The organism is Mesorhizobium sp. B1-1-7 (genome assembly GCF_006442705.1).
GTDB lineage: Bacteria > Pseudomonadota > Alphaproteobacteria > Rhizobiales > Rhizobiaceae > Mesorhizobium > Mesorhizobium opportunistum.
The window spans coordinates 1-55,688 of sequence record NZ_VFWQ01000025.1 but is presented as its reverse complement, the minus strand read 5'-3'; the positions used below and the strand labels follow the sequence as shown (position 1 = coordinate 55,688).

General features: G+C 62.6%; 59 protein-coding genes (1 of these 59 running past the window's edge). 19 read left to right on the top strand and 40 right to left on the bottom strand.

What is annotated here, in order from left to right:
- On the bottom strand, positions 1-350 hold the 5' end (the start) of the coding sequence (locus FJ978_RS30120) for a LysM peptidoglycan-binding domain-containing protein (protein ID WP_140576368.1). Its footprint begins 1,141 nt before the window's first position; only the first 350 of its 1,491 coding nucleotides appear in the window; it begins with the start codon at positions 348-350; its stop codon lies off the left edge, out of view.
- A 158-nt stretch (positions 351-508) separates the two neighbouring features.
- Between FJ978_RS30120 and FJ978_RS30115 the strand changes: the two genes are divergently transcribed.
- Positions 509-1,120: a TIGR00730 family Rossman fold protein gene (locus FJ978_RS30115; protein WP_140576367.1), complete on the top strand. Its 612-nt coding sequence runs from the start codon at positions 509-511 to the stop codon at positions 1,118-1,120.
- Positions 1,121-1,156: 36 nt separating this feature from the next.
- Here the strand turns inward: FJ978_RS30115 and FJ978_RS30110 are convergent, their stop codons facing one another.
- Entirely contained in the window at positions 1,157-2,047 is an 891-nt protein-coding gene (locus FJ978_RS30110) for a LysR substrate-binding domain-containing protein (protein ID WP_140576365.1), read from the bottom strand.
- A gap of 108 nt (positions 2,048-2,155) precedes the next feature.
- Here FJ978_RS30110 and FJ978_RS30105 point away from each other — a divergent pair, with 108 nt between their 5' ends.
- On the top strand, positions 2,156-2,446 hold the full coding sequence (locus tag FJ978_RS30105) for a muconolactone Delta-isomerase family protein (protein WP_140576364.1): 291 nt from the start codon (positions 2,156-2,158) through the stop codon (positions 2,444-2,446).
- Positions 2,447-2,627: 181 nt separating this feature from the next.
- Positions 2,628-3,623 carry a transporter gene (locus FJ978_RS30100; protein WP_140576362.1) on the top strand — a complete coding sequence of 332 codons (996 nt, stop codon included), beginning with the start codon at positions 2,628-2,630 and terminating at the stop codon, positions 3,621-3,623.
- 15 nt (positions 3,624-3,638) lie between these two features.
- Here FJ978_RS30100 and FJ978_RS30095 read toward each other — a convergent pair whose 3' ends face one another.
- The 9 genes from FJ978_RS30095 to cysS form a co-directional block, all read right to left on the bottom strand.
- On the bottom strand, positions 3,639-4,325 hold the full coding sequence (locus tag FJ978_RS30095) for a glutathione S-transferase family protein (protein ID WP_013896340.1): 687 nt from the start codon (positions 4,323-4,325) through the stop codon (positions 3,639-3,641).
- Between the two features lie 9 nt (positions 4,326-4,334).
- On the bottom strand, positions 4,335-5,252 hold the full coding sequence (gene rarD / locus FJ978_RS30090) for an EamA family transporter RarD (protein WP_013896341.1): 918 nt from the start codon (positions 5,250-5,252) through the stop codon (positions 4,335-4,337).
- Positions 5,253-5,334: 82 nt separating this feature from the next.
- On the bottom strand, positions 5,335-6,951 hold the full coding sequence (gene cimA / locus FJ978_RS30085; protein WP_140576361.1) for a citramalate synthase: 1,617 nt from the start codon (positions 6,949-6,951) through the stop codon (positions 5,335-5,337).
- Positions 6,952-7,148: 197 nt separating this feature from the next.
- Entirely contained in the window at positions 7,149-8,102 is a 954-nt protein-coding gene (gene pip, locus FJ978_RS30075; protein ID WP_140576359.1) for a prolyl aminopeptidase, read from the bottom strand.
- Positions 8,099-8,575: a GFA family protein gene (locus tag FJ978_RS30070; RefSeq protein WP_140576357.1), complete on the bottom strand. Its 477-nt coding sequence runs from the start codon at positions 8,573-8,575 to the stop codon at positions 8,099-8,101. The genes pip and FJ978_RS30070 overlap by 4 nt, the downstream gene beginning before the upstream one ends.
- Complete coding sequence (locus FJ978_RS30065; protein ID WP_140576355.1) at positions 8,572-9,063, bottom strand: GFA family protein; 492 nt, start codon at positions 9,061-9,063, stop codon at positions 8,572-8,574. Before FJ978_RS30065 ends, FJ978_RS30070 begins: the two co-directional genes overlap by 4 nt.
- Positions 9,064-9,069: 6 nt before the next feature.
- Positions 9,070-9,456 carry a VOC family protein gene (locus FJ978_RS30060; RefSeq protein WP_013896346.1) on the bottom strand — a complete coding sequence of 129 codons (387 nt, stop codon included), beginning with the start codon at positions 9,454-9,456 and terminating at the stop codon, positions 9,070-9,072.
- Positions 9,453-9,860, bottom strand: coding sequence for a DUF559 domain-containing protein (locus FJ978_RS30055; protein ID WP_140576353.1), 408 nt, complete (start codon positions 9,858-9,860; stop codon positions 9,453-9,455). Before FJ978_RS30055 ends, FJ978_RS30060 begins: the two co-directional genes overlap by 4 nt.
- Positions 9,861-9,981: 121 nt before the next feature.
- The gene (gene cysS / locus FJ978_RS30050; RefSeq protein ID WP_140576352.1) at positions 9,982-11,430 is read right to left on the bottom strand and encodes a cysteine--tRNA ligase; all 1,449 of its coding nucleotides are present in this window, start codon (positions 11,428-11,430) and stop codon (positions 9,982-9,984) included.
- 416 nt (positions 11,431-11,846) lie between these two features.
- Between cysS and FJ978_RS30045 the strand changes: the two genes are divergently transcribed.
- A complete protein-coding gene (locus FJ978_RS30045) occupies positions 11,847-12,002 on the top strand; it encodes a hypothetical protein (protein ID WP_013896350.1) in 156 nt (51 codons plus the stop codon).
- Between the two features lie 79 nt (positions 12,003-12,081).
- Here the strand turns inward: FJ978_RS30045 and FJ978_RS30040 are convergent, their stop codons facing one another.
- Positions 12,082-12,843: an SOS response-associated peptidase gene (locus tag FJ978_RS30040; RefSeq protein WP_140576350.1), complete on the bottom strand. Its 762-nt coding sequence runs from the start codon at positions 12,841-12,843 to the stop codon at positions 12,082-12,084.
- A gap of 124 nt (positions 12,844-12,967) precedes the next feature.
- Here FJ978_RS30040 and FJ978_RS30035 point away from each other — a divergent pair, with 124 nt between their 5' ends.
- From FJ978_RS30035 to FJ978_RS30020, 4 genes are all read left to right on the top strand, one after another.
- Positions 12,968-13,402 carry an NUDIX hydrolase gene (locus FJ978_RS30035; protein ID WP_140576348.1) on the top strand — a complete coding sequence of 145 codons (435 nt, stop codon included), beginning with the start codon at positions 12,968-12,970 and terminating at the stop codon, positions 13,400-13,402.
- A 62-nt stretch (positions 13,403-13,464) separates the two neighbouring features.
- Positions 13,465-13,842 (top strand): TIGR02301 family protein, encoded by a 378-nt coding sequence (locus tag FJ978_RS30030; protein ID WP_140576347.1) that lies wholly within the window; start codon positions 13,465-13,467, stop codon positions 13,840-13,842.
- Positions 13,843-14,251: 409 nt separating this feature from the next.
- Entirely contained in the window at positions 14,252-14,509 is a 258-nt protein-coding gene (locus FJ978_RS30025) for a hypothetical protein (RefSeq protein WP_008874920.1), read from the top strand.
- A gap of 70 nt (positions 14,510-14,579) precedes the next feature.
- Positions 14,580-15,365 (top strand): hypothetical protein, encoded by a 786-nt coding sequence (locus tag FJ978_RS30020; RefSeq protein WP_181176890.1) that lies wholly within the window; start codon positions 14,580-14,582, stop codon positions 15,363-15,365.
- Between the two features lie 86 nt (positions 15,366-15,451).
- Here FJ978_RS30020 and FJ978_RS30015 read toward each other — a convergent pair whose 3' ends face one another.
- Complete coding sequence (locus FJ978_RS30015) at positions 15,452-16,783, bottom strand: dihydroorotase (protein WP_181176889.1); 1,332 nt, start codon at positions 16,781-16,783, stop codon at positions 15,452-15,454.
- Between the two features lie 75 nt (positions 16,784-16,858).
- Here FJ978_RS30015 and FJ978_RS30010 point away from each other — a divergent pair, with 75 nt between their 5' ends.
- From FJ978_RS30010 to FJ978_RS30000, 3 genes are all read left to right on the top strand, one after another.
- Positions 16,859-17,719, top strand: a complete 861-nt coding sequence (locus FJ978_RS30010; RefSeq protein ID WP_140576345.1) for a folate-binding protein YgfZ — start codon at positions 16,859-16,861, stop codon at positions 17,717-17,719.
- Positions 17,719-18,354: an HD family hydrolase gene (locus FJ978_RS30005; RefSeq protein ID WP_013896357.1), complete on the top strand. Its 636-nt coding sequence runs from the start codon at positions 17,719-17,721 to the stop codon at positions 18,352-18,354. The genes FJ978_RS30010 and FJ978_RS30005 overlap by 1 nt, the downstream gene beginning before the upstream one ends.
- 65 nt (positions 18,355-18,419) lie before the next feature.
- On the top strand, positions 18,420-20,561 hold the full coding sequence (locus FJ978_RS30000; protein WP_140576344.1) for an EAL domain-containing protein: 2,142 nt from the start codon (positions 18,420-18,422) through the stop codon (positions 20,559-20,561).
- Between the two features lie 10 nt (positions 20,562-20,571).
- Here FJ978_RS30000 and FJ978_RS29995 read toward each other — a convergent pair whose 3' ends face one another.
- Complete coding sequence (locus FJ978_RS29995; protein WP_140576342.1) at positions 20,572-21,462, bottom strand: fatty acid desaturase family protein; 891 nt, start codon at positions 21,460-21,462, stop codon at positions 20,572-20,574.
- 112 nt (positions 21,463-21,574) lie between these two features.
- On the opposite strand from FJ978_RS29995, the gene FJ978_RS29990 reads away from it, so the two are divergent.
- Positions 21,575-22,492, top strand: a complete 918-nt coding sequence (locus FJ978_RS29990) for a LysR substrate-binding domain-containing protein (protein WP_140576341.1) — start codon at positions 21,575-21,577, stop codon at positions 22,490-22,492.
- A gap of 20 nt (positions 22,493-22,512) precedes the next feature.
- Here the strand turns inward: FJ978_RS29990 and FJ978_RS29985 are convergent, their stop codons facing one another.
- From FJ978_RS29985 to FJ978_RS29935, 11 genes are all read right to left on the bottom strand, one after another.
- Complete coding sequence (locus FJ978_RS29985; RefSeq protein ID WP_013896361.1) at positions 22,513-22,785, bottom strand: DUF3303 family protein; 273 nt, start codon at positions 22,783-22,785, stop codon at positions 22,513-22,515.
- A gap of 18 nt (positions 22,786-22,803) precedes the next feature.
- A complete protein-coding gene (locus FJ978_RS29980; RefSeq protein ID WP_013896362.1) occupies positions 22,804-24,267 on the bottom strand; it encodes a RimK family alpha-L-glutamate ligase in 1,464 nt (487 codons plus the stop codon).
- Positions 24,267-25,364, bottom strand: coding sequence for a GNAT family N-acetyltransferase/peptidase C39 family protein (locus tag FJ978_RS29975; RefSeq protein ID WP_140576387.1), 1,098 nt, complete (start codon positions 25,362-25,364; stop codon positions 24,267-24,269). Before FJ978_RS29975 ends, FJ978_RS29980 begins: the two co-directional genes overlap by 1 nt.
- A 205-nt stretch (positions 25,365-25,569) precedes the next feature.
- Positions 25,570-26,361, bottom strand: a complete 792-nt coding sequence (locus FJ978_RS29970; protein ID WP_013896364.1) for an anti-sigma factor — start codon at positions 26,359-26,361, stop codon at positions 25,570-25,572.
- Positions 26,358-26,876 carry an RNA polymerase sigma factor gene (locus tag FJ978_RS29965; RefSeq protein ID WP_013896365.1) on the bottom strand — a complete coding sequence of 173 codons (519 nt, stop codon included), beginning with the start codon at positions 26,874-26,876 and terminating at the stop codon, positions 26,358-26,360. Before FJ978_RS29965 ends, FJ978_RS29970 begins: the two co-directional genes overlap by 4 nt.
- Before the next feature lie 161 nt (positions 26,877-27,037).
- Positions 27,038-27,454, bottom strand: coding sequence for a type II toxin-antitoxin system VapC family toxin (locus FJ978_RS29960; protein ID WP_140576339.1), 417 nt, complete (start codon positions 27,452-27,454; stop codon positions 27,038-27,040).
- On the bottom strand, positions 27,454-27,696 hold the full coding sequence (locus tag FJ978_RS29955) for a type II toxin-antitoxin system VapB family antitoxin (RefSeq protein WP_140576337.1): 243 nt from the start codon (positions 27,694-27,696) through the stop codon (positions 27,454-27,456). Before FJ978_RS29955 ends, FJ978_RS29960 begins: the two co-directional genes overlap by 1 nt.
- Positions 27,697-27,742: 46 nt before the next feature.
- Positions 27,743-30,493 carry a DUF2339 domain-containing protein gene (locus FJ978_RS29950; protein WP_140576336.1) on the bottom strand — a complete coding sequence of 917 codons (2,751 nt, stop codon included), beginning with the start codon at positions 30,491-30,493 and terminating at the stop codon, positions 27,743-27,745.
- A 94-nt stretch (positions 30,494-30,587) separates the two neighbouring features.
- Complete coding sequence (locus FJ978_RS29945; RefSeq protein WP_013896369.1) at positions 30,588-31,106, bottom strand: PaaI family thioesterase; 519 nt, start codon at positions 31,104-31,106, stop codon at positions 30,588-30,590.
- Positions 31,103-31,879, bottom strand: coding sequence for a DNA repair protein RecO (gene recO, locus FJ978_RS29940; protein WP_140576334.1), 777 nt, complete (start codon positions 31,877-31,879; stop codon positions 31,103-31,105). Before recO ends, FJ978_RS29945 begins: the two co-directional genes overlap by 4 nt.
- Before the next feature lie 131 nt (positions 31,880-32,010).
- On the bottom strand, positions 32,011-33,153 hold the full coding sequence (locus tag FJ978_RS29935) for a porin (RefSeq protein ID WP_140576332.1): 1,143 nt from the start codon (positions 33,151-33,153) through the stop codon (positions 32,011-32,013).
- A gap of 741 nt (positions 33,154-33,894) precedes the next feature.
- Between FJ978_RS29935 and FJ978_RS29930 the strand changes: the two genes are divergently transcribed.
- Together FJ978_RS29930 and FJ978_RS29925 are read left to right on the top strand one after the other, a co-directional pair.
- Positions 33,895-34,698, top strand: coding sequence for a type II CAAX endopeptidase family protein (locus FJ978_RS29930; protein ID WP_013896372.1), 804 nt, complete (start codon positions 33,895-33,897; stop codon positions 34,696-34,698).
- 127 nt (positions 34,699-34,825) lie between these two features.
- Positions 34,826-36,331, top strand: coding sequence for a winged helix-turn-helix domain-containing protein (locus tag FJ978_RS29925; RefSeq protein ID WP_140576330.1), 1,506 nt, complete (start codon positions 34,826-34,828; stop codon positions 36,329-36,331).
- Between the two features lie 74 nt (positions 36,332-36,405).
- On the opposite strand, the gene era is transcribed toward FJ978_RS29925, so the two are convergent.
- The 9 genes from era to rpoZ form a co-directional block, all read right to left on the bottom strand.
- A complete protein-coding gene (era, locus tag FJ978_RS29920; RefSeq protein ID WP_140576328.1) occupies positions 36,406-37,338 on the bottom strand; it encodes a GTPase Era in 933 nt (310 codons plus the stop codon).
- Positions 37,323-38,036 (bottom strand): ribonuclease III, encoded by a 714-nt coding sequence (gene rnc / locus FJ978_RS29915; RefSeq protein ID WP_140576327.1) that lies wholly within the window; start codon positions 38,034-38,036, stop codon positions 37,323-37,325. Before rnc ends, era begins: the two co-directional genes overlap by 16 nt.
- Before the next feature lie 2 nt (positions 38,037-38,038).
- Positions 38,039-38,788, bottom strand: a complete 750-nt coding sequence (lepB, locus tag FJ978_RS29910) for a signal peptidase I (RefSeq protein ID WP_140576325.1) — start codon at positions 38,786-38,788, stop codon at positions 38,039-38,041.
- 78 nt (positions 38,789-38,866) lie between these two features.
- Positions 38,867-39,280, bottom strand: coding sequence for a holo-ACP synthase (gene acpS / locus FJ978_RS29905; RefSeq protein WP_140576323.1), 414 nt, complete (start codon positions 39,278-39,280; stop codon positions 38,867-38,869).
- A complete protein-coding gene (locus FJ978_RS29900; RefSeq protein ID WP_023768482.1) occupies positions 39,277-39,876 on the bottom strand; it encodes a DUF2062 domain-containing protein in 600 nt (199 codons plus the stop codon). The genes acpS and FJ978_RS29900 overlap by 4 nt, the downstream gene beginning before the upstream one ends.
- Before the next feature lie 264 nt (positions 39,877-40,140).
- Positions 40,141-40,542: a VOC family protein gene (locus FJ978_RS29895; RefSeq protein ID WP_140576321.1), complete on the bottom strand. Its 402-nt coding sequence runs from the start codon at positions 40,540-40,542 to the stop codon at positions 40,141-40,143.
- 45 nt (positions 40,543-40,587) lie between these two features.
- Positions 40,588-41,166, bottom strand: a complete 579-nt coding sequence (gene pyrE / locus FJ978_RS29890) for an orotate phosphoribosyltransferase (protein WP_140576320.1) — start codon at positions 41,164-41,166, stop codon at positions 40,588-40,590.
- A gap of 84 nt (positions 41,167-41,250) precedes the next feature.
- Positions 41,251-43,479 carry a bifunctional (p)ppGpp synthetase/guanosine-3',5'-bis(diphosphate) 3'-pyrophosphohydrolase gene (locus FJ978_RS29885; RefSeq protein WP_013896381.1) on the bottom strand — a complete coding sequence of 743 codons (2,229 nt, stop codon included), beginning with the start codon at positions 43,477-43,479 and terminating at the stop codon, positions 41,251-41,253.
- Between the two features lie 133 nt (positions 43,480-43,612).
- Positions 43,613-44,014 (bottom strand): DNA-directed RNA polymerase subunit omega, encoded by a 402-nt coding sequence (gene rpoZ / locus FJ978_RS29880; protein WP_013896382.1) that lies wholly within the window; start codon positions 44,012-44,014, stop codon positions 43,613-43,615.
- A 336-nt stretch (positions 44,015-44,350) separates the two neighbouring features.
- Here rpoZ and FJ978_RS29875 point away from each other — a divergent pair, with 336 nt between their 5' ends.
- The gene (locus FJ978_RS29875; RefSeq protein WP_013896383.1) at positions 44,351-44,932 is read left to right on the top strand and encodes an NYN domain-containing protein; all 582 of its coding nucleotides are present in this window, start codon (positions 44,351-44,353) and stop codon (positions 44,930-44,932) included.
- Positions 44,933-44,943: 11 nt separating this feature from the next.
- Positions 44,944-45,600 (top strand): uracil-DNA glycosylase, encoded by a 657-nt coding sequence (locus tag FJ978_RS29870; protein ID WP_140576318.1) that lies wholly within the window; start codon positions 44,944-44,946, stop codon positions 45,598-45,600.
- A 33-nt stretch (positions 45,601-45,633) separates the two neighbouring features.
- On the opposite strand, the gene FJ978_RS29865 is transcribed toward FJ978_RS29870, so the two are convergent.
- On the bottom strand, positions 45,634-46,107 hold the full coding sequence (locus tag FJ978_RS29865) for an Lrp/AsnC ligand binding domain-containing protein (protein ID WP_140576316.1): 474 nt from the start codon (positions 46,105-46,107) through the stop codon (positions 45,634-45,636).
- 140 nt (positions 46,108-46,247) lie between these two features.
- On the opposite strand from FJ978_RS29865, the gene FJ978_RS29860 reads away from it, so the two are divergent.
- Positions 46,248-47,138, top strand: coding sequence for a DMT family transporter (locus tag FJ978_RS29860; RefSeq protein WP_246678229.1), 891 nt, complete (start codon positions 46,248-46,250; stop codon positions 47,136-47,138).
- A gap of 88 nt (positions 47,139-47,226) precedes the next feature.
- Here FJ978_RS29860 and FJ978_RS29855 read toward each other — a convergent pair whose 3' ends face one another.
- The 3 genes from FJ978_RS29855 to dapA form a co-directional block, all read right to left on the bottom strand.
- Positions 47,227-47,937 (bottom strand): GH25 family lysozyme, encoded by a 711-nt coding sequence (locus tag FJ978_RS29855; protein WP_140576313.1) that lies wholly within the window; start codon positions 47,935-47,937, stop codon positions 47,227-47,229.
- Positions 47,938-48,025: 88 nt separating this feature from the next.
- Positions 48,026-48,505: an SsrA-binding protein SmpB gene (smpB, locus tag FJ978_RS29850; RefSeq protein WP_013896388.1), complete on the bottom strand. Its 480-nt coding sequence runs from the start codon at positions 48,503-48,505 to the stop codon at positions 48,026-48,028.
- Between the two features lie 250 nt (positions 48,506-48,755).
- Positions 48,756-49,637 (bottom strand): 4-hydroxy-tetrahydrodipicolinate synthase, encoded by an 882-nt coding sequence (dapA, locus tag FJ978_RS29845; RefSeq protein ID WP_140576311.1) that lies wholly within the window; start codon positions 49,635-49,637, stop codon positions 48,756-48,758.
- Positions 49,638-49,938: 301 nt separating this feature from the next.
- Between dapA and FJ978_RS29840 the strand changes: the two genes are divergently transcribed.
- Positions 49,939-51,999 carry a lytic transglycosylase domain-containing protein gene (locus FJ978_RS29840; RefSeq protein ID WP_140576309.1) on the top strand — a complete coding sequence of 687 codons (2,061 nt, stop codon included), beginning with the start codon at positions 49,939-49,941 and terminating at the stop codon, positions 51,997-51,999.
- 232 nt (positions 52,000-52,231) lie between these two features.
- Complete coding sequence (locus tag FJ978_RS29835) at positions 52,232-53,137, top strand: alpha/beta hydrolase (RefSeq protein WP_140576307.1); 906 nt, start codon at positions 52,232-52,234, stop codon at positions 53,135-53,137.
- 64 nt (positions 53,138-53,201) lie between these two features.
- Here the strand turns inward: FJ978_RS29835 and FJ978_RS29830 are convergent, their stop codons facing one another.
- Entirely contained in the window at positions 53,202-54,326 is a 1,125-nt protein-coding gene (locus FJ978_RS29830) for a site-specific integrase (RefSeq protein WP_246678230.1), read from the bottom strand.
- Positions 54,327-54,567: 241 nt separating this feature from the next.
- Complete coding sequence (locus FJ978_RS29825) at positions 54,568-55,671, bottom strand: porin (protein ID WP_140576303.1); 1,104 nt, start codon at positions 55,669-55,671, stop codon at positions 54,568-54,570.
- Positions 55,672-55,688: the final 17 nt, after the last annotated feature.

Sequence of the window (55,688 nt, the reverse complement as noted above, 5' to 3'; positions counted from 1 at the left end):
GGCGCCGCATTGCCGGCAACCACGATCGAACCGTTGCCCTCGACGCGCACGACGTCGAATGTCGGCGCGATCGGACCTGCCGCCGCGGGCGCTGCCGGCGCCGGTGCATCCGCTACCGGAGCCGTCGCCTGCGGTGCCGCGGCGGGAGCGGCTGGCACCGCCGGTGCCGGCAGTCGCCCTTCCGTGCCGGGATCCGCCGGTTTCGCCTCGGGCGGCGTCAAGGCCGCTACCTGCGCCGGTGGCGTTGGATGAAGATACGGGTCGAGCGCACCCGATACATAGGCGGTTCCCGCAGCCGCGACGGTCCCACCCGCCGCGAACAGGAACGCCTTCAGTGGATTAATTGCCATATTTCCCTACCCCTTAGCCACCTAATGCCGGTCTAGCGTGTTTTCCCAATGCCGACAAGAAAAACGGGCCGACAAGAAAAAGGGGCCGACAAGAAAAAGCCCGGCCTTGTTGCCTTGGGGCTTGACCCCGCTTTCAGACCCAATCACCAATCATCGGCATGAACACGATTCGATCCGTTTGCGTCTATTGCGGCTCGTCTCCGGGCCGTGATGAAACCTATGTCAAGGCCGGTCACCTGCTCGGGCGCTCGCTTGCACGCTCCGGCCTCAGGCTGATTTATGGCGGCGGCACCAAAGGCATTATGGGCGCCGTCGCCGAAGGCGCGCTCAAGGCCGGCGGCAAGGTAACGGGCATCATTCCGCGTTTCCTGATCAACAGGGAAGCGACCGAAACCGCGCTTGACCGGCTCGACGAGCTGGTCATCACCGACAATATGCACGAACGCAAACATAAGATGTTCGAGAAATCCGACGCCTTTGTGGCGCTGCCGGGCGGTATCGGCACAGTCGAGGAGATCGTCGAGGTCATGACCTGGGCGCAACTCGGCCATCATCGCAAGCCGATCGTCTTCGGCAATGTCGGTGGCTTCTGGGATCCGATGCTGGCGTTGCTTGATCATATGGCGGCGGAAGGCTTCATTCACACCGCGCAAAGGGTCAAGCCGCTGGTCGTCAACGATCCCGAGGCCATCGTCGCCGCCATCATGGTGGCAGGCTCCTCCGTCGACGCCCCGACCGAGGGCGTGCAGTCGGTGATCGATAAGATGTGAGATTAGGGGAGTAAGGGGAATAGGGAAAGATACTGCCTACTGCCTACTGCCTACTGCCCTCCTCAAATCCGCAATCACCGTCCGCCGGTCATGCCGCCGCCAGGCCAGATGGATCGACACCGTGCGTTCGAACCATGGCAAATCGCGGAACGCGATCCGCGGCGATGCGGCGGCACGCAGGCTGGATTGAACCGTCGCCAGGCCGAGGCCGGCGCTGACCAGGCCGACCGAGGTCAGTGGATCGGCTGTTTCATAGGCGATGTCGGGCAGAAAGCCGGCCTTTGCACAGGCGGCGAGGAACTGGCCGCGATTGGTGTCGTCGGGCTGGCGCACCACGGTGATCCAGGTGCGGCCGTCGAGATGCCTCGGCCCGATGTCGGCTAGCGCGACAAGTGGATCATCCTCGGGGATAGCCAGCACCAGCGGCTCGCGCCGCACCAGCATACTGTCGATGTCCGGATCGTCGGCCGGGGCCGGAGCGTAGACGAAGCCGAGATCGAGCACGCGCTGCCGCAAATCGTCGAACTGCGCGGCCGTGCGCCGGCTCCTGAGCTGAAGATGGAAATCCGGCCGCTCGCGGCGGAATTGCCTGAGCATGTCGGCGACCAGCCCGGCATGCACCGCGCCCTCGACATAGCCGATGGCGAGACGACCGATCGCGCCGCTGGCGAGGTTGCGGCCGAATTCCTCCACGCGCCGCGCATCGGCGAGCAACGCGCGGGCCTCGGTGAGGAAGGCGCGGCCCTCGGCATTGAGATGGACGCGCTGCTTTGCCCGTTCGAACAGAGTGACGCCCAGTTGTGCCTCGAGCTGCATGATCTGCCGGCTGAGCGGCGATTGTGAAATATGCAGGATTTCGGCGGCGCGGCCGACATTGCCGGTTTCCGCAACGGTGACGAAATATCTGATCTGGCGCAGGTCGAACATTTTTCTCTGAAGCTTCAAGTCCTAGAAGGTCTCAACTTTAGCCTAGTCAGTCTTGGACAGTCTGACCAGCCAAAGCGATACTCGGCCATCCCAACCAAGGAGACCGACATGCAGTTCTTTGCCCTTCTCACCCGCAACACCGCCAAGTTCAGCGATGCCGACTTCGCACCGCTTTTGCCCGGCGAGGCCGAGCAGCGGCGCACGCTCTACGCCGAAGGCGCGGTGCGCCAGGTCTGGAACCGCGGCGATATTCCCGGCAGCGGCATGATGTTCGAGGCGACCGACGACGCCGAAGTGCGCGGCCATCTCGGCACTCTGCCATTGGTCAAAGCCGGCATGATGGACGTCGCGGCGATCGTACCGCTCAACCCCTATCCCGGGTTCGGGCCGAAGCGCTGAACCGCCGCAATTGCAATGCGGTGGTGGCGAAAGGCGCCGCCGCCGCATTGCCGCCTGCCCGACACTCTGTGATCGGCTGTCAAGAAACCGTCACACGGAACCGGGTTCGTGCGTGCTAGAAATCGCGGCCAGGTGCCGCTGCACGGCGCCGCCTTGCAACTCGTATCTGGCACAGCGCCCTATGGACACCGCCCTCCCCGAAGGCACCGACCTGTCGCCCTATCTGCCCGACGAGCACGGGCTGTTCTTCATCTATCATTTCACTGCCGGTGGCCTGCGCACCAAGGATCCTGCGCAAGCGCAGTGGACCTGGCGCAGCTATCAGATCACCGACCTGCACGCCCGCCAGGAGATCGGCGCCGAAAAGGCGCTGCCCGCGCCGGCCCGCGATGCCTTCCTCGCGCCCAGCCATGGCTGCCATATCGACTACGAGGACAACTGGCTCTTTGGCGATTTGCCTGATCTCAGGCACGATTTTTCGGAGGCGCGCGGGCTCGTCCATTTCCGCTTTGCCTTCAACGACACGATGCTGATCGGCGCCCGCAAGCAGCCGCTGGAGTCGGTCGACGCGATCCGCAAGGCGGTGGAGAACGGATCGCGGAAATTCCGCTCGCCGGCGGAGCTGATCGAGGCGGTCATGGGCCAGTCGCTCGACGGCATGGCGACAGAACTCGGCAAGCTCGGCGACACGCTCGACGGCATCGAGGACCGCGTGGTGCGCGACGCATGGCACAATGAGCGCCAGGCGCTGGTCGAGGCGCGCCGGCAGCTGGTGGTGATCCATCGGCAGATGGCGACGCTGACCAACCTGTTCCGGCATCTCGACCATTCGCATCGCGACGAACTGCCCGACCTGATCAACGACATGGCGGCCAGGCTCTCGCACCGAGCCTTCACGCTCTACAATGACGGCGAGCAGTTGCAGGCGCGCACGAGGCTGCTGCAGGACGAGCTGATGGCCAAGCTGACCATGCAGTCGAACCAGCTGCTTTATGTTCTCTCCGTCATGACGGCGGTGCTGCTGCCGATGACCATCATCTCAGGCCTGTTCGGCATGAATGTCGGCGGGCTGCCGCTGGTCGATACGCCGATAGGCTTCTGGGTGGTGACGGCGGTGTCATTGGTTATCGCGGCGGCCACCTATCTGTTCGTCAGGCGGCTTGGCCGGGGATTGTAACGGCAGCCCGCGGTTTCACGCCAAGGCGCGAAGATCCTCGATGATCGTGCCGGCGGCACGGACTTCCGCTTCGTGGTCGGGCTCGCGCCAGGTCTCCGCGAGGCCCGCGGCGTACCATTCGCGCATCGCCGGCAGCGCCAGCAACTGCGCCGAATAGGCGGACGCCGCGCCCTCGAAAGAGAGCCCGTAGGACTGCGCCCTGAACGCCACCGGGGCGAAAAAGGCATCGGCGGCGGTGAAATGCGCGCCGGCGAGAAACGGCCCTCCGAAACGGGCAAGGCCATCGTTCCAGAGACCGCCGAGGCGGAAGAGATCCTGCTTCAACGCATCGGACATCGGAAACGGTTCGACGCGCACGCCGCAACTCATCGGGCATGCGCCGCGCAAAGCTGTGAAACTCGAATGCATTTCGGCGGCGGCCGAACGCGCCCAGGCACGCGCCTTGGCCTCGACAGGCCAGACACCGTGATGCCGCTCGGCCAGATATTCGACAATGGCAAGCGAATCCCAGACCGCCCAGCCATCGTCGGTCAGGCAAGGCACCCGCCCGTTCGGCGAGAACGATCGGTAAAGGCTCCAGCTCGATCCGGTTGGAAACGGCGTCAGCCGCTCTTCGAACGCAATGTCCAGCTCTCGCATCAGGATCCATGGCCGCAGCGACCATGAGGAATAGTTCTTGTTGGCAATGTGCAGCTGGTACATCGAAACTCCCTATCGGGCGGAGGCCTTGCGTGCCGACGTCAGCATCGACCAGGAATAGATCGCCAGTGCCGCCCAGATCAGCGCGAAGGCGAGCGCCTGGGTGGTGCCGAACGGTTCATCGAAGATCAGCACGGCGATCAGGAACACCATGGTCGGCGCGATGTACTGCATGATGCCGATGGTGGAGAGCCGCAGCAGCTTGGCGCCGAAGGCAAACAGCAACAGCGGCACCGATGTGACCGGACCGCAGCCGATCAGCAATGCCGTGTCGGTGCTGTTGCTGGACACGATGTGGTCCTGTCCGGTCGCGATCAGGTAGACGATGTAGCCAAGTGCCGGCACAGACAGCAAAAGCACTTCCAGCAGAAAACCCTGGCTTGGCCCGATCGGCAGCGTCTTGCGGAAGAAGCCGTAGGCGGCGAAGGAAAACGCCAGCGCCAGCGATACCCAGGGCAGCTTGCCGCCCTCGATCGTCAGCACCGCCACGGCGACCGCCGCAAGCACAACCGCCGCGATCTGCAAGCGGTCGAGCCGTTCGCCAAGCAACAGCGCGCCGACGACCACACTAACCAGCGGATTGATGTAATAGCCAAGCGCGGTCTCGACGGTGCGGTCGACGGCGATCGCCCAGACATAGATGCCCCAGTTGACCGAGATCAGCGCCGCCGTCAGCGCGGCCATGGAAATGGTGCGCGGCGAGCGCAATGCCGCCTTGAAGTCCGCCGTGCGGCCGGCCCAGATGAGAACCGCAGCGGCGATCGGCACCGACCAGACGATGCGGTGCGCAATCACCTCGGCCAGCGGCAGATGCGCCACCGCCTTCATGTAAAACGGCAGCAACCCCCACAAGAGGTAAGCACCCAGCGCCAGCAGGAAGCCGCGCCGGGCTTTCGAATCCGCGTCGAGTGTAATTACTTCAGTGGCCATGGCCAACGCTATGGCGCAGTCACCTCTGCAAGACCATCGCAAAGTTCTGATGGATCAATGGACTTTCGCTGATGGTTCAAACTTACTCGGCCGCAACAAGGCCTGCCATCTCGCGGTTCTTCATCAGTTTGTAGACGATCGAATCCATCAGCGCCTGGAAGGACGCGTCGATGATGTTTTCGGAAACCCCGACAGTCCACCAGCGCGCGCCGGTGCCGTCATGCGATTCGATCAGAACCCGGGTGATGGCCTCGGTGCCGCCATTGAGGATACGCACCTTGAAATCGGCGAGTTCCAGATCGACGATCTCGCTTTGGTATTTGCCCAGATCCTTGCGCAGCGCGATATCGAGCGCGTTGACCGGGCCATGCCCTTCGGCCACCGACATCTTCTCTTCGCCGTCGACCAGCACTTTCACGATGGCTTCGGACACCGTCTTCAACTGGCCGTTGGCGTCGAAACGCCGCTCGACCATACAGCGAAACGAGGTGACGTTGAAGAACTCCGGCAGGCCATGCAGCATCTTGCGGGCCAGCAGTTCGAAGGAGGCGTCGGCGCCCTCGTAGGCGTAGCCTTCGGCCTCGCGCTCCTTGACCACGGCAATCAGCGCGTCGAGCCGGTGATCGTCCCTGGGCACATCAATGCCACGCCGCTTCAGCTCGGCGAGGAAATTGGCCTTGCCGCCCTGGTCGGAAACCATGACGCGGCGGCGGTTGCCGACCGCTTCCGGGGGCACATGCTCATAGGTCGCCGGCTCCTTGGCCAATGCCGAGGCGTGGATGCCGGCCTTGGTGGCGAAGGCCGAGGCGCCGACATAGGGCGCCTGCGCTTCCGGCGCACGGTTCAAGAGTTCGTCGAAGGCGCGCGAGAGCCTGGAGATGCCGGTCAGCGCTTCCGCTGAAATGCCAGTCTCGAAGCGATCCGCAAAAGCCGGCTTCAGCGCCAGCGTCGGCACGATCGAGATCAGATTGGCGTTGCCGCAGCGCTCGCCGATGCCGTTCAGCGTGCCCTGGATCTGGCGCACGCCTGCCTGGACGGCGGCAAGGGAATTCGCCACGGCCTGGCCGGTATCGTCATGGGCATGGATGCCGAGATAGTCGCCTGGAATGCCGGAAGCGATCACCTTCTCGACGATGGCGCGCACTTCCGATGGCTGCGTGCCGCCATTGGTGTCGCACAACACCACCCAGCGCGCGCCGGCGTCGTACGCCGTCCTGGCGCAGGCCAGCGCATAGTCCGGATTGGCCTTGAAGCCGTCGAAGAAGTGCTCGCAATCGACCATCGCCTCCTTGCCCGAAGCGACAGCCGCTTCAACCGACGCTTTGATCGACTCGAGATTCTCCTCGTTGGTGCAGCCAAGCGCGACACGGACATGGTAATCCCAGCTCTTGGCGACGAAGCAGATGGCGTCCGACTTCGATTGCACAAGGGCGGCAAGGCCGGGATCGTTGGAGGCCGAGACGCCTGCCCGCTTGGTCATGCCGAAGGCGACAAATTTGGCCTTCGCGGTGCGTTTCTGCTGAAAGAATGCGGTGTCGGTCGGATTGGCGCCGGGATAGCCGCCCTCGACATAGTCGATGCCGAATTCGTCGAGCAGCCTTGCGATGGCGATCTTGTCCTCGACCGAAAAGTCGATGCCCGGCGTCTGCTGGCCATCGCGCAGTGTGGTGTCGAAGAGATAGAGGCGTTGCTTTTTCATGATGGCAAGGTGCTTGAGCACCCCCCTCTGGCCTGCCGGCCATCTGCCCCGCAAAGGGGGAGATCGGCAGCTTTGATGACAGCGCTGGTCCTGCAACGTCGACGATTGGCGAAAGCGAAGGCGACATCCAATCTCCCCCCTTGCGGGGGAGATGTCCGGCAGGTCAGAGGGGGGTGTGAAGGATCGCCGTGCATCGACTATACCTTCCCCGCAAACCGGTCGGTCGCCCGGATCAACTGGTCCAGTATGCCCGGCTCCGAATAGGCATGGCCGGCGCCCTCGATCAGGTGGAAATCCGCCCTCGGCCAGGCCTTGTGCAGCGCCCAGGCGTAGCGCGCCGGACACGGCATGTCGTAGCGGCCATGGACGATGGTGCCGGGAATGTCCTTGAGCCTGTGCGCGTCGCGCAGAAGCTGCCCCTCCTCCAGCCAGCCGGCATGGACGAAATAATGGTTCTCGATGCGGGCGAAGGCGACGGCGTAGTCGTCCTCGCCAAATGGCCCGCTGGTCTCCGGCTCTGGCAGCAGCGTGATCGTCTCGCCCTCCCACAGGCTCCAGGCGCGGGCGGCCTCGATCTGCGCCTTGCGATCCGTGCCGACCAGCCGCTTGCGATAAGCCGCCATCATATCGCCGCGCTCGGCTTCGGGGATCGGCGCAAGGAAGCGTTCCCACTTGTCGGGAAACATCTCGGAGACGCCGAACTGGTAGTACCATTCGAGTTCGGCCCGGGTCAGCGTGTAGATGCCGCGCACCACCAGTTCGCTGACGCGATCGGGGTGGGTCTCGGCATAGGCGAGTGCCAGCGTCGAGCCCCAGGAGCCGCCGAACACCAGCCATTTGTCGAAGCCGGCCATCTCGCGCAGGCGCTCGATGTCGGAGACGAGATGCCAGGTCGTGTTGGCCTCCAGCGAGGCGTTCGGTGTTGATTTTCCGCAGCCGCGCTGGTCGAACAGGACGACGTCGTAGAGTTTTGGGTCGAACAGCCGCCGGTGCTTCGGCGAAATGGTGCCGCCCGGCCCGCCGTGCAGGAACACGGCCGGCTTGGCGCCCTTGGTGCCGGAACGCTCCCAGTAGACCTGATGACCGTTGCCGACATCGAGCATGCCTGAGTCGAACGGTTCGATTTCCGGATAGAGGGTGCGCAAGCTCATAGTTTCAGGCCCTGTTGCGGCCAGTTGGCCGTTTCGTGATCGGGATGCTGGAAGGAGATGATCTGCTCCTGCCTTGTGTAGAAGTCTGAATCCTGGTGGATGGGCTGATCGAAGATCGTCTCCACCCAGGGCAGCCGCGCGGCGTAATTGACCTGGATCTGCGGCGCCAGATCGGAGCGGTCGTCGAAGGCGCCAATCGCGATTTCGAGGCCGCCGGGCTGGCGGTAGGTCAGCGGTGTGCCGCAACGAGCGCAAAAGCCGCGATCGATATTGACCGAGGACTGGAAATAGCTCGGTTCCTCATGGGTCCATTCGACGCCGTCCTTGGGCACCGTCACCAGCGCACCGAAAAACGAGCCGAACTGCTTCTGGCACATGCGGCAGTGGCAGATGGACGGGCGCCCGAGCGCGCCCTTGATGCGGAAGCGCACGGCGCCACATTGGCAGCCGCCGGTTCGAACCTGATCGGTCATGACTTTTCCTTTGGCGGCCACTGTTCCGTATCGTGGTCCGGGTGCTGATATGAGACGAGATCGGCGAGATACGGAGCCGATGATATATCGGCCATCGTCTCCTCGCCCGGCAGTTTCGGGATGGCGTCCACATAGGGCAGTTTTGCCTCGGTGCCCCACTGGATCGACGGCACGATCTCCGCCGGATTGTCGAACGCACCGATGGCGAGACCGACACCATCAGGCGCGGTAAAGGTCAGCGGCGTCCCGCAATTGGCGCAAAACCCTCGATCGACATGGCTGGACGAGCGGAAATATTTCGGCTCGCCGCGCGTCCAGTCGAGCTTGGCGCCGCGCACGGATACCAACGGTGCGTAGAACGAGCCGAACGCCTTCTGGCACATGCGGCAGTGGCAGACCGAGGCATCGCCAAGCGCGCCCTCGACGCGGAAGCGCACCGCGCCGCACTGGCAGCCGCCTGTGTAGACCGGCCGGTTGTCGAGGCTCATCGTTGCTCACTCCGGGTCATGGCAGACGGCCTCGACATTGTTGCCGTCGGGATCGAAGACGAAGGCGCCATAGTAGCTCGGATGATAGTGCGGGCGCAGACCAGGCCCGCCATTGTCCTTGCCGCCGGCGGCAAGGGCCGCCGCATGGAAGGCATCGACCTCGGCACGGCTGCGCGCGGTGAAGGCAACGTGCTGGTGCTCTCTCGGCTTGTTCTTGCCGGTACTCAACCAGAACACCGGCCGGTCGCGGCCATAGCCGCCGACCTTGGCGCCGCCGGTGTATTCCAGCGGCACCATATAGAGCAACGACGCACCAAGCGGCGCCATCGCCTTGTCGTAGAAAGCCTTCGAAACATCGAAATCGGCAACGGTGATGCCGAGATGGTCGATCATGAAACAGCCTCCCTTGCTGGTTCGCCCGCCGGCCTCGCGGCATTGCCAAAGCCGGCCTCGATGACAATGTGCTGACAGACATTGTCGATACCGCGAATGACGTCGTCGTTCCAGAAGCGCAGGACGGTCCAGCCGCTGGCTTTCAAATAGGCGCTTCGCGCCTCGTCATGCCGCAGATGTTCGGCATCTGCATGCTGGCTGCCATCGACCTCGACGATGAGGCGACAGGCCGAGCAAGCGAAATCGACAATGTAAGGGCCGATCGGCACTTGCAGGCGAAAGCTCATTCCAATCAGTCGGTGGGTGCGCAATTCGTTCCAAAGCTTCAGCTCAGCATCGGTCATGACGCGCCGCATGGATTTCGCATTCTTGCGCTGTCGTGGCGGAACGAGGTCGTGCCCCATCAATCACCTTTACGCTGAAGATTGGCGAAATCGCCGATGATAGGCAATCTCCCCCCTTGCGGGGGGAGATCGGCTGTCGCCAGCGCCTCCGCCAACCTTGCAAAGGCGCTTGGCGCCGCCCTCACCGCTTCACCTCCCACGTCGTCACACGTTCGCCGGTGACCGGATCCTTGCCGTCCTTCAGCTGTACACCTTGCGCCAAAAGGTCGTCGCGGATGCGGTCGGCTTCGGCCCAGTTCTTGGCGGCGATCAATTCCAGGCGCCTGGCGATCGACCTCGCGACCTCGGCCTCGTCGACCCTGGCCGCGCCGATGTCGAAGCCGAGGAAGAGAAGTGCGGCCTTGAGCGAAGCGGCGGCGGCGTTCTCGCCATGGCCTTCGACTTCGCTGGCCTCGCCGGCAAGCTGGGTCAATTGCTGGAAGGCAGCGTAAGTGGCCAGGTCGTCGGAAAGGGCTTCCACGACCTTAGCCGGCAATTGTCCCGCCGTCGGCGCCAGATCGGCCGCGCGTTTCCATTTGCGCAACGTGTTCTCCGCCTCCTCCAGCTTGCGCATCGAAAAGTCGATCGGCTCGCGGTAGTGCGTCATCAGCATCGCCAGCCGTAGAACCTCGCCCGGCCAGTTGCGGCCGCCGAAGGTCTCGGTCTCCAGCAGTTCGTGGATCGAGTAGAAATTGCCGAGGCTCTTCGACATCTTCTGCCCTTCGACCTGCAGGAAGCCGTTGTGCATCCAGACATTGGCCATGACATCGGTGCCGTGGGCGCAGCGCGACTGGGCGATCTCGTTCTCATGGTGCGGGAAGATCAGGTCGAGGCCGCCGCCATGGATATCGAAGACTTCGCCGAGATAGGCCGCCGACATCGCCGAGCATTCGATGTGCCAGCCAGGCCTGCCCCTGCCCCACGGGCTCCGCCAGCCCGGCTCTTCAGGCGACGACAGTTTCCACAGCACGAAATCGCCAGGGTTCTTCTTGTGCGCGTCGACGGCGATGCGGGCGCCGGCCTGCTGCTCATCGAGATTGCGCTTCGACAATTGCCCATAGTCGGGCATCGACGCCGTGTCGAACAGAACTTCGCCTGCAGCGACATAGGCATGGCCGCGTTCGATCAGGCTTTGAATCAAGCTGATCATATCGGCCTTGCCGTCGGCGCGGGGCTCGACGAATTCGGTGGCGCGCGGTTCGACGGTCGGCTCCAGGCAGCCAAGCGTGGCGACATCGCTGTGGAACTGGTCGGCGGTCTTTTCGGTCACCCGCCGGATAGCTTCGTTGAGCGACAGCTTTCCGGCTGATATCTCGTCGCCGAAATCGCGCAACGCGCGCGCGTTGATCTTGTCGTCGACATCCGTGATGTTGCGCACATACGTGACATGCGTTTCGCCGTATACATGGCGCAGCAAGCGAAACAGCACATCGAAAACGATCACCGGTCTGGCATTGCCGATATGGGCGAAATCGTAGACGGTCGGGCCGCAGACATACATGCGCACATTCAGCGCATCGATCGGCGTGAAGTCCGCCTTCGTCCGCGTCAGCGTGTTGTAGAGGCGCAGGCCCTTAGATGCGTCAGACATTCAATGCCTTCCCGGTTCAGAACTTTTGTCTGGATGGAGCCAGCCCCGCGCCGAGGCGCAAATCAGGCTCCAGCCTGCTGGCCGGGGCGTTTGTCCAATCTAGGGGAAGATGAGGCGAAAACGTCCGGACCAGCGCGAGGCTAGCCAATAATGCAAATGCCACAAATGGCGAAAGACGTTTTCATGGGCGGCTTTATCGCCTTGGCCAGTGTTGCCGTCAAGTCGCTGATCCCAGGAAAAACGTCATAAAGACGGTGAAGCGCGTCGCTCGATCACGCGGAATCAGGCAGTGAAACATTTTATTAAACATGTCGGCACAGTCATGAAACATTCGCCGGCTAGATCACCAAGCGTCACGATTTGGTCGGAATCAACCATCAAACGCAGACACGAAGACGTTACCAGGGAAGAGAAAGATGCCTCGAAGCAAGCAAGACGCCAACCGCGCCAAGCAACCGGCGCTGGCCAGCCACTATCGCGCAATCGGTCCGGCCGCGATCGTCGCAGCCCTTCTTCACACCGCTAAGAAGAAGAAGCCTGCGCAGAAGATCGTATCGCCCCGCGCGGCCTGAAGCGGTACGCGTCCGCCGCAACCGCCGGCGGTCGGGGCGCAAACAGGTGCCTTGAAAATGAAGCCCTCGACGGGCTTGGCTAGAACAGCGTCATCTGACCGTCGTCCGCGCCAGGCTTCTGGCGCCTGACCTTCTCGGGTTCCGGTCCGATCTCGCCCCTCTCCTGAATTTCCGGTCCGGTGTTGGCGACCTTGTTGACGAGGTCGGAAACGGGGATCGCTTCGAAGAAATCAAGCCGCGCCGGCCGCAGCAGGTCGGCGACATCGCGCGGCTCGAGCGTGCGGCAATCCAGCCAGCGGGCGAAATCCCCGGGATCGACGACCACGGGCATCCGGTCGTGGATATGGGCGATGTCGCCATTGGCATTGACGGTCAGGATCGCGCCCGTATCCATTTCCGAGCCGCCCGGCTCGGCATAGGTTTCGATCAGGCCGGCAAAGGCCACCAACCCGCCATGCCGGGGCCGTATCCAGTAAGGTTGCCCCTTCTTGCCGCCCGTTTGCCGCCACTCGTAGAAGCCGGATGCCGGCACCAGAGCGCGGCGATGGCGCATGGCCGCCTTGAACGAGGCCTTCTCGATCGCGCCTTCCGAGCGGGCGTTGAACAGCAGCGGGAACTCCCTGGTGTCCTTAACCCAGGTGGGAATGAGGCCCCAGCGCACCAGCATCGACTGGCGGTCCGGCAGGTTGGAGCCTGGCGCCCGTGGCGCCCCGGAGATCGCCATCAGCACTGGCTGCGTCGGTGCGATGTTGTAGCGCGCCGGAAATTCCTCCAGCTCAGCCAGGCCCAGAAAGGCGGCGGTCTGGTCCGGCGTGGCGGTCAAGGCAAAGCGTCCGCACATGATCGATCGTGCCTCTCGAATGGTTGCGCAAGAAAGTGGCGATGGAACAGCCGCACTGCAACCGCTAAAGCTGTGCGGCACTGGCCGTCCACAGCGGACTGCGGCGATCGAACGGTTGGGAGCCATGAACGAACAACGAAAGATACTGCCGGCAGTCTCGGTCGCGGTGGTGCGTGGTGACACCGTGCTCTTGGTCAAGCGCGCAAGGCCGCCTTCGCAAGGGCTCTACGCCTTTCCGGGCGGCAAGGTCGAGGCCGGCGAGACACTGGAGGATGCCGCGAAGCGTGAGTTGCTGGAAGAAACCGGGTTGCACGCCGCCGGTTTTCGCCCGCTTCGGGAAATCCATATCGACGGCAGGGATGAGAGCCATCCGGTCGACTACCGCCTCACGGTTTTCGGCGCTGCCTATGCCGGCGGCGAAGCGGTGGCCAGCGACGACGCCGAGACCGCCGCGTTCTATACGCTCGGCGAGATGGCGGCGTTGCCGCTCGCCGGTTCGGTGTTCGCGGTGGCACAAGATCTGCTGGGGCGACCCCACGGTTCCCCTGCAAGCCGCTGAAATCCGCAACCGTCCCGCTGGAAACGCCTTGCAGGCGACAAATTGTTTGGCCAGATAGACTTATGAGCCGCACCTCCCTTCTCGTCGTTTTGTGCCTCGCCGCCAGCACGGCCGTGGCGGCGCGACCGGCATCGAGCGCGGAGGCGCCGTTCGAGCCTGGATTGATGCGGCTGGCCGAGGTTTTGGGATCGCTGCATTTCCTGCGCAATCTGTGTGGCGAGAAGGGCGACCAGTGGCGCGTCGAGATGGAAAAACTGCTCGATTCGGAAAATCCGGATGCCGAACGGCGCGCCCGCTTCATTGCCAGCTTCAACCGCGGCTACCGCTCTTTCGGCGGTACCTATACGCAATGCACCGCATCAGCCACCGAAGCCATCAGCCGTTACATGAAGGAAGGCGAGACGCTGACGCGTGACATCGCCTCGCGCTACGGCAACTAGGGCAATTCCAGGAAAAGTGTGACGCGGTTTTCCGGGGACAACGGGGAAGCTCTCCAGACGTCCATCAACAGATATCCGGGCAGCTGAGAGCGGCGGCGGGCATATCCGGCTTGTGCCAGCCAGTGTCTTGATGCAATCCTGATGTTGCACTTCTGCAACAACGTTAATCAAACGTTAGCGCACAAATGTGGAATTAACTCAAACTGAAGGTTTTCACCCCGCAGGCCGGCCTAATCGGCTAAGTTTGATCCGAGTTGAATGCAACTTCGCCAGGCGCAGTCGCCCCTTTGTAAAGCGCGATCAAAAAAATGTCGTATTTACAAATACTTACTTAGGGCTGCGTGTAAAACGGAACAGATCAAGCCTGATTCACACGGATGGATCGCCGCTTGAAAGGGTGGACATCGCTATGGAACATGGTGTCAACGACATCGACGCGCTGGTCAGGGAAGAAAAGCGCCTGACGGCGGTGGAGAGCCACAGCGAAGCTTGGGCGGAAGGCCTTTCGGCCGGCATCGAGCCCGAGATCATTGCCGAGGCGGCGCTTGAGACCGCATTCGGTGAAATGTTGCGCGCCAATGGCGAGACATCGGCCCTTGCCCTGCTCGACCGCATGCGCGAGAAGGTGATTGCTGGCGCCTTCGAACCCGAGCGGCTGCGGCACTGAACCGATATCAGGTTCTTTGACCATCAAGTGTCGTTCGGGCATCATGCCCGGAAGCAGGGAGATACGGGCAGTGAATTTTCCGATGTCAGGCAAGCCGAAGGGCTTGGTCCTTTACATCCGTATCGCTGCTTGCTGTGCTGCGTTTACACTGGTGGCTTGTCTTGAGAGCAGCCCTGCCCATGCGTTGAGCCAGATCCAGCGCGAAGAGCTTCCCTCCACTGTCACGCCGCCGACGGATAGCGACAGTTCGGCGCCCGGAAGTACAGTCCCGATGCCGGATCCCGTGGGAACGCCTTCGACCAGCCAGCCGGCTGCTCCGGACGCGGCGGAACCCGACAGCCCATCGGATGGCAGCAGCAACAGGCCGCGTGTCGACCCCGAAGCGCCCCTGCCGGAGGTGGTGTACGACCTCGCCAAGCTGCCCGAGCCCGTGCGGCGCATGCACGACCTGATTATCGAGGCTTGCAGGACCGGCGACATCGAAAAGCTCAGGCCATTGATCGGCAAGGGCGACAGCATGACCCAGCTGTCGCTGACCGACATCGACGGCGACGCCATCGCCTTCCTCAAAGGGCTCTCCGGCGACCCGGACGGCCAGGAAATCCTGGCCATTCTGGAAGAAGTGCTCAGCGCCGGCTATGTCCATGTCGATGCCGGAACACCGCAGGAACTCTATGTCTGGCCGTATTTCTTCGCGCTGCCGCTCGACAAGCTCGACGCCAAGCAGCGGGTCGAGTTGTTCAAGATCGTCACCGCCGGCGATTTCGACGACATGAAGCAGTTCGGCGCCTACATCTTCTACCGCGTCGGCATCACGCCCGCCGGGCAGTGGACCTTCTTCGTTGCCGGGGACTGAGCGGGCCCACCCTCCCCAGGGAACGGTCGCCATGGAACAGCCGGGCAGGTATGGCGCCGCCACTAACCGGGCCCTTCGGTCCGAGCCTATGCCGGCAGCGCCTCGGAAAACTCGACGGGCCTGCCCTGGCTTGGCGTCACGATTTCGCCTTCCCACATGATGCGGCGACCGCGAATGACGGTGCCGACCGGCCAGCCGGTGACCTGCTTGCCGTCATAGGGTGTCCAGCCGGCCTTCGAACCGGCCTGCGCGTTGGTGATGGTTTCACGCCGCTTCATGTCGACGATGGTGAAGTCAGCGTCATAGCCGGCGGCGATGCGGCCTTTTCCAGCCATGCCGAAGATACGCTGCGGGCCGTGGCTGGACAGGTCGACGAAGCGCTGCAGCGTCAGCCGGCCGGCATTGACGTGGTCGAGCATGACCGGCACCAGCGTCTGTACGCCAGTCATGCCCGAGGGCGAAGCTGGATAGGTTTTTGCCTTCTCGGCCAGTGTGTGGGGCGCGTGGTCGGAGCCGAGCACGTCGACGATGCTTTGCGCGATGCCGTGCCAGACGCCGTCGCGGTGGCGCGCGGCCCGCACGGGCGGGTTCATCTGGATCAGCGTGCCGAGCCGCGCATAGTCGTCGGCGCTCAGCGTCAGATGGTGCGGCGTCGCCTCGCAGGTCGCGACATCCTTGTGCCGTTCGAGGAACAGGATCTCCTCGGCGGTCGAAATGTGCAGGACATGGATGCGGGCGCGAACGCTGCGCGCAACGTGCACCAGCCGCTCGGTGCAGCGCAAGGCGGCGATCTCGTCACGCCAGACCGGATGCGATGACGGGTCGCCCTCGATGCGTTCGCTAAGGCGCTCACGCAGCCGGAACTCATCCTCCGAGTGAAAGGCCGCACGGCGGCGGGTATTTCGCAGGATCGAGGCGACGCCTTCATCATCCTCGACCAGCAGATCGCCGGTTGACGATCCCATGAAGACCTTTATGCCCGCCGCACCGGGCAACCGCTCAAGTTCGCCAACATCCTTGGCATTCTCGCGTGTACCACCGACCCAGAACGCAAAATCGCAATGCATGCGGCCACCGCCGCGCCGAACCTTGTCGGCAAGCGCTGCCTCGCTGGTGGTCAACGGATTGGTGTTGGGCATCTCGAATACGGCTGTGACGCCGCCGAGCACCGCTGCCCGCGAGCCGGTTTCCAGATCTTCCTTGTGCTCCAGTCCGGGCTCGCGAAAATGCACCTGGCTGTCGACGACGCCCGGCAGGATGTGCAGGCCACGGCAGTCGATCGTTTCGCCGGCCGAGGCTTGGCCGAGATCGCCTATCGCGGCGATGCGCCCGCCCTTGACGCCGATGTCGCGCAGCCCCTCGCCGTCATGGTTGACCACAGTGCCGCCTGTCAGGATGAGGTCATAGGTCATGGTCATGCTCTCTTGCGGGGGGAGTGCCAGCGGCTTACGTAATGGCCAACCGTTTTGCAAGATCAGGCTTTTATTCGCCCCATGCCCTTTACCCTGCTGAAAGACCGCGCGCTGATTTCTGTCTCGGGCCCGGATGCCGAGCACTTCCTGCAGAACATCCTCACCACCGACCTCGATGCGCTGGGTGAAAGCGAAGCAAAACCGGGCGCGCTGTTGACGCCGCAAGGCAAGATCCTGTTCGACTTCCTGATCTCGCGTGCTGGTGAAAACGCCTTCCGGCTCGAATGCCGTGCCGATATCTCGGATGACTTCGTTCGCCGGCTGATGCTCTACAAGCTTCGCGCCAAGGTCGAGATTGCCAAGCCAGAACAGGCACTTGTCGCTGTTGCATGGGGGAAAGAGTCAATCGCCTTACAAAGTGATTCAACCGCAGTCGCCGACAGGCGCTTTGGTGGCGAGAGCGTCACACGCTCCTATGCCGGCGCTGCGCAAGCCGATGATGGCGCCGCATGGCAGGCCTTCCGCATCGCCCACGGCATTGCCGAAAGCGGGGCTGACTATGCGCTCGGCGATGCTTTCCCGCACGACGTGCTGCTCGACGAGACAGGCGGCGTCGGCTTCAGGAAGGGCTGCTATGTCGGCCAGGAAGTGGTCTCGCGTATGCAGCATCGCGGCACGGCCAGGCGGCGTGTGTTGATTGTCCAATCGGAGCTTCCCTTGCCCGTCGCGGGCACCGAACTGACCGTCGAGGGACGGCCGGTCGGCGCGCTCGGCTCAAGTGCTGGCACAACCGGGCTTGCCATCGCGCGCATCGACAGGGTCAAGGCGGCGCTGGACGCCGGCCAGCCGATCCTGGCGGGCGACGTACCGGTGACGCTGACCATCCCCGCCTGGGCCGAATTCAGTTTCCCGCAGGAAACCGTCAGCGCGGAGGAAGCCTGATGGCGGCGGACCGCACCGGCGCGCCGCCACGCGCCTGGCAGCGCATGCTGTCAGGCCGCCGGCTTGACCTGCTCGACCCATCGCCGCTCGACATAGAGGTTTCGGACATTGCCCATGGGCTCGCCCGCGTTGCCCGCTGGAACGGCCAGACCAGCGGCGAGCATGCTTTTTCGGTTGCCCAGCATTCGCTGCTGGTGGAGGCGCTGTTCAACGAACTGATGCCCACGGCTTCGGCCGACGACCGGCTGGCGGCGCTGCTGCACGATGCGCCCGAATATGTCATCGGCGACATGATCTCGCCGTTCAAGTCGGTGATGGGCGGCAGTTACAAGGACTGCGAATTGCGCTTGCAGCGCGCCATCCATCTGCGCTTCTCGCTGCCCCCCGACCTGGCCGCGGGGTTGCGCAAGGAAATCAAGCGCGCCGACCAGATCGCCGCCTATTTCGAGGCAACGCTGCTCGCCGGCTTTTCGACCGCCGAGGCAACGGAGTTCTTCGGCCGCCCGCGCGGTTTTTCCGCCGAGCGTTTCGATTTCGCACCGCGTTCGGTGACCTGGGCACAGAATGCCTTCCTGAAGCGGTTTTCGGCGATCGAAAAATCGCGGCATCAGGCCCCGGCACCCGCGATAGGGTAGAAAACGCTAAATTAACCGGAAGCGTCAACAGTGCGATGTTCGATCACGCACCGCAGGCGCGCCCCATGCCCGTCGTGGACGTTAAGGATGGTTCGATCGTCCCGGAACGGGCGGCCGAAGGCATGGAACGCTCACGCCGCATGGAAGACGAACTGCGCGAACAGAACGAACGCTTTTCGGCTGCTGTCGAGAACATGTCGCATGGGCTTTGCATGTTCGACGCCGACGAGCGCATGATCATCTGCAACGGCAACTATATCGACATCTTCTGCCTCGACGCCAAGGTGGTGCGGCCCGGCATCTCTTTCATCGACATCCTGCGGCACAGCGTCGACATCGGCATCGCCTCGCAAAGCGCCAACGAGCTCTACGCCATCCGCAAGCCCTATATCGACCAGGCAAAACCCTCGACCTACGAGGAGGCGCTGGCGGACGGCCGCATCATCCGCATCTCGCACCGTCCGCTGGCCTCGGGCGGCTGGGTCTCGATCTACGAGGACATCACCGAACAGCGGCGCGCCGAGCAGGATCTGAAGGAACAGCATCGCCGCTTCGACGCAGCACTCGCCAACATGTCGCAAGGCCTGCTGATGTATGACGCCGACGGCAAGATGATCGTGCGCAACGAGCGTTTTCTGGAGCTTTTCAAGGTCAAGGCAGCGGATTTCCCGCTTGGAACGACGCATCGCGACGCACTCGAACGCTTGCTGGAACTCGGCATCTATACGCAGATCGACGTCGACAGCGAAGTTGCCAAGACCGAAGCCTGCCGGCGCGCGGGAAAAATCCATTCGGCCTATCGGCATCTTGCCGACGGCAGGACGATCCTGGTCACACGCCGGCCGATGAGCGGCGGCGGCTGGGTGGCGACTTTCGACGACGTCACCGAGCGCCGCCGCACCGAAGAGCGCATGACCCATCTTGCGCATCACGACATGCTGACCGGGCTGCCCAACCGCTCTATGTTTCGCGAACGGCTCGACCTCGCCTTGGAAGACGCGGCGGCCGCACGGTTGGCGATCTTCTCGCTCGATCTCGACCGCTTCAAGGCGATCAACGACACCTGGGGGCACCCGGCCGGCGATTGGCTGCTGAAATGCGTCGCCGAGAGGCTGCAGCGTTGCCTGCGCAATGAAACAGACATCGTCGCGCGCTTCGGCGGTGACGAGTTCGTCGTCATGCAGTCCAATTTCAAGGGCATTGCCAATGCCGAGAAAATGGCGAAGCGCATCGTCGAGGCGATTTCAAAACCGTTCCGCGACGAGAACCGGGACATGCATGTCGGCATCAGCCTGGGCATCGCCGTTTTCCCCGACGACGGCAGGGACGCCGATTCGCTGCTAAAAAACGCCGATACGGCGCTCTATCGGGCGAAGAGCGAAGGACGAAACCTTTATCGCTTCTTCGAACCCGAAATGGACGCCATGGTGCAGACCCGCCGGGCGCTTGAAGTCGACCTGGAGACAGCGTTGCCGCGTCAGGAATTGGATCTCGATTTCCAGCCCATCATGAACATCGCCTCCGGCGAGATCACCGGCGCCGAGGCCTTGATGCGCTGGCATTCCCCGGCGCGAGGGACGGTCGCGCCGGACCAATTCATTCCGGTCGCCGAAGACACCGGACTGATCGTGCCGCTCGGCGAGTGGGCACTGAGGAAGGCCTGCGCGGCGGCGGCCGGCTGGCCACCGGGCTTGCGTATCGCGGTCAACGTCTCGGCCGTGCAGCTCAAAAGCGACGGGTTTGCCCGCGGCGTCATCTCGGCACTGGCCTTTTCGGGCGTGCCGGCCGGGCAATTGGAGCTGGAAATCACCGAAACCGTGCTGATGGACGAGAGCAAAGCCGTCTTGAAGACGCTGCGGCAGTTGCGCGACCTCGGCATTCGCATCGCGCTGGACGATTTCGGCACCGGCTATTCCTCGCTCGGCTACCTCAGGCGATTCCCGGTCGACAAGATCAAGATCGACCGTTCATTCATCCGCGACCTCGGCAATCGCGATACGGCGGCGATCGTTCGCACCATTATCGGGCTCGGTACGGAGCTTGGCATCGTCGTCACGGCCGAGGGCGTCGAGACGGAGGTGCAACTCGACATGCTGCGCCACAATGGTTGCACGGAGGCGCAGGGTTATCTGATCGGCGTGCCGTCGAAGGCGGCGGACATCCAGCGCCTGTTGAAGTCGCGTGCACCTCGCAGCCAGGCGGGCTGAGACAGGCCGCTCAACGCAGTGTCTCAATGTATTTCTCATGGAAGCTGACATAGCCCGGCTCGACCACCTTGAGATGCCGCTCGATCAGCGCATGAAACCGCGGCAGCTGATGAAACGGCACGCCGGGATAGGCATGATGCTCGGCGTGGAACGGCATATTCCAGGCGAGCTTGCGGACAAGCCAGTTGGTCAGTGTCGTCCTGGTGTTCTCCAGCATGTTGGCGACGAACGGACAGCGACCGTGCTCGGCCAGCAAGTAGAGGCGCAGGAATGGCTGTCCGAGCAAAGCGGGAATGATCCAAACATAGAGAAGCACGGGGAGCCGGAAATAGACGGCGAGCAGAATGACCACGGCATAGATGGCAATCATCAAGCGCGCTTCGGTCCGTACCTTGGGGCGGCCCTTCGGCGGTACATAGCTGTCCTGGCTGCGCCCAATGGCATTGGCATGGAGCGTCTTGAAATGGCCCCACCACACCGGGATGCCGGAAACGTGCACGAGGTACTGCCGCAGCGTCTCCGGTTTCGGGGACGCCAGTTCCGGGTCGCTGTCCGGATCCTGGGTGAAGCGGTGATGGGCGAAATGGAAGTAGCGGAACCAGTCGGCCGGCAGCGCGATCGCCAGGCTGCACACCCGCGCCACCGCATCGTTCAGCCTTTGCGTCTCAAACGCCGTGCGATGAACCGTCTCATGAAGGAGCGTGAACAGGAACACGATCAGGATGCCTTGCGGCAGCATCAGCAGCGGCCAGAATGGCACCTTGGCCGCAATCAGCGCTCCAATGACCATGATCGCGCCCCAATGGGCGCCGAGCTGAACGAGACCCGCGACATCGGACTTGGCGGTCAGACGATTGCGCTCTTCCGGGGTCAATGACGCGATGATGTCGCGATGGTCCATCGGCTTCGATCCTGGCTGGGATTTGATGACATCCATTGTAGCCGATGAAAAAACTTTCCAAAAACGACGATTTCTGTGATTTAGATAAGGTTAGCTTACCTATCTGGTGATCATGGTTACATCCCCATCGCTGAAAGGACTGCAGGCGTTCGAGGCCGCGGCGCGCACAGGCAGCTTTGCCGCGGCGGCGGAAGAGCTTTCGGTTTCGCCTGCCGCGGTCAGCCAGCTCGTCCGCTCGGTCGAAGAACAGATGGACCGCAAGCTGTTCCATCGCGTCAACCGCCGCGTCGTCCTCACCGAGGCGGGCGTGGAAATGCTGCCACGGCTGACCATGGCTTTCCAGGAAATCGGCAGCGTCGCGCGCGAACTGGGCGGCGACGTCTTCCGCCCGCGCCTGGTGGTGTCGGTCCCGCCATCCATGGCCATGGGTTGGCTTTCGCAGCGCCTGGCCGGCTTCGTCGCAAGCCATGGCGCTGCCGATATTTCGCTCCGGGGCGATGACGATCCGATGCCGTTCGATCGCGAGCTGATCGATATCAGGCTGTCGTACGGGCCGCATTATCGCGAGCACCCGACCGAGGACATCGTCCAGGACGCGGTTTATCCCGTCTGCGCGCCAAGGCTTGCCAGCATGGTCAAGGCAGATGGCGGACCGCTCGCCGGGCTGCCGCTGATCCACACGGACTGGGGGCCGACCGGCGCGTCTTTTCCGTCCTGGGGCAACTGGTTCGACGCGGCCGGCATCCAGCCCGACCGGGCAGCGCAGCGCGGCCTCTCGGCCAACTCGTCACGCGCGGCGCTCGACCTTGCCATTTCGGGGTTGGGCGTGGCGCTGGCGCAAGGGGTCTATTGTGCCGAGGCTCTGGAGGACGGCAGGCTGGTCCGGCCCGCCGCCAGGGCGATTGCGCTGCGCCAGCCCTATTGCCTGACGATCCCGGAAAGAAGCGGCCGGCGCGACGTCGTGGCGGCGTTCCGCGATTGGCTGATCCGTGAATGCCAGCGCGCGGTGGGTTCGCCTGTATTCCGTTGACACAGCAGGCGGCTGGACGGTCAAAGGTGCCCGCTCAATGCTTGCGTCATATCCTTGCTGGTCGCCACGGGAACGATCTCGAATTCGACCAGATCCGCCCATTCGATGACCCAACGCTGCAGCAGCGTGACGTCATCGGCTTCGACCAGCAGGAAGCAGCGGCTCATATCAGCCGCGATCCAGCTGTGGTGAACGACAAGCTCATCCGGCTTCAGGCGACCACGGTCGCGGAAACGGCGGTAGATCTCCTTGCGATCGCAGCCGGTAAAGTCCTCGATCACGATGAACAGCATCTTTTTCCCTCGGTTTGACTACCGCCCCGGCCTGTCCAGCCGCTCAAGGAACCACTGCGTCAGCCGCACCCAGACCTCGTCCTTTTCGCCGGAATCCTCCCAGCCATGGTCGAGGTTGGGATTGTCGTTGACCTCGATGACGAAGACACCGTCCTTGGTCTCCTTGAGGTCGACGCCGTAGAGGCCGTCGCCGATGCAGCGCGCCGCTTTGACCGCGGTCTCGACGACATGGGGCGGCGTCTCCTTCAGCGTGAAGGTCTTGATGCCACCCTGGTCGGGCTTGCCATTGGCCTTGTGGTTGACGATCTGCCAGTGCTTCTTGGCCATCAGATAGTGGACGGCAAACAATGGCTGCCCACCGAGCACGCCGACACGCCAGTCATACTCGGTCGGGATGAATTTCTGCGCGATCAGAAGATCGGAATCCTCCAGCCACTCGGTCGCGAGCCGCGTCAGCTCCTCCAGGTTGGCGCATTTCTTGACGCCGCGCGAAAAGGAGGAATCCGGGATCTTCAGAACCAACGGAAAGCCCAGCGTCTGCGCGGCGAGTTCGAGGTCCGAGGTACCGGCGATCATCACCGTGGGAGGCACCGGCACCTTGTTGTAGGCCATCAACTCGTTGAGATAGACCTTGTTGGTGCAGCGGATCATCGACAGCGGGTCGTCGATGACCGGCATGCCCTCCTGCTGGGCGCGGCGGGCGAAACGATAGGTGTGGTTGGAAATCGAGGTGGTCTCGCGGATGAACAGCGCATCGTAGTTGGCGAGCTTGGCGAGATCCTTCCTGGTGATGGGCTCGATTTCGACCCCCATCTTTTCGGCTATCTTGGCCCAGTAGCGCAGCGACGAGATTTCCGACGGCGGCAGTTCCTCATGCGGATCGACAAGCGTGGCGAAGGTGTAGCGCGCCGGCGTGCGGCCCTTGGTGTCGCGCCACTCGCGGTTGGTGTAGGTCTCAAGGCACTGGATGAAGCTTTTTTCCTCGTCCTCGGTCATGCGCGCCAAGGGGTGGAAGCCGATCTTGCGGATCGAGGCCCATTCGGCGCTGTCCTTGATGTGGACCTCGAGCGCCGGTGCCCGGAACCAGTCGAACAACAGCTTGGCGAAGCGGTCCCACACTTTCGACGGCCCGATGCCGAAGAAGATGCACACCTTCGCCGGAAAGGCGCCGCCGAGGTCCTTGCGGCATTTGTTGAGCGCCAATTCCAGTTCCGGCAGCGCATGTTCGTAGAGCTTGCGCTCGGACAGGTCGATCATCGTCTCGACGGTCGGGATGACCTTGTGGCCGCGCGAGCCCGCCAGCAGCGAGGCATAGTAGCCGCGGCTCTGGTAACCGTAGTTGTTCGACAGGTTGATGACCTTCGGCCGCTGGCCGCGAAATAGCGAGGGATGCGCGAGATACTCGCGATTGGTGATGATCTTGTGCGGTGTCGCCACCTGGTCGAGATCGCTCTGCCTGCCGGTAAGAATGACCCAGGTCATTATCTCTTTCCCAAAGTGATGGCGGCACGCAGTCCGTCACGGCCGAACTGCGCCATGTTCATGAAGATGCCGTAAGGCACGGGAATGTTGGCGGCATCAAGGATGGTTTCCTGCCTTTCATCCTCGACCCAGGGATCGTGGATCAGGATATGGTCGCCATCGTCGCCGATGGCCAGTACCCAGTGAGGCACCTTCTTGCCGAACATCAGGAAGCCGCTGATCAGCACCAGCACCAACTTCCCTCCAGCGATCGCGGTTCTGATATCGTCGATGGTGAACGAACGGTAATTCACCGGGATGCCGTAAAGTTCCGCGCGGCGGCGAAAGTCGACCTGAGCCAGCTCCATCACCCGGCGCTTGTCCTCGCTGCGCACCGACTGCAGGAACAGCGCGCCGTAGAAGGAAACGAAAATCTCCGCCGCAAGTCCGCTTTCGTACCCCGAGACCGCCAGGCCGAACGGCTCGCAGCCGCCAGGTCCAGACATCATGAAGACGGTCGTCGCCTCGCGCCAGAGGCGGATTTCCATCACCGGGTCCGGCACGAAGCCTCGGTCGAAATTGGCCATGGCCATCATCAGGCAGCATGGACCGCAGGTGAACTCGCAGGTCTGCTGATAGAACGGCACCTTGGTGGCGACCGGGAGATCGCCGCGCAGTGTCTTTTCATAACGAAGCGCCGTCTCGCCGTCGGAGTAGTAGCCCGGCTCGCGGCCGATCTTGCGATAGCCGGCCTGCTCGTAAATGCGGATGGCCCGGCCGTTGTCCTCGCGCACTTCGAGGCGCAGCATCATGCGGTCGTGCTCGAAGGCTGCCTCCTCGGCCGCCGACAGCAGCTGGCGGCCGACACCGAGTCCCCCGAAAAACGGGCCGACAGCTATGGAATAGAGCCGCGCGACCCCACTGCCCTTGCGAAACAGCACGATCGAATAACCGGCGACGCGGCCATCGATTTCGGCGACCAGCGTCTCGGCGGTCTCACGCTCGATGAACTGGCGAAAGGAGCGGCGGGAGATGCGATCGCTCGAGAACACAGCTTTCTCGATGGCGGCGAGATCATCGACGTCGGACGCGCGGGCCGTGCGGATCTCGGCAGGCATGCGGCTTGAGGAAACCTCGATTGCGTTGCGGAAACGGCCCCGGTCAAAAGCGTCGCGAACACCGGCCGAAGCGCCGGTATTCATCAAGCGCTATCGCTCCTTGATTAGGGCCGAATTGTGACAGTTTCCGTGGCGGCAGGGAGGCCGGCAAGCTTTGCGCAAGATCGCCGTTGAAGCCTGCCCGTGGCGGAAGATCACAGCCCGCTCAGCTCGCGAGACCAGCCAGAAGCTGGCCATAGGCATTTTTGGCCACTACCGCCAATTGCTCGCGCGGCAGCGAGCCGACGACGGCGCAGCCATAGCCCTTGTCCAGCCAATAGACGGCCTGCGGCCCGTCCTGCGCCGCAGCATAGGTGCCCTTGGCGTTCTCCGTCGATTCCGCGGTGACGAAGAGCGATATGCGCTCACCCTTGTCGTCCTCGTAGAGCAGCATCGCGGCCTTGCTTTCGCCGGCCGGCAGCAACCGGCCGCCGATCAGTTGAAAACCGTTGGCGGTCAGGTCCGGGGCGACCAGCCTCAAGCCGACCCGATTGGACAGCCAGGTCTGCAAATGATCCTTGTCGCTGGCAGGCACTTCCACGGCATGCCGCTTCTCGGCGGCGAAGATGACATGGGCGGCGATCGCCTGTTCGGCGAGCCTGTCTTCAGCCGGATCCTCCTGCCCGAAGCCGTCGATGCCGGCAAAGTAGCCGCCAAATCCGCCCGCGGCCAGAAGCACGGCCGCAGCAGCGGCAAGCCACCAGCGCGAGCGTGGCGCGGCGACCCTGAGCGGCGCCTCGCCGAGCACCACCTTGCGCAAACGCAGGGGTACAGCCTCATCCAGCACGCCGCCAAAGGCGGCGCGCAATGCCTCCCGGTCGGCGGTGAAGCGGACGCTCCTGGCCTTCATCTCGGGATTGGCTTCGAGCCAGGCATCGTAGGCGGCACGCTCGTCGGCCGGCAGCTCGCCGTCGAGCGCCATGTGGATGTCACGTTCGGAAAAATCGCGGCGGATCATTTCTCGACGATCCTTATCGTGCGGCGGCGCGCCGTATCATCCAGCAACCCACGCAATTCCTCACGCCCACGCGCGATGCGTGACATCAGCGTGCCGGCGGGCACGCCCAGAATGTTGGCGGCTTCGGCATAGGAAAAGCCCTCGATCGCGACCATGACAAGCGCGGCGCGGCGATCGGGGCTGATCGCCTGCAAAGCATTGATGATTTCGCGTGAGGCGATGCCCTCCAACTGTTCGGCCGGCTGGGCAACCGCCTCGCCCGCTTCCAGCGGCAGCATCGCCGCCTCGCCTCGGCGGTTCACCTTGCGCATCTGGTCGATGAACAAATGATGCATGATCGTAAACAGCCACCTCCTGGGGCTCTCTCCCGTCTGCCAGTTCTCGAGCCGCAGCAGTGCGCGTTCGAGGCAGTCCTGGACGAGGTCGTCGGCAGAATCGCGGTCGCGCAAAAGCGAGCGTGCGTAGCGGCGCAGGCGCGGTATTTCGCCAAGGATTGCTGCCTTCTTTTCGTCCATGACCGCTGGTTCTGAGGTCGCCTTTGTTGATCTCGATTGAACGCGCCTTCCCGGCGCGGCGCAAGCGGCCAGCGCGAAGCGGTCCGCCGCCCCGGTCACCCAAGCAATGAGACAACGACGTGATCGGCTAAATTATTCCCGGCAATCAACAAGAAGCCGAATTATCCCAAATCGGTAAACGGGAAATCATTGCCCTTGTAGAGCAGCGGAACATTGAGACTTTTGGCACAAGCGTAGGCGAAACAGTCGCCGAAATTCAGTTGGGCCTGATGGCCGACAGCCTTGCCATAGCGCGCACTTGCATCAATGGCCTGGGAGCCAATGTCTTCGCCGATGACCACATTTTCCGCGCCAATTTCCACAATGAAACGATCGATCAGATCGCGAGCCCTGAGAAGGGCTTCAGCATCCGGCCTGTGGGAGCCCGCGGCTGCGCGCGCCACTGCCTGCGTCGCCTCGAAACGCACCAGCGCAGATACGTAGAGCGGGCCGGCAAAACCGGAAAGCCGCTTGACCAGTTCCTCCCACCCAGGTTCCCAATTGAGAATTCCGACGATCACCGATGCGTCGACGAACATCAGTCTTCCCACATCTCGTCGGTGAATTTCTTCATGTCGAAATCGGGGGTGGGCAGGCCAAGCTTCCTGGCCTCGGCTTGTAGCCTCGCAATCCGATCGCGAAGCGGCACTGTGGCGCGATTGCGCTCAAGTTCGTGTACCAACGCGATCCGAACCGCCTCCGTTTTGCTCGGGGCGTTGGTCTCGCGCTGCAATCTGGTTGCCAGCGCATCCACCTCATCGTCACGGATGTAGAGCGGCATGGAATTCCTCCGATGGATATTCATATATTCTACGTTGCATATTCCTTCAAGATGCTACGCTTCCCTCCTTCGCCGCCCGCGTCAAAAGCCGCTGGTAGAATAGCCCGATGCCGATCAGCACGGCACCGAGCCCGATAAAGGACAGCGCCCTGAGCACGCCCTCCAGTTCGGACATGTCGAAGAGGAAGACCTTCAGCACGGCGACAGCGATCAGCCCGGCGGAGGCAATGCGCAGCACCTGCGACTTCAGCCAGACGCCGGCGGTGAGCAGCGCCACGCCGATGACCAGCCAGAGCGCCGAATAGGTGTAGGTTTCCAATTGGCCAAGCCCGCTCCACAGGCCGATGAACTCGCCCTTGAACAGCCGCCTCACCGAAAGCGTGGCATAGGCAAAGGCAAGCAGCGCCGCCACCAGCGCCAACATCTGCGCATACCATTTCGGCCGCTTGTCCCCGGCGTAAAGCGCCAGCCCGCCGGCGGCGACCGCCGGCAGGAAATAGGCGAGGAACAACAGGTTGAACACCGGGATCCGGCCTGTCGATTCGTCGGTGAATAGCGGATTCAGCACCACGAAATGTCTGACAACGATGAAGGCGACCGAGACCACGCCGACGGCCATCGAACCATAGCGCAGCACCGAACTTGGCGAGCGCATGTCGATGGCGACCAGGATGGCGCCGGCGCCGATCGCGATCAGCGTGTAGATCGCCTGTTCGGCGAGCGTCATGGCACCCGTGTCGATCACGCCGCCATGCATGGCGTGACGCACCAGCATGGCAACGGCTAGCAGCGCAAACAGCGCCGCGGCCGCTTCCATGGCGAGGCGCGGCCGGCCATCGGTGGTGCGGGCGAGTTGCCAGGCAGCAAAACCGAAGGCCAGCGCCGGTATGCCATAGCCCGGCAGCAGCCAGTTGAACACCGGCGTCGTGGAGAGGAATTCAGCGCCGACGATTGTCGGATCGAAGGCGACGCGGCCGAGCACCGCGATCACGGCGCCGACAGAAATCCAGCCGAGCGCCGGATAAGAACGCCAGCGTGTCGCCAGCGCCGGTATGATGGCCGCGGCACCCAGCAACATGGTGGTCCAGCCCGAGCCGAAAGCCATGTGCAGCATCAGGAGGCCGGCGATTGCCGCGCCGCCCAAGGCAAATGACACAGCCATTCCGCCCTTGAGCGGCTGCGCTTCGGCCCTTGCGATCCACTCGCCGCCGGCGGCGAAAATCACCACCAGCAATGCCGCGATGCCGGCGTAAACAAAGTCGCGGTCGAGATTGCCGAAGGTGAACCAGAGCGCCAGCAGAACGACCAGCGGCACGACGACGGCCCATGCCGCCCAGGAGGCGGACCGCGGCCAGGAGGAGGCCGCGAACTTCCGGGCTGCCCAGAGACCGGCGCCAATGAAGACCAGGCCCAGCGCGATGCCGATGCGCCATGTCAGCGCGTTGGAGGTTGCAAGCGGCAGTCCATCGACACCAAGAGCGCCGCCCGAAAAATCGGAAGCGATCGAGGTCGGCGGGATGATGCCGAGATAGATCAGCACCGTCGCCAGTCCGGCCGCGAAAAGCAGGGGCAGCGCCAGCGGTCGATAGACCGCGACGGCCACCATCACGGCGAGCAGCACTGCCGCCGGCAACGCATCGCCGGCGGCGGCGAAGACCGGGTCGACCGACAGGCCCAGCGCCGAGAATGCGACGAACAGCCCAGGCACGATCGACGGCCAGTCGAAAGCCCTGGCCGGTCCAGTCTCGTCGCCACGGCGGCCGAGCCAGACAAAAGCGAGCACGGCGAGCGTGACCGCGTTGATGAACAGGATGGCGGAGAGGTTCGCCCCCGGTGCGTCTGTCATGTAGAGGATGGTCCAGATGCCGGTGCCGAAAAAGGCCGCCGCCATCAGCAGCTTCCAATCGCGCATGCGGGCGATGACACCGGTGGCGGCAAGCACGATCGCCAGATAGCCGAACAGCGCCCAGGGATTGGGCGCCTGCGAGGCGATCAACACCGGCGTCACCATGGCGCCGACAAGGCCGATGCCCGCCAACGCCTGGCCGTGGACGAGAGCGGCCGCGATCGTCGCCACGCCGATGGCGCCGAGCAGCGTGAAGGCGAGCGCCGGCCCGATGAAACCGTAAATACCATGGGCGGCGTAGACGGTGCCGAACAGGATGAAGGCACCCGCCGCTGTCAGGATTGCCGGAATATAAGCGCCCGCGGCGCCTTGCACGGGCATCTTGAAGCCGGTGCGGCGGATGAACTCGCCGCCCACGACCAGGACCAGCCCGAGCACCGCGGCCATGGTGAGCCGCACGCCGGGACCGAAAATGCCAGCCTCGATGGTGTAGCGGATCAGGAACAACCCGCCCAGCGCCAGCGCGATGCCGCCCACCCAGACCGCCCAGCGGGTGCCGAGCGCCGTTTCGACATCGGACTGGCGGGCGGCTTTCGGCGTTGTGGCAGGTTCGGTGGGTTCCGTTGCCTTCGGCTCGCCCGCGGTCCATGGCCCGGACATGATCTCGCCGGACGGAGCTTCCGCTTCTGCAGCGGGCATCGGTGCGGCGGTCGGCTCGCTCACTGCTGCTGGAGCTATATCGGCCGCTGCCGCCGGCACCGGCGCCGCGTCCTCCTTGCCATCGGTGGCCGCCAGTTCGGACGGCTTGACCACTGATGGCACTGCGCCTGAAAGCACAAGGCTGCGCAACGCACCAAGTTCGCGCTCGATCAGGCCGATGCGGCCTTGCTGGCGCGAAATGATGACGAACAAGGCGATGATGGCGACAAGGCCGATCAGGCTCTCAAACATGGCGGTTCCCCCAAACCAGGCCAGTTTTCACTGACGTTTCATCTCACTGACATTCAAATACGGCGGCCAGGCGACGGCTGGACAGCTGGAAAACTCAACGTGCCGCCAGATTGGCGGCTGGAAATATGGAACATGTCTCGGTGCCGAAAGCCAGCAGCTTGCCGCCGGCATCCTTCAGCGTCGCTTCCGAAACGGCAAGCGTACGGCCTTTGTGGACCACCTTGCCTTCGCAGACCACCTCGCCGGTCCTGGGCGTGATCGGCCGTGTCAAATTGACCTTGAATTCCGCGGTCGTATAGGCCTCGCCCTTTTCGAGCAGTGTCTGCACGGCGCAGGCCAAAGCCGAATCGAGAAGCGTCGCCGCCCAGCCGCCATGCACGCTGCCCAGCGGATTGAGGTGACGCTCGCCCGGCATGCCGTGAAAAACAGCGCGCCCTTCCGAGACTTCGGTGAGGGTGAAATTCAGCTGAAATGAGATCGGCGGCGCCGGATATTTGCCATCGACGATGCGCTGCAGCAATTCCAGGCCGGTATATTCCAGGATGTCGGCGTGCGGGATCGTGCCCAAGCCGAGCGGCGAGACGCGGCCCGGATAGAGTTCAACCTCGCTCATGTGATGACTTCTCTGGCGGCATTCTCTCCGGCAATGGTCTTGCGCGCTGCATGATGCTTGCGCAGTGCGGCAAGAAAGCCGAGGCGGGCATCCGGCTGCTCGATGGCGCGCGGCTCATAGACGTGGCGGGTGAAGAAGAAGCCGGTGAGCCGGAAGGCGTCCTCGACAGCTCCGGGATCCGCGCGCAGGCCGGAACCGCGCTGCAGAAAGGCCGGCAGCGCCAGCATCTTGTCGCGCCACGGCAAGCCTGCTTCACGCGACACCGCGCGCCCCGACTTCGGCGAGACATAGGCGAGGTCCTGTTGCGTGCCGGTGGCGGCGCAGCGGCTTAGATCGAGGCCGAAGCCGAGTTCATCGAGGATCAGAAGCTCGAAGCGTGCCACCAGTTCGCCGGCGGCATCGGCGTCGTCGAGATGGACGATCATCACCGAAAGCGCTTCGTAAAGGCCGCCATGGGCGTCGCGCTCCGGCAGCAGACGCAGATGCGCCGCCATGGTCTGCAGCCCGTAGACGGCGATGGCGCTGTCCATCAGCCGCGCGGCGTTCATCTCGATCGGCTCGGCCTGGAAGGTGCCGAGATGCTCGTCAAGACGTGCCCGCCACAAGAGATCGACGCGATTGCCTGGCTGCAGGACAGGCTGCTGTTTGCGCGAACGGCCGCCGCGAACGAGACCGAGATGGCGGCCATGCGTGCGCGTCATCACCTCGAGAATGGCGCTGGTTTCGCCATGCTTGCGGGTGCCGAGAATGATTCCCTCGTCGCGCCATTCCATTTCTAGAGCTTTTCACCGATCGGGTGGCGAAATCAAGGTATGGGCTTGCGCTGGGACCGACTCTTGCAACAGCACATAAAAAACCGCCCGCAGCAAATGCTGCGGACGGCCTGGTAAGGTCAGTCGATCGATTAGAAATTGCGCTGGAAGCGGACGATACCGCCAACGCTGTCCTTCTTGTCGGCCTTGGACCAGTTGCCGTAGAGGGAGGGATTGCCGTAATTGCCGTAGTGATCCCAGTCGACTTCGGTCGTGACCGTGAAGCCCGGGACGATGGTGTAGGCGACGTTTGCGGCAAGAGCGTAGTTCTTGTCGTCGTCAGCCGAAGCCTGGACGTTGAACGCGGTCTTCTCGTTGAACTTGTAGGTGCCGCCACCCCAGACAGCCCAGTTGCCACCCCAGGGCTTGTATTGGGTGCGGCCGCTTGGAGCCCAGACGTCGCTGTTGTCTGTCGTGCCGTAGCCGCCCATGACGAACAGCGACAGTTCCTTGGTGACGTTGACGTCCAAACGAACCTTGCCGGCCACTTCCTCGTAGTTGCTGTCATAGGCGACGACGCCGGTGATCGCACCCCAATCGGCCTTGTACTTCAAGCCGCCGACGACGTGCGGAACATAGCTGTCGATCGTGTTGACGCCAGTGCCTTCTTCGAGCGAGATCACACCCGTGAAGCCGCTGCCAGCGTCGAAGTAGTACTGGACAACGTTGGTGTCCTTGATGCCATACGGGATAATCGTGTCCTGGATGACGTTGCCGGCATAACCGATGAACTGGTCGTATGCCGTTTCATCCTTGCCGACGCGCAGGCCACCGAGCTGGATCCAGGCGAAGTTGAGAGTGGTGGTCTTGTTGCCAGCTTGCCAGCCAGTGCCGTCACCTGAATAGTCGCCGGAGGAGTTGCCGAACTGGAAGCGAGTCTCGGTAAAAGTCTTCAACGTGCCGAGCTCGGTTTCCTGGCCGGTATAAGTCCTCAACGTGAAACGCATGTTCTTATAGTAGGTGTCGTGCCTATCGCCGTCCATGTGATCGGCAACGTTATTGACGCCATCCAGCGTACCTGAATCGCCGACGCCCATGTCGTAGCGGAGATAGCCGCCGATGCGCAGGCAGGTCTCGGTGCCCGGGATATAGAAGTAGCCGGCGCCGTAGACGTCGCAGATCTTGACGTATTCGGCCGGTTCCGGCTCGGCGACGACGACAGCGTCCGCGGCGCGCGCGCCGGATACCGCGATCAGTGCCGCGGCTGAGCCGAGAAGGAGGCTCTTGATGTTCATTTTCTGACCTCTCCAGTCAAAGTTAAAATGGCTTCGGATTTGTGGCTGGCGGATATGTTTTCCCGCCTCATCCCCACAACGAAAAAGGCTCGCACCGCGTCCCCTTTTCGCGGCGAACATACCCATCAATCGTCCTCCTTCAATGACTGTTTCGGAAATAATGTTGATTCCGTGAACAGAATAATGTTGTGTTGCACAAATAACACTTGCCATTTTAGCAAATGGCACAATTGGAACAACGTCATATAATCAATATATACACGAATAATTTCCCGGCTAAATAGGTGTATACGCATGGTATCACTACAAAACGCTGGAACTCGCGAGGCCATACCTGTTCCAAATTACAAATACGCAGCTGTTTTTTTCCCGACGCATCGCCAGGCGACATTCGTCCCTTGGCAACGCCAACGGCCCTGGCATCTGCGGCGATACGGTCGGGAGGCCGTCCGGCAAGACTGTGAGATGGCGCCAATCGGGACGCGGTGCCCGGTAGCAGTCCGTGGCCGGCCTCCACATCGGCTCCGCCCCGGCTGCCGAGCAAAGGCCAGCCCTTCAGAAATATCGGAAATCTTTCAGAAACTGCTCGGGATTTTTGGCGGCACAAGAAGCAATAAGGGCAGGTCGGCCAGAGCGGTCGATCAACGGCCGGACACATTCGGCTCGTCTCCAGATGCAGGTCGACCGATCGGGCAGCCCGGCGACTTCTCCTGACCAATCTGCCCGTCGAGAGGACCTGACATGATTTCCCTCCTGAGCATGGTGCGAAGGCACCAGCTGACCACCTTCTTTTCACTGGCGCTTGGCCTGACCTGGCTGGGCTTCATCCCGTTCTGGCTGTCGAATGGCGACAGTATTCCCTGGTTTACGTTTGGCCCGATGGCCGCCGGCTTCATCGTCGCCTCTCTTTCCGGAGGTTGGACTTCAGTCAAGGCGATCCTCGCCTCGATGGTAAAGTGGCGGGTGCATCCGACATGGTACCTGGTGGCCTTCGGCCTGCCGTTCGCAACACAGCTGACTTCCATCATGATCAATCCGCTATTTGGCGCCGCAGCACCAGCCTGGGCTAATATTCCGGCGTTTTCCGAGATGGTGCCGATCATCGCGCTCTACGCCATCTTCAGCGGCCCGCTCGGAGAGGAGCCCGGTTGGCGGGGCTTTGCGACATCACGTCTGCTCGCCAGTCATTCGGCGCTGGCCGGCAGCCTGATCCTCGGCGTGATCTGGGCAGTCTGGCACTTTCCGCTTGGGCTGGTCGGCGACCTCAGCCTGTACGGCACGATCAATGTCTTGCTGGCTGCCGTGGTCTTCACATGGCTCTACCAGAATACCGGCAGCGTGCTTCTCGCCTTCATCATGCACTTCACCCACCAGAACAGCGTGCGCTTCCTGGGCCAGGTGTTCACGGGCGGCGACTACGTGCAGCAGCAATGGCTCGGTGTCGGCATTTGGGCAGTCATCGCGGTCATCATCGTCGCCCACTATGGCACGGAAAGTTTCGTGCGCAGGCCAAAGACGCGGTTTGCCGTCGCCGGCACAGTCTAACGCAACGCAATTGTCGCGGCGCCCGAAGCCAGGCGCTGCGTCTTTCTGGCGATGAAAGTGCACTGGCCCTTGACCCAGCCCGCTCGCCGTAGGCCAATGCCGGCATGGCTTCAGGAGCGGGCCTTTGATGGCGGTCTCGGCCACCGGTCAGGTTTTTCAATTCGGCGGTTTTACGCTCGATCTGGGCAAAGGCACGCTCAGCCGTGCCGACCAGCCGGCCTTCCTGCGCCCGAAAGCCTACGCGTTGCTGACCCACCTTGCCTGCCACATCGGCCGCGTGGTGCCGAAATCGGAGCTGATGGATACGGTCTGGCCTGGAGTTTTCGTCACCGAGGATTCGCTGACGCAGTCGGTGCGCGAAATTCGTAAGGTGCTGGGCGAGGAACGGGTGCGGACGGTGTCGAAACGCGGCTACATGTTGGTGCCGGAGACGGAAGCAGTACCCGAATCCGGCGCACAGCCAATCGTGGCGGTGCTGAGATTTCGCAACGACGGCGCGGATCCAGCCAATCAGGAGATTGTCGACGGTTTTGCAGAAGACATCATCAATGGCCTTGCCCGCTTCGGCACGGTGACAGTGCTGGCGCGCAATTCGAGCTTTTCGTTCGCCTCCCATTCGCCCGCCGAGTGGCCAGCCATCCGCTCGCGAATCGGCGCCGATTATCTCGTTGAAGGCTCGGTGCGGCGACAAGCGGAGCGCATCATCGCCGCGGTCAGTCTGATCGATGCCGCCAATTCAGCGCAGCTCTGGGGCGATCGCTACCAGGCCGAGGCTGCCGGGCTGTTCACGATCCAGCAGGACATCGTCGAGCAGATCGTCGGTCGGCTGGTGGTCAAGGTCAGCAATGCCGGACTGACGCGCGCCTCGCGGCGGCCGGTGACCAGCCTCGCCTCCTATGAGTTGGTATTGCGCGGCGTCGCCTTGATGCGCGACCCGGCGCAAAGCGACCTGAAGGCAGCTGCGGCACTGTTCGAGGCGGCGATCTCGAAGGATCCTTCCTATGGCCTCGCCCACACGTATTTGGCGCTGTCCTATGTGCTGAACAGCGAATTCGGACCCACCAGCAGTTCCATGCTGGCAAAAGCCCGCGATCTTGCGGAAAGGGGTATCGCGCTGTCTCCCGACCAGGCGACGGCGCACCGCATTCAGTCGCTGGTCCGGCTCAGCATGCGCGACCATCAGGCCGCCGAGCATCATTTGCAGATCGCGCTCGAGCTTAATCCTGGCGACGCCGAATGCATCGAGCAGATGGGCCATCTTCTGACGATGCGCGGCCGACCGCTCGAGGCGCTCAGCTGGCTGGCGCGCGCCATCAGGATCGACCCGCTCAATCCTCACTGGTACCAATACGATCGATCGCTGGCGCTCTACATGCTGGGCGAATACCGGCCGGCCGCGGAGGCATTGGAACTTGCGACGCGGCCAACGCCGTGGATCCGCACGCGCCTGGCCGCCTGCTATGCGCAACTCGGCAACATGGAGGCGGCAACACGCCAGGCGGCGTTGATCAATGCCGGTGGCTTCGATTTTTCGCCGGTCGACTATGCGACAACAGTGGTCCCGTTCGAAAACGCCGTCGACGCGGAGCATCTTGTCAATGGCGTATTGCTGGCGCTGGGACGGCGACGTTAGATCCGGTGCCGTTACCTCACAGCTTATATGGCGTGGCGACCAACCAGCTGACGAGTGCTGTGTCGATTTCGACCTTAATGCGGGAACTCCAGTCCCATCTCGCGGTAGCGCTCGGGATCGTCGCCCCAGTTTTCGCGCACCTTGACGAACAGGAAGAGGTGCACCTTCTGCTCGAGAATGCCCGCGATTTCCATGCGCGCCGCCTGGCCGATGGCGCGGATGGTCTCGCCCTTGTGGCCGAGCACGATCTTCTTCTGGCTGTCGCGCTCGACATAGATGGTCTGGTCGATGCGCACCGAGCCGTCCGGCTTCTCTTCCCATTTCTCGGTCTCGATATGGGAGGAATAGGGCAATTCTTGATGCAGCCGCAGATACAGTTTTTCGCGCGTGATCTCAGCCGCGAGCTGGCGCATCGGCAGGTCCGAAATCTGGTCTTCCGGATAGTACCAGGGGCCGGCCGGCAGCGCCTGCGCCAGATAGTCGAGCAGGTCCTTGCAGCCGGAACCGGTCAGCGCCGAGACCATGAAGGTGCGCTTGAACGGCACTTTCTCGTTCGCCGCCGCGGACAGGGCCAGAAGCGTCTCGTGCTTGACCCGGTCGACCTTGTTGAGGATCAGCGCCATCGGCTGGCGCACGTCCTTCAGCCGTTCGAGGATGGCATCGGCATCGCCCCGGATGCCGCGCTCGGCATCGATCAGCAGCAAGACGATGTCGGCGTCCTTGGCACCGCCCCAGGCGGTGGTGACCATTGCCGTGTCGAGCCGCCGCTTGGGCTTGAAGATGCCGGGCGTGTCGACGAAGACGATCTGCGCATTGTCATGCGTGGCGATGCCGCGCACGATGGCGCGTGTCGTCTGCACCTTGTGGGTGACGATCGACACCTTGGCGCCGACCAACTGGTTGACGAGCGTCGACTTGCCAGCATTGGGCGCGCCGATCAGCGCGACAAAACCGGAGTGCGTGGCGGGGGGTTCAGCAGTTTCGATATCGGTCATGCCGCGTTCCATACACCTTCGCGCAGCAGAAGGGCAGCCGCGGCCGCCTGCTCCGCCTCGCGCTTGGAACGGCCGCTGCCGACTGCCGGCTGAAACGTGCCGACCCTGACGCTGACCGTAAACAGCGGGTCGTGGTCCGGCCCCTCGCGGCTGTCGATCTGGTAGGCAGGAACCGCACTCGCGGCCTGATGCGCCCATTCCTGCAATTCGGTCTTGGCGTCGCGGCGCGCCGCGCCCGAAGCCTGCGAACGCGGCAGCCAATATTTGTGGATGAAAGCCCGCGCCGCCTCCAGCCCACCGTCGAGATAGAGCACGGCGATCAGCGATTCCAAGGCGTCGGCGCGCAGATTGACGCGCTTGCGCCCATCGAGCCCGCGTATATCCGATCCGGCGCGGATCAAGTCCGGCAGCCCGATATGTTCAGCAATGTCCGAAAGCGCCTCGGCGTTGACCAGCGCGTTGAGCCGCAGCGACAGCTCGCCTTCCGCCGCATCGGGAAACGCGGCCAGCAGCATGTCGGCGACGACCAGGCCGAGAACGCGGTCGCCGAGAAACTCGAAGCGCTCGTAATCGGTGCCGGCATTGGCGCCACGGGCACTGGCATGGGTGAGCGCGCGCTGCAGGCGCTGGCGGTCGGCAAAGGCATGGCCCGTGCGTTCCACAAGCGCTTCGGCGAGCGCATCGGCGGTCAGGCGTTTTGCCGCTGCCATCCCTAATTGACGAAGTGGAACAGGCGCGACGCGCGCATCAGCGACGGCCATTTCCAGATTTCGAGTGGGCTTGCCTTGCCGGCGATCGAGAAGAAAACGAGATTGGCGCGGCCAACCAGGTTTTCCGCCGGAACATAGCCGACCGTGAAACGACTGTCGGCGGAGTTGTCCCGGTTGTCGCCCATCATGAAATAATGGCCGGGCGGCACATCGAATTCGCGGGTGTTGTCGCCGATCGAATTCGGCGACAGGTCCAGCGTGTCGTAGCTGACACCATTAGGCAGGGTCTCACGATAGACGTCGATCGGATAGTCCTTTTCCGTGACGTCGGGATTATCGATCTGGCCGGTCTTCACACGCGGCACGCCCACGCCATTGATGAACAACTGGCCGTCCTTCATCTGGATCTTGTCGCCGGGCAGGCCGACCACGCGTTTGATATAGTCGACGGAAGGGTCCGGCGGGAACTTGAACACCACGACATCGCCGCGCTTGGGCTCGGAGCCCCAGATGCGGCCCGAAAAGATATCGGGGCCGAAAGGCAGCGAATAGCGCGAGTAGCCGTAGGACCATTTGGTGACGAACAGATAGTCGCCTTCCAGGAGCGTCGGTCGCATCGATCCCGACGGGATCGAAAAGGGCTGGAACAAGAGCGTGCGGATGACCAGGGCGAGCAAAAGCGCCTGGACGACGACGCTGACGGTTTCGCCAAGCCCGCCGGATTTCTTCTGGGATTTTTCAGCCACGCTCATGTCGTCCTCGATTGTGCGTTGGATGGTATAGAGTCTCGGCGCGCGCTGGGCAACGTCAATGCCCGTCGTCAGAGGCAATCAATGTGGCGCTTCTTCGACGGGCAACGCCTCGATGATCACAAAGGCTTGAGCGAGCGGGAAATCATCCGTGATGGTGAGGTGGATCGCCGCGCGATGTCCCCGGGGCAGGATCTTTTCCAGGCGCGCCAGTGCGCCGCCAGTCAGCGCCATCGTCGGCGCCCCGCTGGGCAGGTTGACGACACCCATGTCGCGCCAGAAGACGCCTTGCGCCAGACCCGTTCCCAAGGCCTTGGCGCAAGCCTCCTTGGCGGCGAAACGCTTGGCGTAGGAGGCCGCGCGGGCGCGCCGGTTTTCCGAACGCGCCTGTTCGACCTCGGTGTAGATTCTCCGGATGAAGCGCTGGCCGTGGCGCTCCAGCGACTTCTCGATGCGCCTGATATCGATCAGGTCACTGCCGATGCCAATGATCATCGTGCGGCGGAGCCGATGCTTCCCGTGGGATGCGACGATTGGCCGTGACGGCGTGCACGCTCGGCAAGGCGCTTGCGACGCTGTTCGCGGAAAGCGTTCATGCCCCAGCGCGTGATGCCGTAGAACAAGAGGCCAAACACCAGCCCGAGCGGCACGGCGCCGATCAGCATGGGTTCCAGCACGGGGTGCCACAGCTTCGCAAACGAAAGCGTATGCATCATGTCGCCCAGTTGCGCGGGCGGTCCGTGCTTGGGCAGGCGCTCATGCAGGATCAGCTTGCCGGTTTCCCAGGACGCACCCCACAACAGTGGGAAGGTCAACGGATTGCCGAAGAAAACCGCGCCGAGGGCGGCTGCCACCAGATTGCCGGCGATCAGCCAGCACACGATAGCGGCAATGGCGAAATGGAAGCCCACCGGGAAAAACGATGCAAAGACGCCGGCGGCGACCCCGGCCGCCACAGCGTGCGGCGTGGCCTTCAGCCGCAGGATACGCTTGGAGAAATACTGGAGCGAGCGTGAAAACGAGCGGCGCGGCCACAGATAGGTACGCACCCGCTCGAGAAGACCATCCGGCTTGCGGCGACGAAAAAGCACTCTTTCCTATTCCCGGTAACGTACAGCTTACATACCGGCTGCTTCCAGCCCGGCTTCTACCGCCATATCTTGCGCTTTGCGGCCGCCTAAAGGCAATCGCGACTTTGATATAGCCATGCGCGCACCCGACAACAACCGAATGCCATCCGAACTGCGGCCATACAGCCAATAATCCTGGTAAGGTTCGCCTCCTCCAACACCGGACAATCACGGCGAATTTGAGAAGGGGCGTCGGCTTTTTGTCGCAGCCCAATGCTTGCGATCCTACCGCAGGTATTCGCTGACCTCGACAAGGTTGCCGTCGGGGTCGCGGAAATAGACCGACGTCATCGGGCCGCGGGCGCCGGTGCGTTCGACCGACCCCAGCTCCACCACCACATTGTTTGCCTCGAGACTGGCGATGACTTCGCCGAGCGGGCGATCGGTAACCAGGCAGAAATCGCCGGATCCGGCCGTCGGCAACCTAGCCTTCGGTGCGAAAGTGCGACCGATCTCGTGGACATTGATCTTCTGGTTGCCAAAAGCCAGCGCTGTCGGCTGGCCCGGCGTATCGATGCGCTCAAAACCCAGCACGCGCTGATAAAAGGCGCAGGTCGCGTCGAGTGACGCCACCGTCAACACGAAATGATCGATCCCGACGATCATCGACGATCTGTTTTCATCCATGTCATCCTCTCAAAACCGCCGCACACTTTTGGGCGACATGCACGGTCAGATGTTGCGGCTGCCGGGCTTGATTGCCGGTATGGCGGCAAGCTCCGGCGGCAGCCGGTCCGCGGGATAAGCCGGGACCTCATACTCGGCCAGCGCGATCAGCGGCACGCCGACATGGGTCTTGCCGGCCGAACGGTCGATGATGCAGGCGGCGGCGACCACTTCGGCGCCAAGCTCGCGCAGGCAGTCGATGGTTTCGCGGATCGACAGGCCGGTGGTGACGATGTCCTCGACAATGACGACACGCGCGCCGCGCGCGATCTCGAAGCGACGCAAGCGGAACTCGCCCCCTTCCCGCTCGACCCAGATCGCCGGCACGCCGAGATGGCGCGAGGTCTCGTAAGCCGGGATCAGGCCACCGATCGCCGGGCCGACGACATAGTCGATCGTGCCCGGCACCGCCGCGCGAATCTTTGTCGCAAGCGCCTTGCACAGCCGTTCGGTCTTGTCGGCGTGCATGAACACGCGCGCCTTCTGCAGGAAAATCGGGCTGCGCAAGCCGGACGTCAAGATGAAATGCCCCTCCAGAACAGCACCCGCCTCGCGGAAAATGCCCAGCACTTCATCGGTGTTCATTGTTCGCTCCAGTGAGTAGTGAGTAGTGAGTAATCAGTAGAGGGTAGAGGGTAGAGGGTAATGCACCTCCTTCACTACTCACTATCACCCATTCACACGCCGTGCATCGCTGACGCTCGAATTGTCCTTGAGCTGCGACAGCAGCCGGTTGAGATGCTTCAGATCCCAGACCTCGAGATCGATCAGCATTTCGGTGAAGTCGGGCGCCGTGCGCACCATGGACAGCGTATGGATGTTGGCGTCGTTGGAAGCAACGACCTGGGCGATGTCGGCGAGCGATCCCGGCGCGTTGATAGCGGTGACCGAGACACGCGCGGGAAACCGCTCCTTGGTGCGTTCGTCAATGTCCCAGCGCACGTCGATCCAGCGCTCGGGCTGGTCGTCGAAGGCCTGCAGCGCCGGCGACTGGATCGGATAGATGGTGATGCCGGTGCCCGGCTGGACGATGCCGACGATGCGGTCGCCAGGCACGGCGCCTTCCGGCGCGAAACGCACCGGAAGATCGCCGCGCACGCCGCGGATCGGAACTGCGCCGTCGCGCGGCTGGTCCTTGTCCTTGCGCGCGGCGCGGCCCGGTATCTGGAACAGCATGCCGGCGGCGTTGCGGATCTTCGACCAACCCTCCTCGCGCTGTTTGGGCGCTGCCGGCGTGACACGCTCGTCCTTGTAGTCGGGGAACACCGCCTTCATGACGTCGGTCGAGGCCAGTTCGCCGCGACCGACCGAGGCAAGGACATCCTCGATGTCCTTGCGCGCCAGCCTGTGCAGCACCGGCTTCAGGCTATCCTTGGTGAAAGTCTTGCCGGCCCGTTCGAAGGCCCGCTCCAGAATGCGCGCGCCAAGGCCCGAATACTGCTTGCGGATGGCGTTCTTGGTGGCCCGGCGGATGGCGGCACGCGCCTTGCCGGTGACCACGACCGATTCCCAGGCGGCAGGGGGCACCTGCGCCTTGGAGCGGATGATCTCGACCTCGTCGCCATTCTTCAGTTCCGTCATCAGCGGCATGATGCGGCCGTTGACCTTGGCACCGACGCAAGTGTCGCCGACATCGGTGTGCACCGCGTAGGCGAAATCGATGGGCGTGGCGCCGCGCGGCAACGCAATCAGCATGCCCTTCGGCGTGAAACAGAACACCTGGTCCTGGAACAGCTCCAGCTTGGTGTTTTCGAGGAAATCCTCGGGATTGTCGCCTTCGGCGAGTTGCTCGATGGTGCGCCGCAGCCAGGCATAGGCGTTGGTTTCCTTCGAGATCGCGGGGGCGGCACCGTTCACCTTGCCGCCGGTATCCTTGTAGATGGAATGGGCCGCGACGCCATATTCGGCGATCTTGTTCATCTCGCGGGTGCGGATCTGCAGTTCGACACGCTGGCGCGAAGGGCCGACGATGGTCGTGTGGATCGAGCGGTAGTCGTTCTGCTTCGGCGTCGAGATGTAATCCTTGAAGCGGCCGGGAACCATCGACCATGTGGTGTGGATGGCGCCGAGCGCGCGATAGCAATCCTCGACCGTATCGACGACGACGCGGAAGCCGAAAATGTCGGACAGCTGCTCGAAGGACAGGGCCTTGGCCTCCATCTTGCGGAACACCGACCACGGCTTTTTCTGGCGGCTTTTGACGCCGGCATTGATCGCATGCTTCTCGAACAGCGTAGACAGCGCCTTTTCAATGTCGGTCAGCACGCCCTTGTTGCGCTCGAATATCTCGGCAAGCCGCGCGGTGACGGCGCGGTAGGCTTCCGGATTGATGAAGCGGAAGGCGATCTCCTCCAACTCCTCGCGCATGCCTTGCATGCCCATGCGCCCGGCCAGCGGCGCATAGATGTCCATGGTCTCCTCGGCGATGCGCAGGCGCTTGGCCTCCGGCATATGGTCGAGGGTGCGCATGTTGTGCAGGCGGTCGGCGAGCTTGACCAAAAGCACGCGGACATCCTCCGAGATGGCCAGCAGCAGCTTGCGCAGGTTTTCCGCCTGCTCGGCCTTCTTGGAGACGAGGTCCAGCTTCTTAAGCTTGGTCAGGCCCTCGACCAGCTTGCCCATTTCCGGACCGAACAGATCGTCGATCTCGGCCCGCGTCGCCGTGGTGTCCTCGATGGTGTCATGCAGCAGGGCGACCGCGATGGTCGCCTCGTCCATGTGCATTTCGGTGAGGATCGCCGCAACTTCGAGCGGATGCGAAAAATAGGGATCGCCGGACGCGCGCTTCTGGTGGCCATGCTTCTGCATGGCATAGACGTAAGCCTTGTTGAGCAATGCCTCGTTGACGTCAGGCTTGTAGCGCTGGACGCGCTCGACAAGCTCATACTGACGCATCATGGGCGGAATCTCTCGGCGATGAAATGAATCATGCGCCGCACTGCTGTACGGCGCATGTCATAGATAACCACGAAACTGCCAGGACGGAAGTGCCGAAGATTATTCCAGCAACCCCCGGAACAGAAGCTCGCTCTTAGTAGTCGTCGCTCTTTTCCGGCGGCACCAAACCCTCGATGCCGGCCAGCAGGTCTTCCTCGGTCATCCGGTCGAACGTGACATTCTCCTCGGCGTCGTCGGTGTCGGCGGCCGCAACGGCACCACCGGTCTGGTCGGCGATCACTTCGCCATCGGCCTCGGGCTCATCGACCTCGACATGCTTCTGCAGCGAGTGGATCAGATCTTCCTTGAGATCGTCGGGCGACAGCGTCTCGTCGGCGATCTCGCGCAAGGCGATGACCGGGTTCTTGTCGTTGTCGCGCGGCACGGTGATCTGCGCGCCCTGGCTGATCTGGCGAGCGCGGTGGCCGGCAAGCAGCACCAGCTCGAAGCGGTTGTCGACCTTGTCGATGCAATCTTCAACGGTTACGCGGGCCATGGATTGCCCCTTTCATGCCTGGATTTGACGGAAAACAGGCGCGGTCCATAACCCGAACGCCGCCGAAATACAAGCTTCTTGGCAATCGCGGCGCTATTGGGCGCTCAATCCCCTGTCCAGACATTGGATTTGGCAAAGTCGCGGGATTTGGCAAAGTCGGGCCGCCCCCTTCGTTCGGCGATCACAATTGCTTGCAGTGCCCCATCACGCCTTGGATTGCCACCAAACTGGCGTTATCTCGGATGGACAAGGTCAGCCGGTTTATTATGAGCGTGACCGATAGTCGCTACCGCATTTCGTTTAGACGGCCCGCATTTTCGAAAAGGAATATTTTCCATGTTCGACCCTCGTGAAAAAATCGCCCTGTTCATCGACGGTGCCAATCTCTACGCCACGTCGCGGGCGCTCGGCTTCGACATCGACTATCGCAAGCTCTTGTCGAGCTTCCAGAAGCGCGGCTATCTCCTGCGCGCCTATTATTACACGGCGCTGGTGGAGGATCAGGAATACTCGTCGATCCGCCCCTTGATCGACTGGCTCGACTATAACGGCTTCAAGGTGGTCACCAAACCCGCCAAGGAATTCACGGACTCGACCGGCCGCCGCAAGATCAAGGGCAATATGGACATCGAGCTCACGGTCGACGCGCTGGAGCTCGCCGATGTCGTCGACCACTATGTCATCTTTTCCGGCGACGGCGACTTCCGCACGCTGGTCGAGGCGCTGCAGCGGCGTGGCCGCAAGGTGTCGATCGTCTCGACCATGGCCTCGCAGCCGCCGATGATATCGGACGACCTGCGCCGCCAGGCCGACCATTTCATCGACCTGGTGACGCTGAAGAACGAGGTCGGCCGCGATCCCTCGGAGAGGCCCGTGCGCCGGCCCGAGCCGGCCGAAGTCGACGAGGACGACTACTGAGGCCGGTCGCCTTGACGGCCCTTTCCGCTTCCGAGCCGGACCGCGACTGCCCGCTCTGTCCGCGGCTGCATGACTTCATCGCCGAGTGGCGGCAGCGCGAGCCGTCCTGGTTCAACGCGCCCGTACCGACTTTCTTGCCACCGGAAGGTGACGCCGCGGTTCGGTTGCTGATCGTCGGGCTGGCGCCCGGCCTGCGCGGCGCCAATCGCACCGGGCGTCCCTTCACCGGCGATTATGCCGGCGACCTGCTCTACTCGACGCTGATCGCGCACGGTTTTGCACGTGGCGAGTTCAAGGCCCGGCCCGATGACGGTCTGGAACTCGTCGGCACGGCGATCACCAATGCGGTGCGCTGCGTGCCGCCGGAGAACAAACCCGTGGGCGCCGAGATCGCCACTTGCCGGACGTTCCTGGTGCCGACGATCGCTCGCTTCCCCAATTTGCGCGCCGTGCTCGCACTGGGATCGATCGCCCATCAGTCGACGGTCCGCGCGCTGGGCGGGCGTGTCGCCGCCTACCCTTTCAAGCATGGCGGACAATTGCCGGCCGGCGGCATCACGCTGTTTTCCAGCTATCACTGCTCGCGCTACAACACCAATACGGGTGTGTTGACGGAAGCGATGTTCGTCAGGGTGTTCAGCGAGATCGCGACGTTCCTGGAGAATTGAGCTCACGGTGGGGCCGCAGGTCTTCGGACCGACTCACACCGGCAGCAGTGCATCCGGTTTCACGTCGCCGATCGAGGCATAGGTATGTGTCTCCTTCACTCCGGGAAGCGGCAGGATCACGCGCTTGAGAAAGTCCTGGTAGTCGGCCATCTCGGCAATGCGCGCCTTCACCAGATAGTCGAAGCCGCCGACGACCATATGGCATTCCAGAACCTCGGGCGCCTTGGCCACGGCTTCGGCGAAGCGGTCGAAGATATGCGGAGCCGTGTGATCGAGCCGCACCTCGATGAAGACAAGCGTGCCGCGGCCAATCTTTGCCGGATTGAGCACGGCCCTGACGGCGGTGATGAAACCATCGCGGAACAGGCGTTTCACCCGCTGGCTGGTGCCGGTCGGCGACAAGCCGACGCGCGCCGCCAGATCGAGCGTGGTGCGGCGTCCGTCTTCCTGCAGCAGCCGCAGCAGACTGCGATCGATAGCGTCGAGTTCGCCTGATTCAAGATTCACGTTCCAACTGGCCCATTTGCGCGAATTTCACTCAACTACCAGGAAATTAACATATTCAATCGCCGGTTTCCCCGCAATATCCTGCGCTTATGCCGCAACAGTCAAACTGTCCGGCGGTGATGTTTTATGGATGGCAGGACGTGGCGGAAAACACGGGAAAAGCGAGGCTGGCAATCATCGCCGGGCTGACCATGATCGGCATCTATGCCGTGCAATTCGTCGCCGCCCGCTTCAGCCTAAGGGAACATCTGACGGTGACCGACATGGCGACCCTGCGCTTTGCGGGTGCGGGTGCCGTCTTCCTGCCGATCATCTGGCGAAACGGCTTCCAACAGTTGAAGGCATTGGGTTGGCGGCGGGCGCTGATCTTGGCGGTGCTGGCCGGCTTGCCTTATCCGCTGATCATCAATTGGGGCCTGATTTATGCGCCTGCCGTCCATGGCGCGGCACTCTGCCCTGCCTCGATCGTGTTCTTCTCGTTCCTGCTGTCGCTTTTCCTGGAACGCGCTTCGCAGCGGCGGACCATCGGCGTCGCCACCATCATCGCCGGGCTGTTGCTGTTCATCGCGCCGGCGCGCGCCGGCAGCCATGAGGTTCTCCTCGGCGATCTCTTGTTCATAGGATCGGGCCTGATGTTCTCCGCCTATGCAACTCTTGTGCGGCAATGGCGCATCGATCCGGTCACGGCCACCGCGGCCGTCGTTTTTCTATCGTGCCTGCCGTTGCCGTTTCTCACGCTTTTCGCGCCGAGCGGCCTCCATGCCGCGGCAGGCGCGGAAATCGCCGGCCAGGTCATCATCCAGGGCCTTCTTGCAGGTGCGGCCGCCATGTTCCTCTACACCTACATCGTCGGCCAGATCGGGTCGCAGGCGGCATCGCTGTTCATGCCGGGAGTGCCGATCGCCACGGTGATGGTCAGCATGGCCGTGCTTGGCGAAACCCCGACGACCGTCCAGTTCGCGGCGATCGCGATCATGGCCGCGGGGATGGGGTTTTCAGCGACCGCGGGGCGTTCTGCCCAGCAAGCCTGACGGCGACGCCACCCCAATCGTCATTGAGTTCAATGACATGGACGGGCTTATGAAGAAACAGATTCGGGCGCCCCGATCGTTCAACACCTCAATGCGCGGATGCAAGCAGCGCCGCCAATCTCTCCTGCCCGCCCTGGAGAACGTTGAGGTCGACATCGCCCGCGATCCCGTCGATGCGGCCCCTGTTGTGAAACTGCCAATAGACCCAGTCGTGGCGATCCGGCTCCACGAGCAGCGAGCGAAGCCAAAGCGGACGAGCCGCGATCTGCCCGGCATAGGCTGCCTCGGCCTCATCCGTCAGATAGACGATCGCCGGCTTGCCGAACGCGGCCTCGACAGGTCCGAGGAAGGCCTGGAGTTCGGCATTCAACTGTTCGGGCGACGGGCGCTGCGGACAATTGCCGCCGAACTCGACGTCGACGACCGGCGGCAGCAAGGGCTGATCGCGTGGCACGACCGAGATGAAATTCTTCGCCTGATCGGCGCCGGGCCGGCAGAAGGTGAAGAAGTGATAGGCGCCGACGGCAAGGCCGGCAGCGCGAGCCTCCCGCAGATTGCGATCGAAGGCATCATCGACATGATCACCGCCCTCGGTTGCCTTGATGACGGCAAAGGCGACATCATCGGCGGCAACGCGCCGCCAGTCGATCTGGCCCTGATGATGGGAAACATCGATGCCCCTGAGCGGATATTTGCCGCGGTCGGGAGAATAGGTCTGAAAGTAGAGGAAGCCGCCGGCGACAATGAGGGTTGCAAGAACCAGGCTAACCGATCCCCAGAGGATGATCCGGTTCTTCAAGACTGTCTCCTCCGGTATCAGCTTGGCTCCACTGCTAGCACCTGAAGACCAAACGCTTGGCTTTTCCAGGGCTATCGCCCGATGTTTCTCACCCGCGCTCCTTCAAGAGCCGACCCTTTTCGCGCGACCAGTCGCGTTGTTTCTCGGTCTCGCGCTTGTCGTGCAGCTTCTTGCCGCGACCGACGGCAAGCAGCAGCTTGGCGCGGCCCTGGTCGTTGAAATAGATCTTCAGCGGCACCAGGGTCATGCCTTCGCGGTCGACACTCTGCGCCAGCTTTGCCATCTCGCGCTTGTTGAGCAGGAGTTTGCGGCGCCGCCTAGGCTCGTGGTTGAAGCGGTTGGCCTGCAAATATTCCGGCAGGTAGGAGTTGATCAGCCAGATCTCGCCGCCCTCGACCGAAGCGTAGCTGTCCTGGATGTTGGCCTGGCCCTGGCGCAGCGACTTGACCTCGGTGCCGGTCAGCACAAGGCCGGTCTCGATCGTGTCGAGCACCTCATAGGAAAACCGCGCCTTGCGGTTTTCCGCAACGGTCTTGTTGTTGGGATCGGCTTTTCTGACTTGGTTCATGACGCTTAGAGTCCGTTTCGAAACTCGCTCCTGCGAGTCGGATGATGGTGTCCCTAGAGCACCGCGCGTTCTTCAAACGCGCAAGGGACGCTCTAGAAGCCCGACTTTGCGCATGGTCCTTTCCGAAAGCGGAAGACGCTTTCGGGGCCATGCGCGGAACCGGAGCGGAGCGTACATATAGTACGTGAGCACCGGAAGCGCAGGTGACACCTTCAGGTGGCCGCAGGAGTAGAGTTTCCAAACGGGCTCGCTAATTAATCAAGCCGGCGTGCTTCATGGCCGCATCGATCTTTTCGGCTGTCGAAGGCTCGACCGTAACCAACGGCGAACGCAACACGTTCTCGACCTTGCCGAGCTTCGACAGCGCGTATTTGGCGCCGGAAACGCCGGGCTCGATGAAAATGGCCTTGTGCAGCGGCAACAGACGGTCCTGCAGCTCCAGCGCCTTGGCGCTGTCGCCGGACAGCGTCGCTTCCTGGAACTCGGCACAGAGCCGCGGCGCGACATTGGATGTCACCGAGATGCAGCCGATGCCGCCATGCGCGTTGAAGCCGAGCGCGGAGGCATCCTCGCCCGAAAGCTGGATGAAATCCTTGCCGCAAGTCATGCGCTGCTCGGAAACACGCTCGACCTTGCCGGTCGCATCCTTGACGCCGACGATGTTCTTGAAATCATGCGCCAGCCGTCCCATCGTCTCCGGCATCATGTCGATGACCGAGCGCGGCGGGATGTTGTAGATGATGATCGGCAGCTTGGTCGCCCTGGCGACGGCGGCGAAGTGCTCGTAGAGCCCGCGCTGCGTCGGCTTGTTGTAATAGGGCGTGACGACCAAAGCGGCATCGGCGCCGGCCTTCTCGGCATATTGCACGAGCCCAACAGCCTCTTCGGTGTTGTTGGAACCGGCGCCGGCGACGACCGGAGCGCGGCCCTTGGCCACCTCGATGCAGACCTTGACGACGTGGCGATGCTCGTCATGCGACAGCGTCGGCGACTCGCCCGTGGTGCCGACAGGGACCAGGCCCGCCGTACCCTCGCCGAGCTGCCATTCGACAAACGCGCGAAAGGCTTTCTCGTCGAAACGCCCGCTCTTTTCGAACGGTGTCACGAGCGCAGTAAGCGAGCCTCTCAGCATATCGTCCAACTCCTTGGGACTTCTTTGTTTGTGCATGTCGTTGTCCCAAACCCGGTAACCACTTTTGGGCGACATGCATCGGTGTTTTGTCGATCGGTTTGTCGTGCGCGCCTTCTAGCCGAAAGCGAAGCGGCGCACCATAGTCTCGACATGGTTGCGCGGCAAGCATTGCCGTGGTGCCAGCAAGCGCAATTCGAACGGCCTCGATAAGCTTTTGTTTACGAGCCCTTCACGACCTAAGTTTAGGCTTCGAGGCATCTTCGCCTGCTGGTAAATGCCAGAGCAAGGAAAGACATAGATCATGCCGGCCAATCGGCCCCATTTCTTCGCGCTGCTTGGCGCCATTGCCGTGCTGGTGCCCGGCGTGGCGATCGGCGGCAGCGTCGATGTGCGGGTCACCTCGGCCATCCCCATGCCGGACGTGCAAAACCCGAACCTGCAAGACCCGAACCTGCAAGACAAGGCGCAGCAGGATCCCTCTCCCAGCGTCGCCCTGCTGAAAAGCGGGCTGGATGCACTGGCGGCCGGCGATATTCCCCGCGCTCGCGGCGTGCGTGACGCCCTGCCCGCTCACGCACTCGACCAGCACATCCTGGCCTGGGCAATCGCGCTTTATGGCGGCGACAAGGTTCCGAGCGGCGATATCGCGGCCGCCGCGAAGATGCTGCCCAACTGGCCGGGCACGGCTGCCCTGCGCAAGAACAGCGAGCGCGCTCTCTATCGCGAGAACCCCGCTCCCGACATCGTCGTCCGGGCGTTCGATGGCAGCCAGCCGCAGACATTCGAAGGCGTGATGGTTCTGGCCCGCGCCTATGTGGCATCCGGCGATACCAAGGCGGCGCGCTCGGTGCTGTCGCCGTTCTGGCGCACGGCAATCCTGGAAGCCAAGGACGAGACGGCGCTGATCAAGGAGTTCGGCGGCCTGATCCCCGCCGCCGACCATCGCTTTCGCATGGAGCGCATGTTTTATGCCGACCGGGTGAATTCCGCCCTCCGCGTCGCCGGCCTTGCCGGCGCCCAGCAGCTGGCGGACGCCTGGGCCGCCGCCGACAGGGGCGACAAGAACACGCCGAAACTGCTCAAGGCAGTGCCGGTGGCGCAGCGTTCGGCCGGTTATTTCTTCGCCCAGGCCGAATATTTGCGCAAGCAGGAGGATCTTGCCGGCGCCGCCGCCATTGTCATGAAGGCGCCGACGGACCGCGAGGCACTTGTCGATCCGGACGCCTGGTGGGTCGAGCGCCGGGTGCTGTCGCGTGAGTTGGTCGACCAGGGCGACATGAAGACGGCCTACCGGATCGTCGCCATGCATGCCGCCGAAAGTGCTGCCAATGCGGCGGAAGCCGAATTCCATGCCGGCTGGTATGCGTTGCGCGGCCTGAACGACCCCAAGCTCGCCGCAACGCATTTCACGCGCATCGCCGACCTTGCCCAGGGGCCGATGACCCTGTCGCGCGCTTATTACTGGCTCGGTCGTGCCGCGGAAGTCGGCGGCCCCGGCAATGCCAAGGATTATTTTGGGCGTGCGGCTGATTATGGCACGACATTTTACGGCCAGCTTGCCGCCGAACGTGTCGGCCGGCAGGCGCTGAACATCGTCTATCCGTCGCCAAGTGCGGCCGACCGGCAGAACTTTGCCGGCCGTGAAGCGGTGAGCGCCATCAAGCGCCTGCAGGAAGCAGGCTACGATCGCTATGCCGAAACGCTCTATCGCGATCTTGCCGGACAGTTGACCAGCCCCGGCGAACTGGCGCTGCTCGCTGTCCTTGCCGAGAAGCAGGACAACCATTTCATGGCGTTGAAGATCGGCAAGATCGCCGGCGCGCGCGGCATCGATGTCGGCGCGCTGTCGCATCCGCTCGGCGTCATTCCCGATTCGGCCAATATTTCCGGTTCGGGCAAGGCGCTGGCTTATGCGATCGCCCGCCAGGAAAGCGAATTCAACGTCGGCGCCGTCTCCAGCGCAGGAGCACGCGGGCTGCTGCAGCTGATGCCGGGAACTGCCAAGCAATTGGCGAAGAAGGCCGGATTGCAATTTTCGCAGACACGCTTGACCACCGATGCCGGCTACAACGCCACGCTTGGCTCGGCCTTCCTCGGCGAACAGCTCGACCGCTTCAACGGCTCCTATGTGCTGACCTTCGCCGGCTACAATGCCGGTCCGACCCGCGCCAGCCAGTGGGTGGCGAAATATGGTGACCCGCGCGGCAAGGATATCGATGCCGTGGTGGACTGGATCGAGCGGATTCCCTACACGGAAACAAGAAGTTACGTGCAGCGTGTGATGGAGAACTACGAGGTCTACAAGATGCGTATTTCCGGCAAATACGACATCGTTGGAGATCTGGTGAACGGACGGAGTTGAGGGCTTTCCTGTCCTTCTCCCCCTTGTGGGAGAAGGTGTCGCCGAAAGCGACGGATGAGGGGTGCTCCAGGTGACGCAAACGTCCCACTCCGCTGGAACACCCCTCATCCGTCTCGGCGCTGCGCGCCGATCCACCTTCTCCCGCAAGGGGAGAAGGAAAAGACCTTCTATTTGACCGCTCCTGCACTCATCTGTAGCAGTCGGAAACAAGCCGGCCAGGAGTCTTTTTCCGATGTCGAACCACGAAGGCTTTTTCGACTTCTTCTACGCCGCGCCGGATGGGCTGAGACTTCATGCGCGCGTCTATGGCGACGCAAATTCCGGACACTGGCCGGTCGTCTGCCTGCCTGGCCTGACCCGCAACGCGCGGGATTTTCACGAGCTGGCGCTGCGTCTGTCTACAGGACCCGATCCACGCAAGGTGGTTGCCTTCGACTATCGCGGACGCGGGCAGTCGGCCTACGATCCCGATCTCAGCCACTATAATGTCGGCACCGAGGCCGGTGACGTGCTTGCCGGGCTGGCAGCGCTCGGCATCGAGGAGGCCGCCTTCATCGGCACTTCGCGCGGCGGGCTGATCATTCATGTGCTCGGCGCCCTGCGGCCAGCCGCGCTGAAAGCCATTGTTCTCAATGACATCGGGCCCGTGATCGAGCCGGCAGGCCTTGCGCATATCCAGTCCTATCTCGAACGCGCGCCGAAGCCGAAGACCGTCGCCGAGGTAACGGATGCGCAGCGCAGCGTCCACGGCAAGGATTTCCCCCTGCTCACCGACGCCGACTGGGCCCGGATGGTAGGGGCGCTCTACCGCGAGACGGATCAAGGGCTGTTGCCGGATTTCGATCCGAAACTGGTCGACACGGTTGCCGGTCTCGACCTGTCTCAGCCATTGCCGGCGCTATGGCCGCAGTTCGATGCGTTGGCGGCGATCCCCTTGCTCGCCATACGCGGCGCCAATTCGAGATTGCTGTCGGTGGACACGCTGCGGCGGATGCGAGAGCGCCATCCGATGATGGATACGATCACGGCCGAGGGCCAGGGTCACGCCCCTTTCCTCGAAACAGGCAGCTTGCCCGACGACATCGTGGCTTTTCTCGCCTGTGCGGAAAGGCAGGAAGGCTCGAAGCAAGAAGCCTAGGATCAAATCTCGATCCCAGGCTTCTATTCTTGTTCGACTAGCCTACTATTCTTGTTCGACTGATCTACCGGGATTTTGTATTTCTTCGAGCCGTATTGGGCTGAGATTTCTCGTCCCCGGGTTCGTTCTTCTTTTCCTGCTTAAGTGCCTTTTCCCGCTTAAGTCCCTTTTCCCGCTTAAGTGGCTTTTCCCCCTTAAGTATTTGGGGGGCAGGTGGAGCGCTGACCGAATTGCGGTCGCCCGCCCCATTGCACCGAGGCGTCTCCAGCACGGTAACGCAGCCGTCGAGATCGTTGGTGGCCAGATGCGCGTAACGCATGGTCATCGACAGGGTCTGATGGCCGAGCCACATCTGCACGCGCCTGATGTCGATGCCGCCCTGGACAAGTCGCGAGGCGCAGGTGTGACGCAGGATGTGCGGCACGACCTGGTCGTCGGCGCCAAGTCCGACCTCGGCTTTCGCCTCGTTCCAGATGGAGCGGAACTGTGCCTGGCTGAATTTGGTGAACGGGCCTTTCGGCCGACGGCCTTCGGCCGGAGGCAGCTTGATCACCTCCTTGACCCGCTCGGTCATCGGGATGGTGCGGCTGCGGCCGGATTTGGTGATCCAGAAGGAGACGCGATGCTCCTGGATGTCGTTCCAGATCAGCCCCAGCGCCTCGCCGAGACGGCAGCCGCTATCGACCAGGAAGACGGAAAGCCTGTAGGCATCCTCGCTGCGGCTCTTGATGGCAGCGAATAGCCGCGCCTCTTCGTCCCTTTCCAGGAAACGAATCCGTCCCGCCCGTTCCTTCTGGCGACGGAACTCGGGCAGGCTGTGAATATCCCCCATCTTGTAAGCCTTGCGCAGCAGTTTGCTGAGGGCAGCCATCTTTCGATTGATGGTTGCGTTGCTGTTGCCGCGCTGGCGCAAGGTGCCGATAAGGTTGTCGAGGGTACTCTGGTCAAAGGCGCTGAAACGCTCCCCTAGGAGGATCTCGTCTATCTCGCCGATGAAGGAGCTGACATTGTATTTATGTCGCCCATCATCCCACAATATGTCCCGATAGGCTGAAAACAGCTCTCCAACCCTATGCGATTTTACTTCTCTGATCTTGTTGTATGTATAATTGAATTTCGAATTTTGAGAAGAAAAGACCGCAAAATGATCAGAGGGATATCCCTCTTGAATCGCCTCGTTTGTCATTATTAACCACACCCCCCGGAAGTGGCCAGGAGACACCTAGCCTACTTGAGAGTGTCCTTTCAAGAGTTTTTGTCCGACAAAACGACTTCATCCGCGAATTGCGAATCCCACGAAATCGTTCCGCAGACCCTGTTCAGCTACCGCTACCCCCCGTTTCCTTCTGTTTCCCAAGCCCAGTCACGAAACAAAAACAGCCCGGGCGTTGAAGCGCCCGGGCTGGATTTCACCTTTATGGTGCCAGCCCTTAGAAGTCGCGCTGGAAGCGGAGGACACCGCCGAAACCGTCGCTGCTGACGGCGCGATAGTCACTGGTGGCCTTGTTGATGTAATCAACTTCGCCGACGATCGTGAAGCCGGGCACGATATTGTAAGCGATATTCGCTGCCACGCCCAGGCTCTTGCCTTCATCATAGGAGACCTGCGCATTGAACGAGGTCTTCTCGTTGAACTTGTAGGTACCGCCGCCGAAGATGGCCCAGTTGCCTTCCCAGTTCTTGAAGGAATTGTGGACGACGTTGCTCTCCGAGCCGTAGTTGACCATGGCCCACAGCGACAGAGCGTCGGAGGCGTTCACGTCCACGCGAACCTTGCCGCCCCACTCTTCCCACACGCTGTCATAAACACCGGTCGCGCTGATCGCACCCCAGCCCTGCGTGTACTTCACGCCGCCGACGATGTGCGGAACATAGCTGTCGACCGTATTGCCACCGGCACCATCTTCGAGCGACACAACAGCCGAGAAGCCGTTGCCGGCATCGAAATAGTACTGGACCACGCCGGTATCGAAGTCGCCGCCATAACCGACGAGCGAGTCGTCGATGACGTTGCCGGCGTAGCCGCTGAACGTCACCCAGGCCGACTCGTCCTTACCAACGCGGAAACCGCCGAGCTGGACCCAAGCGAAGTTCAGAGAAACGCCAGTGCCGCCAGCGCTGACGAAGCCGCCAGCGTAATCTTGAGCCTTGGCGAGCCAGTCGAAACGGGTTTCGGTGTAGGTCTTCAACGTGCCGAGTTCGGTTTCCTGACCGGTCCAGGTCTTCAGCGCGAAGCGAGCATGCTTAGCGTAGGTATCGTTCGTGTTGAAGGTGCCATCCAGATTGTCCAGGCGGTCACGAACGTTCGTGGCGCCGTTAATGTCGCCCACGCCGATGTCGTAGCGGACGTAGCCGCCGATGCGCAGGCAGGTCTCGGTGCCGGGGATGTAGAAGTAGCCAGCGCCGTAGACGTCGCAAATCTTGACGTATTCAGCGGGTTCCGGCTCGGCGACGACGACGGCGTCGGCGGCGCGCGCACCGGAAACTGCGATCAGGGCCGCAGCGGAGCCGAGAAGAAGGCTCTTGATGTTCATTTTCTGACCTCCAGTCA

Bases quoted from the DNA above. Each gene is read 5' to 3' on its own strand.
- FJ978_RS30115 (WP_140576367.1), top strand. From the start codon at position 509: ATGAACACGATTCGATCCGTTTGCGTCTATTGCGGCTCGTCTCCGGGC.
- FJ978_RS30100 (WP_140576362.1), top strand. From the start codon at position 2,628: ATGGACACCGCCCTCCCCGAAGGCACCGACCTGTCGCCCTATCTGCCC.
- FJ978_RS30025 (WP_008874920.1), top strand. From the start codon at position 14,252: ATGGAACATGGTGTCAACGACATCGACGCGCTGGTCAGGGAAGAAAAG.
- FJ978_RS30040 (WP_140576350.1), bottom strand. From the start codon at position 12,843: ATGTGCGGACGCTTTGCCTTGACCGCCACGCCGGACCAGACCGCCGCC.
- FJ978_RS29825 (WP_140576303.1), bottom strand. From the start codon at position 55,671: ATGAACATCAAGAGCCTTCTTCTCGGCTCCGCTGCGGCCCTGATCGCA.
- FJ978_RS30000 (WP_140576344.1), top strand. From the start codon at position 18,420: ATGCCCGTCGTGGACGTTAAGGATGGTTCGATCGTCCCGGAACGGGCG.
- FJ978_RS29955 (WP_140576337.1), bottom strand. From the start codon at position 27,696: ATGCCGCTCTACATCCGTGACGATGAGGTGGATGCGCTGGCAACCAGA.
- FJ978_RS29970 (WP_013896364.1), bottom strand. From the start codon at position 26,361: ATGATCCGCCGCGATTTTTCCGAACGTGACATCCACATGGCGCTCGAC.
- FJ978_RS30060 (WP_013896346.1), bottom strand. From the start codon at position 9,456: ATGATCGACCATCTCGGCATCACCGTTGCCGATTTCGATGTTTCGAAG.
- FJ978_RS29995 (WP_140576342.1), bottom strand. From the start codon at position 21,462: ATGGACCATCGCGACATCATCGCGTCATTGACCCCGGAAGAGCGCAAT.
- FJ978_RS30070 (WP_140576357.1), bottom strand. From the start codon at position 8,575: ATGACCGATCAGGTTCGAACCGGCGGCTGCCAATGTGGCGCCGTGCGC.
- FJ978_RS29975 (WP_140576387.1), bottom strand. From the start codon at position 25,364: ATGCCTGCCGAGATCCGCACGGCCCGCGCGTCCGACGTCGATGATCTC.
- FJ978_RS30005 (WP_013896357.1), top strand. From the start codon at position 17,719: ATGGCGGCGGACCGCACCGGCGCGCCGCCACGCGCCTGGCAGCGCATG.
- lepB (WP_140576325.1), bottom strand. From the start codon at position 38,788: ATGAGCGTGGCTGAAAAATCCCAGAAGAAATCCGGCGGGCTTGGCGAA.
- FJ978_RS30035 (WP_140576348.1), top strand. From the start codon at position 12,968: ATGAACGAACAACGAAAGATACTGCCGGCAGTCTCGGTCGCGGTGGTG.
- FJ978_RS30030 (WP_140576347.1), top strand. From the start codon at position 13,465: ATGAGCCGCACCTCCCTTCTCGTCGTTTTGTGCCTCGCCGCCAGCACG.
- dapA (WP_140576311.1), bottom strand. From the start codon at position 49,637: ATGCTGAGAGGCTCGCTTACTGCGCTCGTGACACCGTTCGAAAAGAGC.
- FJ978_RS29985 (WP_013896361.1), bottom strand. From the start codon at position 22,785: ATGCTGTTCATCGTGATCGAGGACTTTACCGGCTGCGATCGCAAGGAG.
- FJ978_RS29835 (WP_140576307.1), top strand. From the start codon at position 52,232: ATGTCGAACCACGAAGGCTTTTTCGACTTCTTCTACGCCGCGCCGGAT.
- FJ978_RS29935 (WP_140576332.1), bottom strand. From the start codon at position 33,153: ATGAACATCAAGAGCCTCCTTCTCGGCTCAGCCGCGGCACTGATCGCG.
- FJ978_RS29945 (WP_013896369.1), bottom strand. From the start codon at position 31,106: ATGAGCGAGGTTGAACTCTATCCGGGCCGCGTCTCGCCGCTCGGCTTG.
- FJ978_RS30095 (WP_013896340.1), bottom strand. From the start codon at position 4,325: ATGTACCAGCTGCACATTGCCAACAAGAACTATTCCTCATGGTCGCTG.
- FJ978_RS29885 (WP_013896381.1), bottom strand. From the start codon at position 43,479: ATGATGCGTCAGTATGAGCTTGTCGAGCGCGTCCAGCGCTACAAGCCT.
- FJ978_RS30055 (WP_140576353.1), bottom strand. From the start codon at position 9,860: ATGGGGCACGACCTCGTTCCGCCACGACAGCGCAAGAATGCGAAATCC.
- FJ978_RS30065 (WP_140576355.1), bottom strand. From the start codon at position 9,063: ATGAGCCTCGACAACCGGCCGGTCTACACAGGCGGCTGCCAGTGCGGC.
- recO (WP_140576334.1), bottom strand. From the start codon at position 31,879: ATGGAATGGCGCGACGAGGGAATCATTCTCGGCACCCGCAAGCATGGC.
- FJ978_RS29895 (WP_140576321.1), bottom strand. From the start codon at position 40,542: ATGGATGAAAACAGATCGTCGATGATCGTCGGGATCGATCATTTCGTG.
- FJ978_RS30110 (WP_140576365.1), bottom strand. From the start codon at position 2,047: ATGTTCGACCTGCGCCAGATCAGATATTTCGTCACCGTTGCGGAAACC.
- FJ978_RS29925 (WP_140576330.1), top strand. From the start codon at position 34,826: ATGGCGGTCTCGGCCACCGGTCAGGTTTTTCAATTCGGCGGTTTTACG.
- FJ978_RS30015 (WP_181176889.1), bottom strand. From the start codon at position 16,783: ATGACCATGACCTATGACCTCATCCTGACAGGCGGCACTGTGGTCAAC.
- FJ978_RS29875 (WP_013896383.1), top strand. From the start codon at position 44,351: ATGTTCGACCCTCGTGAAAAAATCGCCCTGTTCATCGACGGTGCCAAT.
- smpB (WP_013896388.1), bottom strand. From the start codon at position 48,505: ATGAACCAAGTCAGAAAAGCCGATCCCAACAACAAGACCGTTGCGGAA.
- cimA (WP_140576361.1), bottom strand. From the start codon at position 6,951: ATGAAAAAGCAACGCCTCTATCTCTTCGACACCACACTGCGCGATGGC.
- rnc (WP_140576327.1), bottom strand. From the start codon at position 38,036: ATGGCAGCGGCAAAACGCCTGACCGCCGATGCGCTCGCCGAAGCGCTT.
- acpS (WP_140576323.1), bottom strand. From the start codon at position 39,280: ATGATCATTGGCATCGGCAGTGACCTGATCGATATCAGGCGCATCGAG.
- FJ978_RS29840 (WP_140576309.1), top strand. From the start codon at position 49,939: ATGCCGGCCAATCGGCCCCATTTCTTCGCGCTGCTTGGCGCCATTGCC.
- rarD (WP_013896341.1), bottom strand. From the start codon at position 5,252: ATGGCCACTGAAGTAATTACACTCGACGCGGATTCGAAAGCCCGGCGC.
- cysS (WP_140576352.1), bottom strand. From the start codon at position 11,430: ATGTCTGACGCATCTAAGGGCCTGCGCCTCTACAACACGCTGACGCGG.
- FJ978_RS30105 (WP_140576364.1), top strand. From the start codon at position 2,156: ATGCAGTTCTTTGCCCTTCTCACCCGCAACACCGCCAAGTTCAGCGAT.
- FJ978_RS29960 (WP_140576339.1), bottom strand. From the start codon at position 27,454: ATGTTCGTCGACGCATCGGTGATCGTCGGAATTCTCAATTGGGAACCT.
- pip (WP_140576359.1), bottom strand. From the start codon at position 8,102: ATGAGCTTGCGCACCCTCTATCCGGAAATCGAACCGTTCGACTCAGGC.
- pyrE (WP_140576320.1), bottom strand. From the start codon at position 41,166: ATGAACACCGATGAAGTGCTGGGCATTTTCCGCGAGGCGGGTGCTGTT.
- FJ978_RS29980 (WP_013896362.1), bottom strand. From the start codon at position 24,267: ATGACCTGGGTCATTCTTACCGGCAGGCAGAGCGATCTCGACCAGGTG.
- FJ978_RS30045 (WP_013896350.1), top strand. From the start codon at position 11,847: ATGCCTCGAAGCAAGCAAGACGCCAACCGCGCCAAGCAACCGGCGCTG.
- FJ978_RS29930 (WP_013896372.1), top strand. From the start codon at position 33,895: ATGATTTCCCTCCTGAGCATGGTGCGAAGGCACCAGCTGACCACCTTC.
- rpoZ (WP_013896382.1), bottom strand. From the start codon at position 44,014: ATGGCCCGCGTAACCGTTGAAGATTGCATCGACAAGGTCGACAACCGC.
- FJ978_RS29950 (WP_140576336.1), bottom strand. From the start codon at position 30,493: ATGTTTGAGAGCCTGATCGGCCTTGTCGCCATCATCGCCTTGTTCGTC.
- era (WP_140576328.1), bottom strand. From the start codon at position 37,338: ATGGAACGCGGCATGACCGATATCGAAACTGCTGAACCCCCCGCCACG.
- FJ978_RS29965 (WP_013896365.1), bottom strand. From the start codon at position 26,876: ATGGACGAAAAGAAGGCAGCAATCCTTGGCGAAATACCGCGCCTGCGC.
- FJ978_RS29990 (WP_140576341.1), top strand. From the start codon at position 21,575: ATGGTTACATCCCCATCGCTGAAAGGACTGCAGGCGTTCGAGGCCGCG.
- FJ978_RS30010 (WP_140576345.1), top strand. From the start codon at position 16,859: ATGCCCTTTACCCTGCTGAAAGACCGCGCGCTGATTTCTGTCTCGGGC.